This is a genomic window from Streptomyces sp. NPDC030183, from assembly GCF_055573455.1.
This window is the reverse complement of sequence record NZ_JBVIBK010000039.1, coordinates 7964-62827: the sequence shown is the minus strand read 5'-3', so window position 1 is coordinate 62827 and position 54864 is coordinate 7964. Positions and strand designations below refer to the sequence as shown.

43 protein-coding genes and 2 pseudogenes are annotated in these 54864 nt (G+C 70.8%); 27 read left to right on the top strand and 18 right to left on the bottom strand.

Annotated features, from left to right (window positions below; genetic code table 11):
* The first annotated feature begins 311 nt into the window (after positions 1-311).
* Positions 312-725, top strand: a complete 414-nt coding sequence (locus ACZ4Z2_RS34230) for a hypothetical protein (protein WP_468081394.1) — start codon at positions 312-314, stop codon at positions 723-725.
* Positions 650-1858, top strand: coding sequence for a protein kinase domain-containing protein (locus ACZ4Z2_RS34225; RefSeq protein ID WP_468081393.1), 1209 nt, complete (start codon positions 650-652; stop codon positions 1856-1858). The genes ACZ4Z2_RS34230 and ACZ4Z2_RS34225 overlap by 76 nt, the downstream gene beginning before the upstream one ends.
* Before the next feature lie 918 nt (positions 1859-2776).
* Here ACZ4Z2_RS34225 and ACZ4Z2_RS34220 read toward each other — a convergent pair.
* Both ACZ4Z2_RS34220 and ACZ4Z2_RS34215 read right to left on the bottom strand, forming a co-directional pair.
* Positions 2777-3235 carry a PIN domain-containing protein gene (locus ACZ4Z2_RS34220; RefSeq protein WP_468081391.1) on the bottom strand — a complete coding sequence of 153 codons (459 nt, stop codon included), beginning with the start codon at positions 3233-3235 and terminating at the stop codon, positions 2777-2779.
* Positions 3225-3494, bottom strand: a complete 270-nt coding sequence (locus ACZ4Z2_RS34215; RefSeq protein ID WP_468081389.1) for a type II toxin-antitoxin system Phd/YefM family antitoxin — start codon at positions 3492-3494, stop codon at positions 3225-3227. The genes ACZ4Z2_RS34220 and ACZ4Z2_RS34215 overlap by 11 nt, the downstream gene beginning before the upstream one ends.
* 373 nt (positions 3495-3867) lie before the next feature.
* Between ACZ4Z2_RS34215 and ACZ4Z2_RS34210 the strand changes: the two genes are divergently transcribed.
* Positions 3868-4332 carry a hypothetical protein gene (locus ACZ4Z2_RS34210; protein WP_468081387.1) on the top strand — a complete coding sequence of 155 codons (465 nt, stop codon included), beginning with the start codon at positions 3868-3870 and terminating at the stop codon, positions 4330-4332.
* Positions 4333-4400: 68 nt separating this feature from the next.
* Here ACZ4Z2_RS34210 and ACZ4Z2_RS34205 read toward each other — a convergent pair whose 3' ends face one another.
* From ACZ4Z2_RS34205 to ACZ4Z2_RS34190, 4 genes and pseudogenes are all read right to left on the bottom strand, one after another.
* Positions 4401-5105, bottom strand: coding sequence for a hypothetical protein (locus tag ACZ4Z2_RS34205; protein WP_468081385.1), 705 nt, complete (start codon positions 5103-5105; stop codon positions 4401-4403).
* 121 nt (positions 5106-5226) lie between these two features.
* Positions 5227-5886, bottom strand: a pseudogene (locus ACZ4Z2_RS34200) (class F sortase); the annotation flags it as partial.
* 873 nt (positions 5887-6759) lie between these two features.
* Positions 6760-7173 carry a PIN domain-containing protein gene (locus ACZ4Z2_RS34195; RefSeq protein ID WP_468081384.1) on the bottom strand — a complete coding sequence of 138 codons (414 nt, stop codon included), beginning with the start codon at positions 7171-7173 and terminating at the stop codon, positions 6760-6762.
* Positions 7170-7430: a type II toxin-antitoxin system VapB family antitoxin gene (locus ACZ4Z2_RS34190; protein ID WP_468081383.1), complete on the bottom strand. Its 261-nt coding sequence runs from the start codon at positions 7428-7430 to the stop codon at positions 7170-7172. Before ACZ4Z2_RS34190 ends, ACZ4Z2_RS34195 begins: the two co-directional genes overlap by 4 nt.
* Positions 7431-7683: 253 nt before the next feature.
* Here ACZ4Z2_RS34190 and ACZ4Z2_RS34185 point away from each other — a divergent pair, with 253 nt between their 5' ends.
* Entirely contained in the window at positions 7684-7923 is a 240-nt protein-coding gene (locus ACZ4Z2_RS34185) for an SWIM zinc finger family protein (protein WP_468081397.1), read from the top strand.
* A 510-nt stretch (positions 7924-8433) separates the two neighbouring features.
* Here the strand turns inward: ACZ4Z2_RS34185 and ACZ4Z2_RS34180 are convergent.
* Complete coding sequence (locus tag ACZ4Z2_RS34180; protein WP_468081382.1) at positions 8434-9234, bottom strand: IclR family transcriptional regulator; 801 nt, start codon at positions 9232-9234, stop codon at positions 8434-8436.
* 384 nt (positions 9235-9618) lie between these two features.
* Between ACZ4Z2_RS34180 and shiA the strand changes: the two genes are divergently transcribed.
* From shiA to ACZ4Z2_RS34165, 3 genes are all read left to right on the top strand, one after another.
* Positions 9619-10986, top strand: a complete 1368-nt coding sequence (gene shiA, locus ACZ4Z2_RS34175) for a shikimate transporter (RefSeq protein WP_468081380.1) — start codon at positions 9619-9621, stop codon at positions 10984-10986.
* A 180-nt stretch (positions 10987-11166) separates the two neighbouring features.
* Positions 11167-12135 (top strand): zinc-dependent alcohol dehydrogenase, encoded by a 969-nt coding sequence (locus ACZ4Z2_RS34170; protein ID WP_468081378.1) that lies wholly within the window; start codon positions 11167-11169, stop codon positions 12133-12135.
* The gene (locus tag ACZ4Z2_RS34165; RefSeq protein ID WP_468081377.1) at positions 12128-13894 is read left to right on the top strand and encodes a TIM barrel protein; all 1767 of its coding nucleotides are present in this window, start codon (positions 12128-12130) and stop codon (positions 13892-13894) included. The genes ACZ4Z2_RS34170 and ACZ4Z2_RS34165 overlap by 8 nt, the downstream gene beginning before the upstream one ends.
* A 56-nt stretch (positions 13895-13950) precedes the next feature.
* On the opposite strand, the gene ACZ4Z2_RS34160 is transcribed toward ACZ4Z2_RS34165, so the two are convergent.
* The 4 genes from ACZ4Z2_RS34160 to ACZ4Z2_RS34145 form a co-directional block, all read right to left on the bottom strand.
* Complete coding sequence (locus tag ACZ4Z2_RS34160; RefSeq protein WP_468081375.1) at positions 13951-14223, bottom strand: hypothetical protein; 273 nt, start codon at positions 14221-14223, stop codon at positions 13951-13953.
* Positions 14216-14479, bottom strand: a complete 264-nt coding sequence (locus ACZ4Z2_RS34155) for an ATP-binding cassette domain-containing protein (RefSeq protein ID WP_468081373.1) — start codon at positions 14477-14479, stop codon at positions 14216-14218. The genes ACZ4Z2_RS34160 and ACZ4Z2_RS34155 overlap by 8 nt, the downstream gene beginning before the upstream one ends.
* Positions 14476-16047, bottom strand: a complete 1572-nt coding sequence (locus ACZ4Z2_RS34150) for an ABC transporter permease subunit (RefSeq protein WP_468081372.1) — start codon at positions 16045-16047, stop codon at positions 14476-14478. The genes ACZ4Z2_RS34155 and ACZ4Z2_RS34150 overlap by 4 nt, the downstream gene beginning before the upstream one ends.
* A 270-nt stretch (positions 16048-16317) precedes the next feature.
* Complete coding sequence (locus ACZ4Z2_RS34145; RefSeq protein ID WP_468081370.1) at positions 16318-19323, bottom strand: hybrid sensor histidine kinase/response regulator; 3006 nt, start codon at positions 19321-19323, stop codon at positions 16318-16320.
* A gap of 220 nt (positions 19324-19543) precedes the next feature.
* Here ACZ4Z2_RS34145 and ACZ4Z2_RS34140 point away from each other — a divergent pair, with 220 nt between their 5' ends.
* The 7 genes from ACZ4Z2_RS34140 to ACZ4Z2_RS34110 all read left to right on the top strand — a co-directional run bounded on the left by ACZ4Z2_RS34140 (position 19544) and on the right by ACZ4Z2_RS34110 (position 26204).
* On the top strand, positions 19544-20233 hold the full coding sequence (locus ACZ4Z2_RS34140) for a response regulator (RefSeq protein WP_468081368.1): 690 nt from the start codon (positions 19544-19546) through the stop codon (positions 20231-20233).
* On the top strand, positions 20221-21078 hold the full coding sequence (locus ACZ4Z2_RS34135; protein WP_468081367.1) for a glutamate ABC transporter substrate-binding protein: 858 nt from the start codon (positions 20221-20223) through the stop codon (positions 21076-21078). Before ACZ4Z2_RS34140 ends, ACZ4Z2_RS34135 begins: the two co-directional genes overlap by 13 nt.
* A 286-nt stretch (positions 21079-21364) precedes the next feature.
* Positions 21365-22141, top strand: coding sequence for an amino acid ABC transporter ATP-binding protein (locus ACZ4Z2_RS34130; protein ID WP_468081365.1), 777 nt, complete (start codon positions 21365-21367; stop codon positions 22139-22141).
* 62 nt (positions 22142-22203) lie between these two features.
* Positions 22204-23046, top strand: a complete 843-nt coding sequence (locus ACZ4Z2_RS34125) for a glutamate ABC transporter substrate-binding protein (protein WP_468081364.1) — start codon at positions 22204-22206, stop codon at positions 23044-23046.
* An 81-nt stretch (positions 23047-23127) separates the two neighbouring features.
* The gene (locus ACZ4Z2_RS34120) at positions 23128-23796 is read left to right on the top strand and encodes an amino acid ABC transporter permease (RefSeq protein ID WP_468081363.1); all 669 of its coding nucleotides are present in this window, start codon (positions 23128-23130) and stop codon (positions 23794-23796) included.
* A complete protein-coding gene (locus tag ACZ4Z2_RS34115; protein WP_468081361.1) occupies positions 23793-24668 on the top strand; it encodes an amino acid ABC transporter permease in 876 nt (291 codons plus the stop codon). The genes ACZ4Z2_RS34120 and ACZ4Z2_RS34115 overlap by 4 nt, the downstream gene beginning before the upstream one ends.
* A 108-nt stretch (positions 24669-24776) precedes the next feature.
* On the top strand, positions 24777-26204 hold the full coding sequence (locus tag ACZ4Z2_RS34110) for an aspartate ammonia-lyase (protein ID WP_468081359.1): 1428 nt from the start codon (positions 24777-24779) through the stop codon (positions 26202-26204).
* A gap of 95 nt (positions 26205-26299) precedes the next feature.
* Here ACZ4Z2_RS34110 and ACZ4Z2_RS34105 read toward each other — a convergent pair whose 3' ends face one another.
* The 6 genes from ACZ4Z2_RS34105 to ACZ4Z2_RS34080 all read right to left on the bottom strand — a co-directional run bounded on the left by ACZ4Z2_RS34105 (position 26300) and on the right by ACZ4Z2_RS34080 (position 34765).
* Positions 26300-27067 carry an enoyl-CoA hydratase-related protein gene (locus ACZ4Z2_RS34105; protein ID WP_468081358.1) on the bottom strand — a complete coding sequence of 256 codons (768 nt, stop codon included), beginning with the start codon at positions 27065-27067 and terminating at the stop codon, positions 26300-26302.
* Positions 27068-27102: 35 nt separating this feature from the next.
* Complete coding sequence (locus tag ACZ4Z2_RS34100) at positions 27103-28416, bottom strand: ferredoxin reductase domain-containing protein (protein WP_468081357.1); 1314 nt, start codon at positions 28414-28416, stop codon at positions 27103-27105.
* The gene (locus tag ACZ4Z2_RS34095; RefSeq protein ID WP_468081355.1) at positions 28413-30035 is read right to left on the bottom strand and encodes an amino acid adenylation domain-containing protein; all 1623 of its coding nucleotides are present in this window, start codon (positions 30033-30035) and stop codon (positions 28413-28415) included. Before ACZ4Z2_RS34095 ends, ACZ4Z2_RS34100 begins: the two co-directional genes overlap by 4 nt.
* Before the next feature lie 253 nt (positions 30036-30288).
* Positions 30289-31734 carry a family 43 glycosylhydrolase gene (locus tag ACZ4Z2_RS34090; protein ID WP_468081396.1) on the bottom strand — a complete coding sequence of 482 codons (1446 nt, stop codon included), beginning with the start codon at positions 31732-31734 and terminating at the stop codon, positions 30289-30291.
* Positions 31735-31883: 149 nt separating this feature from the next.
* Positions 31884-33314 carry a glycoside hydrolase family 43 protein gene (locus ACZ4Z2_RS34085; RefSeq protein ID WP_468081353.1) on the bottom strand — a complete coding sequence of 477 codons (1431 nt, stop codon included), beginning with the start codon at positions 33312-33314 and terminating at the stop codon, positions 31884-31886.
* Positions 33315-33334: 20 nt separating this feature from the next.
* Positions 33335-34765, bottom strand: coding sequence for a glycoside hydrolase family 43 protein (locus ACZ4Z2_RS34080; RefSeq protein ID WP_468081351.1), 1431 nt, complete (start codon positions 34763-34765; stop codon positions 33335-33337).
* A gap of 441 nt (positions 34766-35206) precedes the next feature.
* Between ACZ4Z2_RS34080 and ACZ4Z2_RS34075 the strand changes: the two genes are divergently transcribed.
* On the top strand, positions 35207-36910 hold the full coding sequence (locus ACZ4Z2_RS34075; protein ID WP_468081349.1) for a sigma-70 family RNA polymerase sigma factor: 1704 nt from the start codon (positions 35207-35209) through the stop codon (positions 36908-36910).
* Positions 36911-37139: 229 nt separating this feature from the next.
* Positions 37140-39422: pseudogene (locus tag ACZ4Z2_RS34070) on the top strand (family 43 glycosylhydrolase); the annotation flags it as partial.
* A gap of 153 nt (positions 39423-39575) precedes the next feature.
* On the opposite strand, the gene ACZ4Z2_RS34065 reads toward ACZ4Z2_RS34070, so the two are convergent.
* The gene (locus ACZ4Z2_RS34065; protein ID WP_468081348.1) at positions 39576-39812 is read right to left on the bottom strand and encodes a hypothetical protein; all 237 of its coding nucleotides are present in this window, start codon (positions 39810-39812) and stop codon (positions 39576-39578) included.
* Positions 39813-40251: 439 nt separating this feature from the next.
* Here ACZ4Z2_RS34065 and ACZ4Z2_RS34060 point away from each other — a divergent pair, with 439 nt between their 5' ends.
* From ACZ4Z2_RS34060 to ACZ4Z2_RS34010, 11 genes are all read left to right on the top strand, one after another.
* On the top strand, positions 40252-42207 hold the full coding sequence (locus ACZ4Z2_RS34060; RefSeq protein WP_468081347.1) for an HAD-IIIC family phosphatase: 1956 nt from the start codon (positions 40252-40254) through the stop codon (positions 42205-42207).
* 11 nt (positions 42208-42218) lie between these two features.
* Entirely contained in the window at positions 42219-42536 is a 318-nt protein-coding gene (locus ACZ4Z2_RS34055; RefSeq protein ID WP_468081345.1) for a DUF6059 family protein, read from the top strand.
* Between the two features lie 140 nt (positions 42537-42676).
* Positions 42677-44500, top strand: coding sequence for a fatty acyl-AMP ligase (locus tag ACZ4Z2_RS34050; protein ID WP_468081343.1), 1824 nt, complete (start codon positions 42677-42679; stop codon positions 44498-44500).
* Positions 44501-44503: 3 nt separating this feature from the next.
* Positions 44504-46444, top strand: coding sequence for an acyl-CoA dehydrogenase family protein (locus ACZ4Z2_RS34045; RefSeq protein WP_468081341.1), 1941 nt, complete (start codon positions 44504-44506; stop codon positions 46442-46444).
* A complete protein-coding gene (locus ACZ4Z2_RS34040; RefSeq protein ID WP_468081340.1) occupies positions 46438-48234 on the top strand; it encodes an acyl-CoA dehydrogenase family protein in 1797 nt (598 codons plus the stop codon). The genes ACZ4Z2_RS34045 and ACZ4Z2_RS34040 overlap by 7 nt, the downstream gene beginning before the upstream one ends.
* Before the next feature lie 45 nt (positions 48235-48279).
* Positions 48280-48588: an acyl carrier protein gene (locus ACZ4Z2_RS34035; RefSeq protein ID WP_390953482.1), complete on the top strand. Its 309-nt coding sequence runs from the start codon at positions 48280-48282 to the stop codon at positions 48586-48588.
* A complete protein-coding gene (locus tag ACZ4Z2_RS34030) occupies positions 48585-51647 on the top strand; it encodes a type I polyketide synthase (RefSeq protein ID WP_468081339.1) in 3063 nt (1020 codons plus the stop codon). Before ACZ4Z2_RS34035 ends, ACZ4Z2_RS34030 begins: the two co-directional genes overlap by 4 nt.
* 62 nt (positions 51648-51709) lie before the next feature.
* Positions 51710-52768: a 3-oxoacyl-ACP synthase III family protein gene (locus ACZ4Z2_RS34025; protein ID WP_468081337.1), complete on the top strand. Its 1059-nt coding sequence runs from the start codon at positions 51710-51712 to the stop codon at positions 52766-52768.
* 37 nt (positions 52769-52805) lie between these two features.
* The gene (locus tag ACZ4Z2_RS34020) at positions 52806-53033 is read left to right on the top strand and encodes an acyl carrier protein (RefSeq protein WP_468081336.1); all 228 of its coding nucleotides are present in this window, start codon (positions 52806-52808) and stop codon (positions 53031-53033) included.
* Positions 53030-53893, top strand: a complete 864-nt coding sequence (locus ACZ4Z2_RS34015) for a 2-oxo acid dehydrogenase subunit E2 (RefSeq protein WP_468081335.1) — start codon at positions 53030-53032, stop codon at positions 53891-53893. The genes ACZ4Z2_RS34020 and ACZ4Z2_RS34015 overlap by 4 nt, the downstream gene beginning before the upstream one ends.
* On the top strand, positions 53874-54719 hold the full coding sequence (locus tag ACZ4Z2_RS34010) for a 4'-phosphopantetheinyl transferase family protein (protein WP_468081334.1): 846 nt from the start codon (positions 53874-53876) through the stop codon (positions 54717-54719). The genes ACZ4Z2_RS34015 and ACZ4Z2_RS34010 overlap by 20 nt, the downstream gene beginning before the upstream one ends.
* Positions 54720-54864: the final 145 nt, after the last annotated feature.

Here is a 54864-nt window from a genome sequence, read left to right as displayed (position 1 = left end):
CCCTGACCCGAGTACGTCCAGTACACGGGTCAGGGCCCGGCACGCCGAGAGCACGCACCTGACGCCGCGGGGCCGCCCTCCGGGCGACGGCGGGATTTTGACGACAGGGCCTAGCGGGGACAGGGCGACGCGGGCGAGGGCACCGAGCAGTTCGGCCTCACGGACCTTGGCAGGACGGCCCGTGGGGGAGGCGACGGGCGGATCAGATGGGCGGGGAACAGCGGCGCAGGCCAAGAAGTGGTCGGCCGCTTCCTCGGCAGGCGCTACATTGACCCTTCCGTGGAGCGACTAGTGGAAAACAGGGGGAGGACATGCCGGATTTGGTGCCGGGGGATCCCCGGACACTCGGCCCGTTCCAGCTGACCGCCAGACTCGGAGAGGGCGGCATGGGGCAGGTCTTCCTCGGCCGGTCGCCGGGAGGACGACGTGTCGCCGTGAAGACCGTACGGGCCGAGATCGCGGGGGATCCCCAATTCCGGCAACGCTTCCGGCGCGAGGTCGAGGCCGCGAAGCGGGTCGGCGGCTTCTGGACGGCGTCGGTCGTGGACGCGGACCCGGACGCGGACGTGCCGTGGGTGGCCAGCGACTACGTCGACGCGCCCGACTTGGCTAACTGGTCAGCCGCGACGGCCCGCTCGCGGAACCGGACGTGCTGCAGCTCGCCGTCGGACTGGCCGAGGCGCTCCAGTCGATCCACCGGGTCGGGCTCGTCCACCGCGATCTGAAACCCTCCAACGTCCTCGTCACGGACGACGGCCCTCGCGTCATCGACTTCGGTATAGCCAAGGCCCTGGAAGGCGGACCGCCCCTCACCTCCACGGGCCTCGTGATCGGTACGCCCGGCTTCATGTCCCCTGAGCAGGCAGGCGGTGACCGGGTCGACGAGTTGAGCGACATCTTCTCCCTTGGCTCGATCCTCGTGTACGCGGCGACCGGAGTGGCTCCCTTCGGGGAGGGATCGGTGCCGGCGCTCCTCTACCGGGTCGTGCACGACGAGCCCCGGCTGGACGCGGTGCCCGCTGGGCTGCTGCGGGACGTGGTGGGGGAGCGCCTGGCCAAGAGCCCGGAGGGCCGGCCCACCGCAGGGGAGTTGCTGGACTGGCTGAGCGAGGGGGAGTACCCCCCTGCCCCGACGAGAAGGTTGACGGCCGTACGGAACACGACCGCGGCGACGACGGCACGGGGCCCGATGCCCGGGACGGCGACGCGAGTGGTGCCCGAGCCGGGGAACCCGATCGCCGCGCCGGTACGAGTGAAGTACTCCACGTACTTCCGCAAGCGCGGCTTTGGCCGTGCCACCATCGGCGTGCTTACCGTCGTCGCCTTCTTGTTCGTGCCGCGGCTGGCGGGCGGCTGGAGCTACGCGCTGCTGGTGCCCTTGCTGCTCTTCGGGCTGGTGTCCCTGTGGTGGGGTCTCAACATGCTGCGGCGCCCGACCCAGGGGTCGGTCGAGGTGGGAGCGGACGGTCTGACGTTTCGGAACGGGGGTCTGCGGGGCGTCGACGTCTGGCGCGGCCGCTGGGACACCGTCGCCTGCGTCACCCTGACGCCCGTCTCCTTCCGGGGAGCGGGGAAGTACTTCGCCGTTCGTGTCGTGGCCACGCCGCCACCGGGTGCGCAGTGGCAGGTGCCCCCGGTCTTCACGGTCCGGCTGCCGGATGCCGAGCTGAACGCCCTGCGGACGGCGCACAGCGCACTGAACGGCACCGGAAGGGCCGTCGCCGCGACCTTGACCATGACCTATTCGGAGCTCGAAACCGCCCGCCGTGAGATCGGCCGGCTCCACGAGGCCCTGCTCGCCCATGCCCCGGCCCGTTATCGCCCCGATGCCGATCTGGTGACGGTGCTGGGTCGCTGAGTGCCGGGGCCCGGACGGCTCACCAGGCGTGGACCTCTACTCGGGGCCTCCAAAGACCGAGCCAGCAGCACGAGGTGTGAAGAACGGCCCTCGTGCGGTCTCATGAATGAACCAGGATCAGCAGGACCGGCGGCGGACGGGGTCACGGATCAAGCTGAGGGCACAGGCCCAGCTCGCGCAGGATGACCTCCAGTGTTCCGGCGTACGCAGCCACGGCATCAGCCGCCTCCCCCGCTCCGCGGAACCGGGTGAAAGAGCACGGGATCGACGCAAGGACCGCCAGGGGACGACAACGGAGCAGTCCGCCCGGTCAAGGCGTTGAAGAACGTGTACGCCGGTTGATCACCGGAACCAGCGTCCCGGCCCGGGCGAGCTCCCTCAGCGACACCAGGACCGGACCTCCGTGCTCGATGCGGGGTCGGCCAGCGGACGCAGCCGCTGACGGACGAACGGGGCCCGCTGTGGACCAGTTCGGGGTTGCTGCTGAGTGGCCGTGGGTTCGAGTCCCACCCGCCCCACCAGTGCAGGTCTTCGACCTGCAGAAACGTCCCCTCCGGGACGCCGAAACCCCAACTTGGGCTCAACGGATTGCATGCGCCGCCCATGAGTTCAGAGTTCCTGCGTCGGCGATAGTTCGACACTGCGCTGACCTGCGTGAATGCGTCGGACCATGGTGTGGTTGAGTCGCGCGACGGCCTCCGTGGGGGAGCCGGAGGCGAAATTGAGGACGCTGTGAGGACGCAGGTATGACGAAGGGTGGCTGCGCGGCCGCCTCGGCCGACTCCACCAGGCTGTGGCCGGTCGGAGTGAGGAGCCCTCTGGTGGACCTTGGGCATGCCCGCGGCGCTCACCCAGACCTGCGAAAGCGATGGTTGCTGGTCGTGATGTTCCGAGCGAACACACGGCTCCCGTCTGCCTCTACCGGTCGTGGAGCACCTTCGGTCGGGTTACGGGGACGACGGTGAGGAGATCGTCCAGGCCCTTGAAGTCGTCAGGGTTGGTGGTGAACAGAGGGAGATCTTCGGCGATGGCGATCGAGGCGATCATCAGGTCGGCGATGCGTCGGCGAGGTTGGCGGCCGGTGCTGACGACGGCGGCGCAGACGCGACCGTAGATGCGGGCGGCTTCGGAGTCGAAGGGGATGGGGTCGAACTCGTTCTCGGCGCGCTGGAGGATGTCGGTGCGTCGAGCGCGTTCGGCGTGTTCGTCGTAGTCGTCCTGTTCGGCGTTGCTGCGCACCTGGTGGGGTCCGGCGGAGAGCTCGGCGAGGGTGATGGCGCTGATGGCCATCTCGGCGGGCAGCTCCTCTGGGTTGATCCACTTGCGCAGGATCATGATGTTGGTGTCGAGAAGACCCTGCTGGTGCTCACCGGGCATAGGGATCGTCCATGCCCTGCTCAGCGGTGGCGTCCTGGTCGGCGCGGAAAGCGGCCAGGGGGATGTCGGGGGCGCTGCGGGACATGGCGGCGAACTCGCCGCGGGGGACGAAGCGTCGTCGGCGGCGCAGGGGGATGAGCTCGCCGATGCGGTGGCCGTCGCGGGTGACGGTGAAGGACTGGCCGCTCTGGACCGCGTCCATGATCTCTTTGGACTTGGTGCGCAGGTCGCGCTGGGTGATCTCGGGTTGGGCGGTCATACGTCCAGGGTAGCCATCGCGTGCTATCAGGTGCTACTCCGTAGCACACCGGGTGTCCCATCGAGGTCGGCGGATCTCGCGCCCGCATTCCGGGTGGGGGTAGAAGCGGCCGACGGCCTCGGCGTGCAGGGCTATTCGGTATCTGACCACCGAGCGAGCTGTCCGATCGGCGGACATCTGGGCGCGGGGCCGCAGGTGACGGCAGAAGGGGAGAGGGGGACTGACCGGAGCCCCACCGCGCGGGCAACGCCTACGGCCTGCGGATGACGGCGGCCGTCAAGGGCACCGTCGTCGGCGAGGACATATGGAGCAACATGGCCCTCAGCTACGCCCAGATGATCGCCTACGCATCGCGGGGCACCGCGGTCAACGCGTGCTGTTCGCCGGGGACCTGCTCTTCCACCGCGTCACCCCGCTGGTGTTCATGGGCTCCCTGGACGGCGCCCTGCGCTCCCTGGACTGGATCGCCTCCTTCGCACCCGAACACGTGGTACCGGGCCACGGCCCCGTCATCGACACACACACCCTGCCGGCGGTGCTCGACCAGCACCGCGCGTACTACCGACTCGTACACACCACCGCCCAGGCCGGCCTGCGCGACGGCCTCACACCCCTGCAAGCGGCGCGCACCTGCTGCCTCGGCCCATTCGCCGACCTGCCCGGCGCGGAACGCATCGTCCTCAACCTGCACCGCGCCTACGCCGACACCACGGGCCACCCCTTCGACCTGCCCCAGGCATTCACCGACGCGATCACCTACAACTCGGGCCCCTGCACACCCAGGTCTGAACGGCATCGGCCTACCTCACGAAGCGCGCGTTGCCCCATCACCGCCTGAAAAGGCTGCACGTGAACAAAGTCCGCGACACCGCCGCCGAAGCGGTCGCCGACATCCCCGACGGTGCCTCACAGGCCGTGAGGCCGGGTCTGCCCCTGCCCTTCGACAGGGACGCTGAGGCTCCGCCTCGATCGTCGAGGCGGAGCCTCAGCGCATGGGAAGGGCAATCCGCTGCGGACGGGATCGAAACCCACCTCCGAGCTGGAGCGCTCCTCGTCAACGTCCTCATCGGCGTCGTCATCAGTTCCCTCGACGAAGCCCGTGAAATGGAACGCGAACAAGACGAGCACACCGGGACACAGCACGCCCCCGAACAGGAGCTGCGCGAGCGCATCGCCGCGGCCCGGCGCGCTCTGGACGAACTGGAGGAAGGCCTGGTCGGTCTCCCCACATCCCGCCGCCCGCCAGTCGTCGGTGATGGCATGGAACATCTCCGACAAAGCGGCGACGTGGTGCCGGTCGAGGCCGAGCGTCCGCTGCGGGGGCGAAGGCGGTGGCGGATGTGGCCTTCGTACCTGCGACGGGTGCCCTTGCTGACCTTCTTGCCAACAGCCACCGGGATTCACCTTTGCCGACCCCGACGGCTGCCAAGTCACTCTCCAGGACCACGCCTGACAAGCCGCCACCTCTTCTACGACCTGCGCAGCCGACCTCACTGGCCCGGCCTGGACGAACAGATCTTGCAGGCGGTCGTCGACGACTGCACCCGCCCGGTCGGCCGCCGCATGATGACCGCTGACCTGCGCATCCTGCACCCGTGCGATACCGAGCACGCCCAAGCGGTGCGGCGGCAGACCCGCGCGATGCGCGAGCTCAACGCGAAGGCGTTCCCGGAGTCGGAGGCAGGCGAGGACGCACCTCGGCCTGCCCAGCGGCACTGCCATCGTTCTCCGCCGCGGTCAGCGTCGCAAAGACCACGACATTTCCCTGGTAGCCGGTTTCTTCGACGTATGGACCCCCACAGGTGATGACGCGCAGTTCGGGCCGGTGGGAACTGCCGTAGACCTCCTCATCCGGAAACGCCTTCTTGTCGTAGAGCTCCACAGCGTCGACCGTGAAGACGGCTGTCCGCCGGTCAGACCTGATGATCTCGATGGTGTCGCCCTTGGCTAGTTCTCCGAGGCGGTGGAAGACTCCGGGGCCTTGCGGCGTGTCCACGTGTCCCGTAGTGACGGCTGTGCCGACTGAGCCAGGAGGTGTACCGGCGCCATACCACCCGGCAAAGCCGGGCATATTGGCCGATGGTGGGCGCAGTGCTCCTGTGTCGTCGAGGCTCAGTTCCGTCATTGGGGCATTCACGCCGATGGCGGGAATGCGCAGCCGGACTGGAGTCGATGGGGGCAGGGGCGGCACAGAGGGATACCGGGTCGAGGCAGTGACCGAGGCGGTGAGGACGCGGATGGCTTCGACCGGTCGCAGCGCGATACGGACGGCGAAGTAGGCGACGGCGGCGATCAGTACGAGGCTGACGAGCGGCCCGCAGCAGCAGGCGGTCAGTGGCCTCGGTGATGGTCCCGGCGATGTCCTCGGCTGCGTGCGGGAGCACCACCACATAGACCCGCAGCTGGGCGTCGGCGGCGACACCCAGAGCGGCGACCCTGCCGCTGCTCAGATCATCGGCCCTGACATCGTCGTACATGACCTGGTAGGTTCCGCCGTCCTTGCCGAACCGGTCCCCGGGCACGGAGCCGGGGCACGCCGGCAGGCGCACGGGACGGGTCGTATAGCCCCAGTTCGCCCTTCGTCCGGTGGGGCGGGCAACTCGGCCTTCGGTGGGGCGGGCAGCACGTGGCGGGTGCCGGGATCGAACTCCTCCATGCCTCCGCCGTAGGCGACGGCGGCGCGTCGGCCGGTCGCGACGATCTCGTACGGCACGGTGCTTCGGCGAGCGGGAACCGCACCCTTCTCCAGCTGATCGACGAGAGCCAGGAACTGTTTCTGCGTCTGTCCTTGGGCGGTTCCTGTGCTCGCGCGGTAGACGTCGTGGTGTACCCACCAGCCGATGCCGGCCAGGATGACGGCGGCGGCCGAGGTGGCGGCCATGGCCGTGCGGGCTCGTACGGATGGCCCGCCGGAAAGTCTGCTTCCGGCGGGCCATCCGTATATGAGCGTGTTTCGGAGAAGGTGCGGATTCAGGGTGTTGGGCCCGGGGTTGAATCCGCTGCTCTTGAGTTCAACTCCGGGTCCGAGCGTTGCGTTGGGATCGCTCTGACCTGAGCAGACGTATCAGCCACTGGCTGAGGGATGGCGTCGTGGGTGGGCTGCTGTGCAAGCGTCTGAACGTCGAATTCTGGACGCTGGCTGGACGCGAGGATTCGAAGGTGGTGCCCGGTGACCCTGGGTGTCGGGAGACGGCCCAGGCCGCCGCGGACTGACCTCAGGCGGCCGGGTCGGTCGGAAGCTCGGTGTTCGTCGGTGCGGTGCGCTCTACTGCCTGAGGTCGATCATGCGGACCGGCTGCCCTGTCGTGCGGGCGATGGTTTCGAAGTCGCGGTCGTAGTGGAGGAGGGTGAGTTCCGCTTCTTCCGCGGCTGAGGCCACCAGGAGGTCGACGGGGCCCGCGCTGCGGTGTTCTCCCTTGGCGGTCAGTTGTTCCTGGACTATGCGGGCGCGGCGGTAGACGCCGTCTGGCATGGGGCACCAGGCGTAGGCGGCGTCGAGTGCAGCCTTCAAACGGGTGCGGTCCGTGGCGGAACGTGCCGAGTAGAGGACTTCCAGTTCGGTGAGGTCGCAGATCGCGACGAGGCCGGCGGCGATCCTGTCGTCCCATTCGACGGTGTTCTGGCGGAGCAGGACGCGGGCGAGAGCGGAGGTGTCGATGAGGTAGTCGGCGACGGTCACGCGTCCGCTCCGCCGCGGTCATCGCGGGCCGCGTCCGTGCTCGTGGGGCGGTATGCGCGCTTGTCCAGCAGCAGGTCGATGTCCAGAGCGCCCTCGGCCACCAGTTCGCGGGCCTCGTCGAGTGCCCGGAGGCGCCGGTAGCGGGCCGTGACTTCCCGCAGCGCGGTGTTGATGGTGTCGCGTTTGGTAGAGGTGCCGAGCTCCCTGGCGGCTGCTTCCAGTGCATCGTCGTCGAGATCGATGACCGTTCGACTCATGGTGACCTCCTCCGCTGGGTGTATCAGGAGGAGCATATCAAGATACAAGATCTTTTGTATCTTCACGTTGGTTGCGGTCGCGGAGCTGTGTGGTCCAGGGCCTGGCCGATCGGCGGGGAGTGGATACCGGACAGGCCCTGGCGGCTTGAGGGGGTGCTCCAGGTGGAGGCCGCTACTTTCTTGAGCCGGACCGCGCGGTCGGGTTCCAGTAATCCGTCTGGCGAGGACGTCTGGCGGGGTGTCGAGCCAGGTCATGGTGCCGTCGCCGATGGGATGGTGCGATTGCCCGTACTGGCAGGAGGGTAACTTGTGCAAGCACTGTGTGGCGGTCGTGTTGGCTGTGTTGCGGCGGCGAAGACGATCAGAGTTCATCGGCGATGCGGTGTCCGCACTTGGGCGCTTCGTTGGCCTTCGGCTATGCATCGTGCGGTTGCTTTCGAGGGCTGGAGTCGACGGTCTGTTCGGTGGGCGAGGGCGGATGCTGGGACGCTGATGGGGCGCAGGGAATCGGAAGTCGCCGAGCCGCAGGATGTCGGCCAGGACGCACCGGCACGCCGGCCGGTCCCGGTAGACCAAGGGGCCACCAGCAGTGGTCGGGCGCCGGGGTCGATGTGGCGCATCCCCGCTCAGTCCTCCGAAGCTTCCCCGAGAACCACAGGCCGCCGTTCCCGGCGCGACAACTCGAGGGCCTCAGCGACCGCAGCGATTCCAACGCCTCACGCCCGTCGCAGGTGTGGCCCGCTCGCCTCGCACGACCGCCACGAAAGCAGCGATCTCCGCCTCGTGCGTGGGTCTGAAACGATCAAGGAACCCGCTCCACAACTTGTGCCGCGGGCAGCGGAGAGACGGTTTGGCCGCCGCGATCGGCGTACGGTCGTCCACGCCGACCACGATCGTGTCGAGGACGGCTTTCGCGGATCCGGCGCTGTCAGTGCGGACCAGGACGTTGGTGCCGTGCCGGTGCGCGTCGGGAATCTTCCCCGAGCTGACCCCACCGCCCCCGTTACGTTCTTCGCGGTCCTGCAAGAGGGCCGCTGAAGCCCTGGTCGGAGATGAGGCGGGCCGCGTCCGTCAGTTCGGCGGCGAAGCGTTCGATGGCCTCATAGGGGAAGCGGTGGTTGGGTCCGCTGACGGACAGTGAGGCGATGACGGCGCCGGAGGCGCCGGTGATCGGGACGGCGACGGCGGTGAGACCCTCGTCCCACTCGCTGTTGCTGACCGCGTAGCCCCGCCGCGCGGCTTCCTGCGCCGAGGCGCGCAGCCGGTCCGCGTACGTCTCGTCGTGGGAGGAGGCGAGCGCGAGTCGGCGCAGCAGGGTGTCGGGGGCGTCGCGCAGCAGGATCTTCGAGGATGCGCCCGCCCACAGCGGCTGCTCGTCGCCCACGTCGACGACATGGCGCAGCGGGTGGGGGCTCTCCTCGTGGGCCACGCAGACGCGGTACAGGTCGCGGGGGGCAAAGATGTTGACCGTCTCGCCCAGCCGGTCCGCCAGGTCGCGCATGACCTTGCGGGTGGCGCGGGGGATCTCCCACTGGCCCCGGGCCAGGTAGGCCCAGTGCCACAGGCCGGGGCCGGCGATGTAACCGCCGCCGTCCGACCACAGCAGGCCGCACTCCTCCAGTGTCTGCACGAGGCGCAGCACCGTGGTCTTCGGCAGACCGGTGGTTTCGGTGATCTCACGCAGTGTGATGAGCGGCCGTTCCTCGCTGAGCAGACCGAGAATGTCCAGAGCGCGCCGCACGCTACGGACCCCGGTGCCGTTCGGCTCCTTCTCCGGGTCGGCCCCTGCGTCGCTGCTCGTCACTCTTCAGCCTCCCCTGTCGGTCGCCCACGGGAGCGTACCTGGTCCCGCCGGTGCCGTGCCTTCATCTCTGACGGTAGTCCGTTCTGTGGAACGGAGGAACCGGAAGCGTGCTCGAAATCCTGCGGTAACTCTTGCCTGCGGGGGGCCAGGGCCGTATCTTCCCGCCAATCGGTCCGTTCGATCCATTAAGCGGACCGGATGGTCCGGGACCTCGCCGTCACGTCAGGCAGGCCCGGTGTCGGCCGACCTGGCGGGCTCCCCACCCCGGAGTACCCGCCGTTCGACCCGACACCCGTACGCACGGCAGCCGCCTGTCCTTGTGTCCTCCCGTCTCTCGTCCTGTCGCGCCCCTCGGCCGGCGGGTGAACCACAGCATCCAATGGAGTGTGTGAGTTGAGCAGCATCCCCAGCCCGGCAGCAGGCGCCGGGACCGCGAATCCCGGTGCGGCGAAGCGAGCGGCCGTGGCCAGTTTCATGGGAGCGGTCGTCGACTGGTACGACTTCTTCCTCTACGGCATAGTCGCCGGCCTCCTCTTCAACGAACTGTTCTTTCCCGACGTCAGCCCGGCCGTGGGCACCCTGGCCGCCTGGGCCACGTTCGGGGTGGGCTTCCTGTTCCGTCCGCTGGGCGGCATCGTCTTCGGGCACTTCGGGGACCGGCTCGGCCGCAAGAAGATGCTGGTCCTGACCATGCTGATCATGGGCCTGGCGTCCACTCTGATCGGCGTGCTGCCCACCCACGCCCAGGCCGGTCTGTGGGCGCCCTTCCTCCTGGTCGTCCTGCGGGCGGCCCAGGGCTTCGCCGTCGGCGGCGAGTGGGGCGGGGCTGCCCTGATGGCCGTGGAGAACGCGCCCGCCAAGTGGCGTTCGCTGTACAGCAGCGGCGTACAGGTCGGTGCGTCGGTCGGTCTGCTGCTCGCCACGTTGATCACCAAGGTCACCTCCGGCGGGATGTCGGACGCCGCCTTCAGGACCTGGGGCTGGCGCGTTCCCTTCCTGGTGAGCGCGGTCATCGTGATCATCGGTCTGATCATCCGGGCCAAGGTCGAGGAGTCCGAGGTCTTCACCAAGGAGGTCGCCACGCTCGACGAGGGCAAGAAGCCGAGCATGCCCCTGGTCGCCGCGCTCAAGTCCAACCCCAAGGGCTTCTTCGCCATCGTCGGTCTGCGCATGGTCGAGCTGTTCACCTTCTACGGCGTGACCAACTTCGCCCTCAGCTACGGCACGGCCGAGTTCGGCCTGGACCGCAACAGCCTGCTCAACGTCAACCTCGCGGTGGGCGCGCTGGCGATCCTCACGATCCCGGCCTTCGCCTACCTCGCCGACCGCTTCAGCCGCCGTTCGGTCTACGTGTGGGGTGCCGCCCTCGGCATCGCCGGTTCCGTCCCCTTCTTCTGGGCCCTGGAGTCCGGCTCCATGGTGCTGATCATCGTGTGCGCGGTGCTGCTGGTGAACGGCGCCCACGACATGGCCGTTGCCGTGCAGCAGTCCCTGTTCACGGAGATGTTCGGCGCCGAGTACCGCTACAGCGGCGCCGGTGTCGGCTACCAGCTCGCCAGTGTCGTCGGCGGCGGCTTCACGCCCTTCGTCCTCAGCTCCCTGGTCCTCTGGGCGGACGGCAGCTGGTACCTGGTCGCCGGCTACTTCACCCTCGGCTGCCTCATCTCCCTCCTGGTCGCCCTGCGCATGGGCGGCGGACGGGACCGGGCTCCCGTCGCGGCCCCGAAGGAGTCCCTGGCGGAGACCGTCTGACGGACGGGTCGGCCGACGATCGCAGCCGCCGTACGTCCCTTGCCGGGGGCGTACGGCGGCGCTGTTTCCGCTGCGTGACGTGGACACCCCTCTGGTAAAACCGCTGTTCGGATCGTATGGTCCATTGAGCGGACCATGGGGGAGAGGATCAGGGAGAAGATGATGAGAGCAGCGGTTCTCATGGGCACCAGTCGTATAGAGACGGTCGACGACTGGCCGGAGCCCTCCTGCGGACCGTACGACGTCGTGGTGGAGGTGGGCGGAGTCGGACTGTGCGGCACCGACCTCGCCGTCTTCCACGGCAAGCGCCGGCCCCCCGCGATGCCCTGGGTGATGGGGCACGAGGGCTTCGGCCGCATCGTCGCCGCAGGGGCCGAGGTGCGGGACCGCACGGTCGGACAGACGGTGGTCGTCGAGCCCAACTACGCCTGCCTGAAGTGCGTCGACTGTCTCCGCGGCCTGACCTCCGCCTGCCCCCACCGCACCATCGTCGGCCTCAACGCCCCCGGCGTCCTCGCCGAACGGATCGCGCTCCCCGGGCACTTCGCCCACCCCGTCCCCGACGCCCTGTCCGGCGCCGACCTCGCCAGCGCCGAGCCGTACACCGTCGCCCGGTCCGCCGTACGGCGCAGCGGGGTCACGGCGGGGGACCGCTGCCTGGTCGTCGGAGCCGGGGCGCAGGGCCTGCTGGTCTGCCTCATCCTCGCCCGCCTCGGCACACGGCCGGTGGTCGTGGAGCCGCATCCGCAGCGCGCCGCCCGTGCTCAGCGTCTCGGCGCACTCGCCGACGACGGACGGACCGGATTCACCTTCGTCTTCGAGACGTCCGGCCACGCACCCGCGCTGCGCCCCGCCCTGGACCGGGCGGCGCCCGGCGCCACCGTGGTGCTGGTCGGCCTCAACGCCGATCCGCTCCCCCTCACCACCGACGACCTGGTCCGCCGCCAGTTGGTGATCAGGGGCTCCATGATCTACGACCACCCCCACGACTTCGCCGACGCCATGGCCGAACTCGCCACTGCCCGGCCCGGACGTGCCGTCGAATGCCGGTACCCGCTGGAGCAGGCCCAGGAAGCCTTCGCCGGAGCGGGCCGGCGGGCCGGCAAGACCTGGATCAGCGTCGGAGGGTTCGGAGGGGCGGATGCGTAAGTCCATCGCCACCGTCTGCCTGAGCGGCTCACTGAGCGAGAAGCTCACCGCCGCGGCCCGCGCGGGTTTCCACGGCGTGGAGATCTTCGAGAACGATCTGCTCGCCAGCCGGCTGAGCCCCGAACAGGTCCGCGAACGTGCCGCCGACCTGGGACTGGCCATCGAGCTCTACCAGCCGATGCGCGACATCGAGGCCGTCTGTGACGAGGAGTTCACCCGCAATCTGCGCCGCGCCGAGCGCAAGTTCGAGGTCATGCGCCGGCTCGGCGCCGAACTGCTGCTGGTGTGCTCCAACGTCTCCCGGCACGCCGTGGACGACGACGCCCTCGCCGCCGAGCACCTGCGCCTCCTGGCCGAACACGCCCACGGACACGGCATCCGCGTCGCCTACGAGGCGCTCGCCTGGGGACGGCATGTCAGCACCTATGACCATGCCTGGCGCATCGTCCAGCAGGCGGACCACCCGGCCCTCGGCGTCTGCCTGGACAGTTTCCACATCCTTTCCCGTGGCTCGGACCCCACCGGCATCGAGCGGATTCCCGGGGAGAAGATCTTCTTCCTCCAGCTGGCCGATGCTCCTGTCCTGGCCATGGACGTGCTGCAGTGGAGCCGCCACCACCGCTGCTTCCCCGGCCAGGGCGGGCTCGATGTGGCCGGCCTGGTCCGTCACGTGGTCGACGCCGGCTACCGGGGCCCGCTGTCCCTCGAGGTCTTCAACGACGTCTTCCGTCAGTCCGAAGCGGGCCCCACCGCCACCGACGCCCTGCGCTCCCTGATCGCGTTGGAGGAGAGCGCGGGCATCCGCGCGCCGTCGGCCTCGGTCACGCAGCCCTCCGGGATCGCCTTCGCCGAAATCGCCAGTCCGGACCCACAGCCCGTGACCGCGACTCTGTTCGCCCTCGGATTCAGACGCACCAGGAAGCAGGCGGCGGGAAACCGGGCGGAGCTGTGGGAGTCGAACGATGCCCGAGTCCTGGTCGACAGCGGCTCCGCCACCCGGCGCGACGGTACTTCGCTGGCCGGCATCGGGCTGCGCAGCGCCGACCCCGGCGCGCTCGTCGACCGCGCGGCGTCGCTGCTGGTGCCCGTGCCGGCCCGGCGGCGCGGGGAGCGGGACGTCTCCTCCCACGCCATCAGCGCCCCGGACGGCAGGAAGCTGTTCCTGTGCGCCACCGACGACCGTGCGACCGGGGTTTGCGAGGTGGGGACCGGCGAGACCGGCGCACTGCTCGGCATCGACCACGTGTCGCTCACCCACACCGGCGCCCAGTTCGACCAGGCGGTCCTCTTCCACCGCAGCGTGCTCGGGCTGCGACCGCAGGAGAGCGTGGAGGTGGCCGACCCCTACGGGCTGGTGCGCAGCCGGGCGCTCTCCACCGACGACGGCCGCCTGCGTCTCGTACTCAACCTGGCGCCCGCCTCCGACGGCGACGACCAGCCGGCCCAGCACATCGCGTTCGTCACCGACGACATCCTGGCCGTCGCCCGCCGGTTCCGGGCGGCGGGTGCCGAGTCGCTGGCGATCCCCGCCAACTATCACGACGATCTCGACGCCCGCCACGACCTGGACCCGGCAGAGCTGGCCGCCTACCGGGAGTTCGGCATCCTCTACGAGCGCGACGAACACGGCGGGGAGTTCCGCCACTTCTACACCACGACCGTCGGACGGGTCTTCTTCGAAGTCGTCCAGCGCAGTGGAGGCTACGACGGCTACGGCGCCGCCAACGCCTACATCCGTCTTTCCGCGCAACGCGGTTGAGGGCGGCGGGGTTCGCGTCCCATCCCCCGGTGCGGCTTGCCGAGGCCCGCGACCCGTCAGCGGGCGAGGACGCGGTTCAGCCAGGTCAGCAGGTCGTTGATGATCTCCTGTTTGTTGGTCTCGTGGAACAGCTCGTGGCGGGCTTCCGGATAACTGAGACAGGTGACGTCGACGAGGCCGGCCTCGCCGTAGCGTTCGACAAGCAGGTCGCTCAGTGAGAGACCGGCGTTCAGCGGGTCGTGATCGCCGACCAGGACGCAGACGGGCAGATCCGCGGGGATGCCCTTGGGCTCGGCGAGTGACGCCGAGGCGGCGGTGATGTCAGCCATGCCTGGGCGTCGAGGCTGAAGCCGCACATGGGGTCGGCGAGGTAGGCGTCGACGGCCAGTGGTCCTTGCCGTCCAGTTCCACCCTTCCCCGGGCGGCGACGAGACCGGTGACCGCGTCCACGAAGGTGGTCTTGCCGGCCCCGTTGGGGCCGATGAGCCCGACGAGCTGGCCCTCGCCGACCTCCAGGGAGACATCGCTGAGCGCGTGGACGCCGCCGTAGCTGACGCCCAGCTGCTGGACAGAGAGCACGTTCACGGTGCGACCTCCTTGGCGTCGGCAGTGGTGATGCCGAGGTGGATCTGCGGGGTACCGACGGCGGACGCGTGGTCGGCCGGTGGTCCCGTCGTGGCCGCCGCGCGTCTCGCCCTCCTCGCCGTCCTCCGGCGGTGGGCGGCGCCGGCGATGCCGTCGGGGTTGGCGATCAGTGTGACGATCAGGGAGACGCCGCCGAAGAGCAGGGCCCACGTCCCCTTGATCCCGAACCACTTGTCCAGCGCGTGGGGCAGCAGCGCCTCGGTGGACATCAGTCCCGCGATCACGGCACCGGACACCATGGTGATGCCGCCGATGTAGGCGAAACCGATCAGGCCGAGGGCGGCCAGCGCGGTGAACCGGGCGGCGCTGACCGAGCCGAAGTTGTAGCCGTAGAGGGTGCCGGCGGCGCTGGCGATGAAGGAACTGATGGTGAACGCGGCGATCTTCACGGCCCGTACGTCGACTCCGGCTGCCGCGGCGGCGCGCTCGTTGGAGCGGACGGCGAGCATCCGCCGGCCGAGTCCGGTGCGCCTGAGGTGGGCGACGTACAGTCCGAGGGCGACGGTGACGGCCAGGACGAGGAAGCCGAACATGGGGCTGGGTTCGCTGCCGTCCAGGCCGCGGAAGTCCGCTTTCGGTCCGAGGTCGATCCCGAACAGGCGCGGCGGGGGTACGGACACTCCGGCCGTTCCGCCGAACGAGGTGTTGTTGAACAGCGCCTGTTCCATGGCCAGGGCCGCGGCCAGGGTGACGACGGCCAGGCTCACGCCGCGCACCCGCAGGGCGGAGACGCCCGCGGCCACTCCGAGCAGGGTGGCCAGCACCATCGCGCCGAGGGCGGAGAACGGGAACGGGATCCCCCACCGGACCGAGAGGTGGGAGAGGAGGAAGCCCGCCGTGCCGGAGAGCGCGAGCTGCATCACGGAGATCTGTCCGACGCAGCCGGTGATGACGACGTAGGACAGGACGATGACCATGCCGATCAACGAGTTCGTGAGGGCCTGACGGAAGTCGAACGGAAGCACGACCAGTGCGGCCGCGGCGACCGCGGTGGCCATCAGGGCGGGACGGAGCAGCCGTTCGGGCAGGGGCATCGCGGGCAGTCGCTGTTCGACGAGTTCACCGCGGCGCGGCAGACCGGCACCCCGCACGTACAGGGCGACGACCATCAGGGCGAAGACGAGGAGCTGCTGGAGGCCGGGCATGGCGTTGCCGTTGTCGGTCGGGAACCAGCTCTGCGTGGAGAGGTAGTACACGATCGACTGGAGCACTCCGATGAGGATGCCCGCGGTGCAGGCGATCCACAGCGAGGTGAACCCGGCGAAGAGGGCGGCGGCCAGGGCCGGGACCACCTGCAGGGGGAGCGTCATGGAGTCGACCTGCACGATGGGCGCGGCCAGGACACCGAGCAGCCCGGCGACCAGGGCGGCAAGGAGCGTGTTGGCCATCGAGACGCTGTTGGGCGACAGGCCCGCCAGCAGAGCGGCCTGTTCGTTCTCCGAGGCCGCGCGGGTGGCCAGGCCGAAGCGGCTCCACCGGTACAGCGCCCCGAGGGCCAGGGCGATCACGACGACCAGTCCGGCCAGGGCGAAGCGGTCGGAGGGTGTGGTGATGCCAAGGACCGCTGGTCCCTCGCCACCCGGGCCGCGGTGATGGTGTTCGACCAGTTCACCGAACCGGCGTAGGGGGCCTGCACGTCCATGCGGCGGTTCCGGCCGAGCTGCATGGTTGCGCGCGGGTGGGCAGTCGGTGAGACGCGAACGGCTCTGCCAACACCGGCCTCATGACCGCCTCGACGGATCTCGGTCCGCGGGTGGCGGAACAGGCCGAACGCGGACTCAGCCGGCCCGGCCCCTCCCGGCCAGGCCCCGGAGTTCGTCGACGGCCAGGTGCAGCTCGTGGTCGAGGCGTACCAGGGCCTCGTCGTCGGTCGACATCGGGGAGCGAGTGTGCGCGGCCAGTTCCAGGCGTCGGCACAGGTCCGCGGCGCGGGCGGCTCCCACGGTGGCGCAGCTGCCCTTGAGGCGGTGCGCCGCCATGCCCGCCGTGTGGAAGTCCCCCGAGCCCACGGCGTCCCGGAGCCGCCGCAACGTCTCCGGGGCCGTCGTCGCGAAGGCGTCGGCGATCTCGGCGACCGCCTCCGGGGGCAGGTCCGACAGCTGTGCGGTGATCTCCGATTCCTCCGGCCCGGTGGGCCCGCCGGTGCGCGTCCCCGTCCAGAGGGGGACCCGGGCGAGCACCTGCTGCCAGTCCACGGGTTTGGTGAGATGGTCGTCCATGCCCGCCGCCAGACACCGGGCACGGTCGTCCGGCATGGCCGCCGCCGTCATGGCGACGATCGCGGCGCGTTCGTCGTCCGGCTGGTGCCGCCGGATCTCGGTGGTGGCCGCGAGGCCGTCCATCCCGGGGAGCTGGCAGTCCATGAGGACGAGGTCGTACCCGCCGTGGAGCGCGGACCGCACCGCCTGCTCACCGTCACCGACCACGTCGACATGGTGGCCGGCCCGTCGCAGCACCAGCTGGGCCACCTCGGAGCTGACCTCGTCGTCCTCGGCGACCAGGATGCGAACGGTCGTCTCCGCGGCGGGGGACGACTGGTGCCCCGGTGCCGGCGCGCCGTGCTGGGGGAGGGCCGGGTGGCCCCTCCGGCCGCTCTCCGCACCAAGGGTGTTCTCGACCGCCGCCAGCAGTCGGCGGCGGCTCACCGGGCGGGTGACCGACTGGACGGCCCGCTCCTGAGGACGGGAGGCAGCCGGCCATGCGGCCCCGGTGCGTCCCGGGCTGAGCAGCACGATGACACCGGTGGCATCGAACAGGACGTCGTTAAGGACGGCTTCGGCGAGCGAGCCGTCCCCGTCGAGCGTCAACCGCAGGTCGATCACGGCCAGGTCGTAGGGTGCCCCGTCGGCAGCCGCGGTGCGCAGTGCCGCCAGGGCAGCCGCCGCGTCCGCCGCCTGGTCCACCACCAGACCCGCGCCGGTCAGCATGCGGTCGGCCAGGGCGCGGCTCTCGTCGTCCGCGTCCGCGACGATCGCACGGCGGCCGTCGAGCCGGCCGGTGGCCGGGGCGGTCCAGGTGAGGACGGGCACCGGCAGGGTCACCCAGAAGCGGCTTCCGACCCCCTTCACGCTGTCCAGCCCGATCCTGCCGCCCATCAGCTCGACCAGCTGCCGGCTGATGGCGAGCCCCAGACCGCTGCCGCCGGTGCGGCGGGTGATGGGAGAGTCCACCTGGCGGAAGGTCTCGAAGACGCGCTCACGGTCCTCGTCACCGACCCCGATGCCCGTGTCGGTGACGGTGAACCGCAGGACGGCCGAGCCGGCGGCAGGCGGGGCGTCCGGCTCCGAGGACGACCCCTCCAGCGCGACCTCCAGGTCGATACCGCCCTGGAAGGTGAACTTCAGGGCGTTGCCGAGGATGTTCGTCAGCACCTGCCGGAGCCGTACCGGATCACCCAGGACGTGCTGGGGCAGGTCCTCGGCGAGGCGCAGTGTCAGCCACAGCCCCTGCCGGTGGGCGAGCGGGGCGAACGGCGCCACCACCTCGTCGCACAGCCGCGGCAGGTCGAAGGGCACCGCCTCGATGCGCAGCCGGCCGGCCTCGATCTTCGACAGGTCGAGGAAGTCGTCGAGCAGATGGAGGAGGTTCTGCGCGGACTCCTGGGCGGTTCCCGCGTAGTGCCGCTGCTCGTCGTCCAGCCGGGTGTCGAGCAGCAGGGCGTTCATCCCCAGGACGCCGTTGATCGGTGTGCGGAGCTCATGGCTGACCTTGGCCAGGAACTCCGACTTCGCCGCTGACGCGGTCACCGCCTCGTCCCGGGCCCGGGCCAGTGCCCGGGCATACCGCGCCAGGGTCCGTTGCGCCCGCCGCCGGCCGCGGCTGGTGTGGATCTGGAACGCGAGCCCGACCAGGATCACCGCGGCGAGCAGGGCCGCGACGGTCAGCACCCGGTCGCGCAGCCGTGCGGCGGAGGCCAGCGCCTGGTCGGCGGGCACCTCCGCGGTGACCGTCCAGCCGATGCCGGGAATGGGCCGGGAGGCCGACAGCACCAGCCCGTCGAAACCGCGCCGGGTGGTGAAGAGCGTACGGCCGGCCAGAGCCGCGTCCACCCGGGGATCCTCGCGCAGGGAGGTGAGCGCGTACAGCTTGCCCCTCGGGTCGGCCACCAGGACACCGGTCTGGTCCGTGATGAGCAGTCGGATGCCCTGGGCCGCGGCCGCCTCCGAGGCGAAGGTCTGGACGGCGTCCAGGCTGTAGACGGCGGCCAGGACGCCGACCTGCCGACCGCGGGTGTCCCGGATCGGGGCCGCGACGGCAACGGCCCGCGACACGCCCGGCATGGCCGGCGTGTACGCCTGGGACACATACACCTGCTTCCGACTGCTGACCGCGCGGTACCAGTCGGTGCCGCGCACGTCCGACATCAGCTCGCTGGACGGTTGCGCGCCGACCACTCGCCCGTCGGCACGGGTGACGATCACGCCGCTGATGCCGGCCCGCGTCCGCGCCAGCTCCCGAAGGGTGTCGGCCAGGGCCGCCCTGGGGCTTCCGAAGCCAGGCGCGACGGCGGAGCGGACGCCCGGTCGTTCGGCGTACGCGCTGACGAGCTGCTTCAGTGAGCCGATCTGCTGCTCCACCACGACCTGGCTCACCGAGGCCGTCGTCTGGACCCGGTCGCGCACCTCACTGCGTACCGCCCGATCGGACAGCCTGATGCTGGACGAGGTCAGGAGGCCGAGCGGGAGCAGGCCGAGCAGGACCCACAGCAGGGCCACCGCCGACAGCCAGCGCAGGTCGCCGTCACCGTTTCGACCGGACCGAGCGGGCGCGCGCCGTCCGGGCACGGCAGATCGCCATCCCAGTGCGCTCACCTCCGGCGGAAGGGGTGGACCTAACGGTTGCGCCGCGGTCGTGCGGCGAGTGTTGCCAGATGCTAATGGGGACCGTCAACAATTGGCGCGACGCCGTGAGCACAAGGCACAAAAGGCCCCGGACGCGCCCCCGGTCCGGAATCCTGTTGCCCCGCAGCGTCGGCATGGTCGCCACATCGGGAGGAGCATGGCGATGGCGGTGAGGGACATCACCCTTCTCATCGTGGACGACGACCCGGTCGTCACCGCCACCCTGCGTGCGCAGGTCAACCGCATTCCCGGTTTCCGGGTGGTGGCGATCGCCCACACCGGCCGCGAGGGGTTGGCGGCGGCCCGCCGCTTCGCTCCGCACCTGATCCTTCTGGATCTCCATCTGCCCGACATGCAGGGGCTCGACATGGCGCACCAGCTGCACCGGCCGGGGCGCCCGTCGCCGGACATCATCGTGATCTCGGGCCGGAGGGACTCGACCGCCGTGCGCGCGGCCATGCAGCGCGGCGCCCTGCACTACCTGGTCAAGCCGACCCGGACCGGGACGGTGGAGCAGACGCTCAACCGGTACGCGGCGGCCCTGGCGCACCTGTCCTGGGGCGAGCGAGCGGTGGAACAGCAGGAGATCGACCGGATCTTCCGCTCGTTGCACCTCGACCCGGTCAACCGCCCCAAGAAGGTCTCGGCCCCCACCGAGCAGTCGATCCTCGACGCGCTGGCCGCCGCCGAGTCGGACCTCTCGGCGCAGGAGACCGCCGAGGCGGTGGGGATCAGCAGGGCGACCGCCCGGCGATACCTGGAGTACCTCACCGAGCAGGGGCAGGTCGAGGAGAGCCTGCGCTACGGAGCGACGGGCCGGCCCCAGCACCGCTACCGGCTGTGGGCGCCGTGATCGTCCGCAGAGCCGTGCTGTCCGCCCTGGGCGGCCTGGTGCTCGGTGCCTGCGTCCCGGCGGACCGGGACGGCTCCGCGGCACGGTTCCCCAAGGACTCCACCATGGCCCGCATCAGGGAGCGGGGCGTGCTCACCGCCGGCATCAAGTTCGACCTGCCGCTGTTCGGGTACAAGGACCCCTCGACGGGGTGGATCACCGGTTTCGACGCGGACGTCGCGCGCATGGTGGCCCGGGACCTCACCGGCAGTGAGCACAACATCCGGTTCATCGAGACGATGCCCCGCAACCGGGAGGACTTCCTCGACCGGGGTGTGGTGGACATCGTCGTGGCCACGTACTCGATCAGTGACGAGCGCCGCAAGCGGGTGGACTTCACCGACCCCTACTACCGGTCGTGGCAGGACGTACTGGTCCGCAGCACGGACACGGACGTGCACACCGTCTCCGACCTCGTCGGCAGAACGGTGTGCACGGCAGCCCGTTCCACTCCCCTGGAGCGGTTGCGGGCCCGGCTTCCGCAGGCCCGGCTGGTGGTGGTGGACAACTACAGCGAGTGTGTGTCCCCCCTTCTCGAGGGGCGGATCGACGCGATCAGCACCGACGACTCGATACTGCTGGGGCTGATGAGCGAACACCCGGACTCCGTACGGCTGCTGGGCAGCCCCTTCGGCGGGGAGTCGTACGGCATCGGTATACGCCGCGGCGACAGCGACTTCCGTGACCATCTCAACGGCCTGATCCGCCGTTTCCTGACCGACGGGCGCTGGGACGAGGTCTTCCGGAGCACCATCGGCGTGATGGGCGTGTCCCCCAGGACCGCCAAGCCGTCACCCTCGCTCTGAGCACAGGGCCAGGCAACTCCCTCGCGGCGACAGGCCGCTCCCACGGGGAACGGCCGCGGGCCCGGCCTCCGCCTGCCCGGCCCCGCCGGGAACGACGAGCGGACACCCCGACTCCGTACGGCCGCCGGGCCAGGGCGGGAGTGCCCCGTCCACACCTCCGGCGCCCTCGCGCTGAGCACAAGGCGCACAACTCCCTTGCGGCGAAAAGCCGCTCCTACGGTATCGCCATCGCCACCGGGAACGGCATCGCGGCGGCGGACCACCAGTAAGGGAGAGGCGCGTGCCCATGACCAAGAACCTGCCGGCAGGACGGCAGCAGGAGGCGAACACCCCTCTGGTGGTGCTCGACAAGGTCAACAAGCACTATGGCCCACTGCACGTTCTGCAGGACATCGACCTGGCGGTGAGCCGGGGTGAGGTCGTCGTGCTGATCGGACCCTCCGGGTCCGGCAAGTCCACTCTGTGCCGCACCATCAACCGGCTGGAGACCATCGACTCGGGCATCATCATGGTCGACGGCACGCCCATGCCCTCCGAGGGCAGGCAACTGGCGCGGCTGCGCGCCGAGGTCGGCATGGTGTTCCAGGGGTTCAACCTCTTCGCCCACAAGACGGTCCTGGAGAACGTCACCCTCGCTCCGGTGAAGGTCCTCAAGCAGGACCGGAAGGCCGCCGAGCGGCGCGCCCGCGAACTGCTCGACCGTGTGGGCATCGCCAGCCAGGCCGACAAGTACCCCGCCCAGCTGTCGGGAGGTCAGCAGCAGCGGGTGGCCATCGCCCGGGCCCTGGCCATGGACCCCAAGGTGATCCTCTTCGACGAGCCGACCTCCGCGCTCGACCCGGAGATGGTCAACGAGGTGCTCGACGTGATGACCTCCCTGGCCCGCGACGGGATGACGATGCTCGTGGTCACGCACGAGATGGGCTTCGCCCGCCGGGCCGCCGACCGCGTGGTGTTCATGGCCGACGGCCAGATCGTCGAGCAGAACAGCCCCGACGCCTTCTTCTCCCACCCGCGCAGCGAACGCGCCAAGTCGTTCCTCGACAAGATCCTCACCCACTGAGCCGGCCCTCGGGCCCATGCGGCCACGCCTGTCCACTCACCACGCACACCAGGAGATTCACCATGTCCAAGAGACTGATCGCCGCCGCTCTCACCACCGTGATGGTCGCGCTGGGCACCAGCGCCTGCGGGGGCGGTGGCGAAAGCAACAGCAACGCGTCCGTCGTCGACAAGGCCAAGAACGACAAGAAGCTCGTCATCGGTGTGAAGGCCGACCAGCCCGGTCTGGGACTGCGCACCCCCGACGGCAGCTTCAAGGGCCTCGACATCGACGTGGCCACCTATGTCGCCAAGGAGCTCGGCGTGGACCAGAAGGACATCACCTTCAAGGAGACGGTGTCCGCCAACCGCGAGGCGTTCCTGGAGCAGGGGCAGGTCGACATGGTGGTGGCCACCTACTCCATCACCGACGAGCGCAAGCAGAAGGTCTCCTTCGCCGGTCCGTACTTCGTGGCGGGCCAGGACCTGCTGGTGCGGGCCGACGACAAGTCCATCACCGGCCCCGGCTCGCTCAACGGCAAGAAGCTGTGTTCGGTCGCCGGCTCGACCTCGGCCCAGAAGATCAAGGACAGCTACGCCAAGCAGGCACAACTCCAGGAGGAGCGCAGCTACTCGGCCTGCGTGGACCGGGTGCTGGGCGGTCAGCTCGACGCGATCACCACCGACAACGCCATCCTGGCCGGCTACGCGTCGCAGCACCCCGGCAAGCTCAGGCTGGTCGGCAGGACCTTCAGCACCGAGAACTACGGCATCGGCCTGAAGAAGGGCGACAAGAAGGGCCGGGACGCGATCAACGACGCCCTGATGAAGATGTTCGCCGGCGGCGGCTGGAAGGCCGCGGTCGACTCCAACCTGGGCAAGTCCGGTCTCAAGGTCGCCCAGACCCCGAGCCTCGACCGGTACTGACTGGCAACCGCTGGACGGCGGGCGACCGGTGGCGGCAGGCAACTGCCCGGCCCTTGCCCGCCCCGACGAAGTAAGGCCCTGATGGACGCACTGATAGTCGAGCGAGAAACGATCCTCGCCGCGTTCTGGATGACCCTGCGACTCACCGCTTTCAGCGCGCTCGGCTCCCTCACCCTCGGTACCGTTCTCGCGGGCATGCGCGTCTCCCCGCTTCCGGTACTGCGCGCCGCGGTCCGGGCGTACGTGACCGTGGCACGCAACACACCGCTCACTCTGATCCTGCTCTTCACCAGCCTGGGTGTGGGCGCCAACCTCGGTGTGGAGTTCTCCGAACGCGTCGACACCAACAACTTCTGGCTCGCCGTCGTCGGCCTGACCGCGTACACGTCGGCGTTCGTGTGCGAGGCCCTGCGGGCGGGCATCAACACCGTCCCCCTGGGGCAGACGGAGGCGGCGCGGGCGGCCGGGCTGAGCTTCGTCCAGACCTTGCGGCTCATCGTTCTGCCCCAGGCGTTCCGTGCGGTGATCACGCCGCTGGGAAGCATCCTGATCGCCCTGACCAAGAACACGACCATCGCCCTGGTGGCGGGTGTCGCTGAGGCGTCCGTCCGGATGCGGGAGATGATCGAGGTGTACGGCGACCAAGTGATCCAGATCTTCCTCGGGTTCGCCGCCGGCTTCGTCGTGCTGTGTCTCCCGACCGGTCTGTTCTTCGGCTGGCTCTCCCGTCGCCTGGAGGTGGCCCGATGAGCCACGCGAACCTGTACGAGGTCCCGGGCGCGCGGGGTGTGCGCCGCAACCGAATGCTGGCCGCGGTCATCGCCGTCGCGCTGACCGCCCTGACGTACGTGATCTACACGCGGTTCGACGCCAAGCAGCAGTGGGAGGCGGAGAAGTGGCGGCCCCTGCTGCGGGGCGAGGTCTGGACGACCTTCATCGTGCCCGGCCTGCTCGGCACGCTCCAGGCCGCGGCGCTGGGCATCGTGTTCTCGGCCGCCTTCGGGCTGGTGTTCGCCACCGCCCGGCTGTCCGAGCACCGCTGGATCCGCGTCCCCGCCGCGGCGATCGTGGAGTTCTTCCGCGCGGTGCCGCTGCTGCTGCTCATCTTCTTCGCCTTCTTCGGCTCCTACGCGATCATCGGGGTCAACGTCTCCCCGTTCACCGCCGTGGTCTTCGGCCTCACCCTGTACAACGGCTCGGTCATCGCGGAGACCCTCAGAGCGGGCGTGAAAAGCCTGCCGTCGGGTCAGATGGAGGCCGCGCAGGCGCTCGGCATGCGCAAGGGCAAGGTCATGCGCCTCATCCTGCTGCCGCAGGCGATCACCGCGATGATGCCGGCCATCGTCAGCCAGTTCGTCGTGCTGCTCAAGGACTCCGCCCTCGGGTTCATCGTCGGCTACGACGAGCTGGTCGACCGCGGCCTGAACGGAATCGCAGCGAACTTCTCCAACGTCATCCCGGCGGCCATGGTGGTGGCTTCGATCTTCATCCTCCTCAACATGGCGCTCGACGCCGTCGCCCAGTGGCTGCGGCGCAGGATCAGCAGCGGCCGGAGGACCGGGACCACCAAGGGCGGCGACACCGCCGTCGCTCCGGCGGCCGAGCCGGTCGGTTCCGTCTGACCCGAACCACAGGCCGATCGGTCGCAGTGTCGGCCGCACGTCCCAGCGGCACCACGCCGGCCCTCACCCCAAGCCCGGCCCGCGCGGCCGGATTCAGGAGTACGCATCATGGCGGAGGAACCGTTCCGCATCGAGCACGACCTTCTCGGCGACGAACCCGTACCGCAGTACGCCTACTTCGGCATACACACCCTCCGGGCGGTGCACAACTTCCCCATCACCGGCATCCGCGTCTCCGCCTACCGCGACCTGGTCAACGGACTGGCAGCGGTCAAGCAGGCCGCGGCGGCGGCCAACCGTGACCTGGACCTGCTGGACCCCGCGAAGGCCGAGGCGATCATCAGCGCCTGTGCGGAGATCCGCTCCGGAAGGCTCCACGACCAGTTCGTCGTGGACGTGTTCCAGGGCGGCGCGGGCACGTCCACCAACATGAACGCCAACGAGGTCATCGCCAACCGGGCACTGGAGCTCCTCGGGCACAGCCGCGGCGAGTACCGGCACCTGCACCCCCTGGACGACGTCAACGCCGGGCAGAGCACCAACGATGCCTACCCCACCGCCCTCAAGGTGGCCCTGCACGAGACCACTCGACGCCTGGAGCGTGCCATGGCCACACTGCGGCATGCCTTCGAGGCGAAGGCCGAGGAGTTCGCCGACGTCGTCAAGACCGGCCGTACCCAGCTGCAGGACGCGGTGCCCATGACCCTCGGCCAGGAGTTCGGGGCCTACGCGCGGACGCTGGGCGAGGACGAGCAGCGCCTCGCCGAGGCCCGTGCCCTGCTGGGGGAGATCAACCTGGGCGGCACCGCGATCGGCACCGGTCTCAACTCCCACCCCGACTACGCCGCGCTGGCCTGCGCGCATCTGCGTGACATCACCGGCCTGGAACTGTCCGTCGCCCCCGACCTGGTCGAGGCCACCCAGGACGCCGGTGCCTTCGTCCAGTTGTCCGGTGTGCTCAAACGCATCGCCGTCAAGCTCTCCAAGACCTGCAACGACCTGCGGCTGCTCTCGTCGGGCCCGCGCGCCGGCCTCGGCGAGATCAACCTGCCGCCGCGACAGGCGGGCTCCAGCATCATGCCGGGCAAGGTGAACCCGGTCATCCCCGAAGTCGTGAACCAGATCGCCTTCAAGGTCATCGGCAACGACATGGCCATCACCATGGCCGCCGAAGCCGGTCAGCTCCAGCTCAACGCCTTCGAACCGCTCATCGCCCACTGCCTGTTCGAGAGTCTCGCCAACCTGGAGGCCGGTTGCCTGACCCTGGCCGAACGCTGCGTCGTCGGCATCACCGCCAACCGGGAACACCTCCATGCCGTCGTCCACAACACCATCGGGATCATCACCGCCCTCACGCCGTACATCGGCTACGCCCAGGCCGGCGCCGCCGCCCAGGAAGCCCTCACCACACACCGCTCGGTGGCCGAGGTCGTGCTGGGACGGGGCCTGCTGTCCTCCGACGAACTGAGCCTTCTCCTCCGGCCCGAGGCCCTGGCCCGCCCCGGCGCCCATGACCTGCGGGCATCAACCACGTGACGCTGCTCCGCCGGGGCGCCTCACGGCACCGCCGTGGCCGGGGCGGCGGCCGGGGTTCCGGTCGCGCCCCGGCTCGCGGGGGTGGGCTCAAGCGGTCAGCGTCCCTTGAACACGGGCGCCCTCTTCTCCATGAACGCGCTCATCCCCTCCTTCTGGTCCTCGGTCGCGAACAGCGCGTGGAACACGCGGCGTTCGAAGAGGAGCCCGTCGCGCAGACCGGTCTCCAGGGCCCGGTCGACCGACTCGCGGGCCGCCCGGACGGCCGGGTGGCCGTAGGAGGCGATGGCCGCGGCGGCTTCCGTGGCCTCGGTGAGGACGCGGTCGTCCGGGACCACCCGCGACACCAGGCCCGAGACCTCCGCCTCGCGGGCGCTCATCGTGCGGCCCGTGAGGATGAGGTCCATGGCCTTGGCCCGGCCGACCAGACGGGTGAGCCGCTGGGTGCCGCCGATGCCGGGGATCACCCCGAGCTTGATCTCCGGCTGGCCGAAGACCGCCGACTCGCCCGCGATGACGAGGTCGCACATCATGGCGAGTTCGCAACCGCCGCCCAGCGCGTAGCCGTTGACCGCCGCGATCTTCGGCGTGCGGAAGCCGGCGAACTCCTCCCAGCCCGCGAAGTAGTCCTCGGCGGCCATGTCCACGGCCGACTTCCCGGCCATCTCCTTGATGTCCGCACCGGCCGCGAAGACCTTCTCCGAACCGGTGACGACGAAGCAGCCGACCTCCGGGTCGCGGTCCAACGGGCGCAGCGTTTCCAGGAGTTCGGCCAGCAGCTCACCGCTGAGGGCGTTCAGGACGTGCGGCCGGTGTAGTCGTACGGTGACGACGCGGTCGTGACGCTCGATCTTGAGGGTGTTCATCTGTTCTCCTCCCGTACACCTCTTCTGGCGGTTCGTCATGAGTCCCAGATCGCGCCGTACGCGGGGATGCCGCGCCGCTCCAGACCGTGGACGACCTGCCAGGTCAGCTTCTTGTTGGAGATGCAGATGACGGCTTCGGCACCGAAGTCGCGGTACGCGGTGTACGCGAGCCGCACCATGTCCGGTTTGCCGTGCCGCGAGGTGTCCCAGACCAGGGCGTCCGGCTGGACGGCGAGGATCTCGTCGACCAGGTCGTCGCCGTAGGTCCTGCGGGGATCACGCGTCGCCCATACGAGCCGGGACGGCACCTCGGCGGCCAGCAGATGCGGCAGACAGGGGCCGATACCGCTGCCGGTGGCCACGTAGATCACCTTGCTGAACAGGGTCTCGATGTTGGCGACCCCGGCCGTGGTGATGCCCTTGACCCAGACCTTCGGGGGCGCGTCGTCGATGAAGGATCCCGTCCAGTCGCCCGCACGGGAGATGGTCAGCCGGAAGCCGGGTTCGCCGGGTGAGGGCACGTTGGCGAAGGAGTGCCACTCGGTGAGCGGGTTGCGGCTGATGGCGGTGGAGGAACCCGCGAACGGGGTCACGCCGTAGTCGAACCGGGCCAGCGCCACATGCGGGGAGGGCTTCTCGATCCGTACGTCCACCTTGCGCAGTCGCAGCCAGGGCAGCGCGACGCTGAAGGTCACCACGGCCAGCACCCCGAGGGCGACCGGCCCCTGCCCGCCCAGCAGGGTGTGCGTCCAGAACAGGACGAGGGCACTCCAGCCGCCGAAGCGGTGGATCTTCTCGAAGCGGTCGTGGAAGCGGGAGCGGAAGGCGGGCAGGGCGGTGGCGACGATGACGGCGAGCAGGGCGACAAGTGTCCAACTGACGGCCATCAGGGGCCTGTTGGTGCCCTCGACGGTCGCCGTGACCGTCCCGGCGAGGAACCACGCCACTCCGGCCAGCGCCCCGCCCACGTGCAGTCCCCCGAAGTGGTACACCTTGCCGAGCGTCCACCGAGCCTTCAACGGCCAGCTCGTCGGAGCCCAGGTCGCCAGGCGGAAGAAGAGGTTGATGACGTATTGCTGCCGTACGACCACCGCGAGGGCGAGGTTCCCGAGCGCCGCGTGGCCGACGGCTTCCGCGTTCGGTGGCCACACCACCGCCAGGAGGACCGCGTTGGCCAGTATCACCAGGGCCGCCAGACGGTTGTAGTGCATCAGGAGGGGGTGTTTGAGGAGGCGACGGGGCGCGGACGTGAGCGGAGGGAGCTCGGCGAGAGCCGCCGCAGGGGCGGGAGGAGCGGGAGGGGCGGGACGGTCCGTGTGCGAGGACGAGGTCTCCACCGGCGATGTCATCGGATCGCCCCCTCTCGCGGCGCCGGCACCCGTAGCAGGGATGTCTCCTCGCCGTGCGCCGGCACCACTCGCGCGGCGTGCCGTGCGGCCTCCTCCCGCTCCGCCGCCAGCCGCAGCAGAGCCGCCCGGTCGACCTTGCCCCGGTCCGTCTCCGGCAGCGCGGCCACCGGGAGGACCGTGGCCGGCACGCAGTAGTACGGCAGGACGTCGGCCACCGCGCGCCGGGCCGTGTCCGGGTCGACGTCGGCCGGGCAGACGAAGGAGATCAGGCTGCGGGCGTCCCGCCGGAGTGTGACGGCGCGGGAGCAGCCCGCCACCGACTCCAGCACGGAGGAGACGGAGTCGAGTTCCACGCGGAAGCCACGGACCTTGACCTGGTCGTCGGTACGGCCCAGATGTTCGAGTTGGCCGTCCGGTGTCCAGCGGCCGAGGTCGCGGGTGCGGAACATACGGCGCCCGCCGCCGAGGAAGGGGTCGGGGGCGTACCGCTCGGTGTTCAGCGCCTCGTTGTTCAGATAGCCCGCCGATACGCAGTCGCCCCCGGCCCACATCTCGCCGACCTCCCCGATGGGCAGCGCACGCCGGTGCTCGTCGAGGACGTACACCGTGTTGTTGGGGGTGGGGCGACCGATCGTGAGCAGTGCGTCGTCCACGTGGTGGTGGCGCATCGTGTTGACGATCGTCGTCTCCGTGGGCCCGCAGCAGTTGTGGAAGGCGGACCGCCGGGCCCAGGCGTCCGCGAGCGGGCGCGGGCACGGCTCGCCCGCGACCGCCACCGTCCGTACGTGGCGGCAGTCCGCCGGGTCGATCCCGGACAGCACCGTCGGTGTCGCGATCAGCACGTCCGCCGTGCGGGCCGCGGCCGCGACGTCCTTGCCGCGGACGACGAGCGTGCCGCCGTGGGCGAGACAGCCGAGGATCTCCCAGGCGGCCATGTCGAAGGCGATGTTGAGGAGCTGGGCGACCCGGTCACCGGGGCGGATGCCCAGGTCACCGGGTGCGGTGAGCAGGATGTTCGCGACGTTGCGGTGGGTGACCTTCACCCCGTTGGGCTTGCCGGTCGTGCCGGAGGTGAACAGCACGTAGCACCCGTCGTCGGGGCGCAGGGGCCGCTCCAGACGGACCGGGCCCTGTGGGGAGGGTCCGGCGGGACCGTCGTCGTCGAGCGTGATCAGCCGGTGTCCCGTCCCGGCCGGAGGCACCCGCAGCGTGTGCTCCGACTGAGTGAGGACGATCCGGGTTCCGGCGGTGCGGATGACGTGCCGCAGCTGGGCGGCGGGGGTGAGGCCGATGTCCTGCGGGACGTACGCGGCACCGGCCTTCAGCGTGCCGAGCAGTCCGACGAGCATCGGGATGGAGCGGCGTACGAACAGGCCGACGTGGTCGCCCGGCCGTACGCCCTCCCGTACGAGTCTGGCCGCGAGCCGGTCGGCACGACGGTTCAGCTCGCCGTACGTGATCGTCGTGCCCTGGTGCTCGGCGGCGACGGTGTGCGGCGCGGCGGCGGCCCGCCGTTCGACGGCGTGGTGGACGAGGGGATCGGGGACGGGGACTTCGGGACCGTGGCCGAACTGCCGGAACAGGACCCTGTCTCGGGGTGACAGATGGCTCAGGGGCATGCTTCACAGACCTCCTGGCTGTGTGGGGAGAAGATGCCTCGGGCTACTGAACGCTGACGTGCCTCGATCTGTGGATCAGTCGAGCATCGTGCGGAGGTGCAGAGCGGCAGCACCGACATGCGGTGGCGGCTCCAGCATCTTCAACGTTCAACCTGGTCTGCGTCACCGACAAAACCAGTCACATGGCTGGACTCACGGCACACGGGCAGCTTCCGCACGCCACGTGACAGGAGTCCCACGTCCCCGTCGGCGGTCAGGTGGTGGGCACGATCCGCCACTGCTGGCAGTTGTTGTTCAGCCAGGTCCACTGGCGGACGTCGGTCCCGTTGGCGGTGCCGCAGTTCGCGACGTCGGCGACCTTGCCGCTGTTCTCGTTCACGATCCGTACGTGGTCACCGGTGGCCGTGTACACCAGGCGGAACTTCTGGCAGTTGTTGTTCAGCCAGGACCACTGGCGGATGTCCGTGCCGTCGGCCGTGCCGCAACTCGCGGTGTCCATCACCTTGTTGGTCGCGACGTTCACCAGCCGGTTGGTGTCGTTGCCCAGGTCCTCGATCCGCCACTTCTGGTTGGCGCCGCCGTTGCAGGTCCACTGCATGATGTTGGTGCCGTCGGCGGTGTTGCCGCTCGCCACGTCCAGGCACTTGCCGCTGTTGCGGTTCACGAGCGTGTACGCGGTCGGGGTGGCCGCCGTCTCTCCGGACGGGCCCGGCAGGGTGGTGCCGAGAGCCACGGGAGTGCCGAAGTTCGGTGTGCCGTCGGCGTTCCAGGTGAACTTCTGTGCCCTGGTGGTGCGTTCGTTGCCGCAGCGGTCGGTGGTGGAGTCGTTGGCGTGGTAGACGATCCAGTTCTCGGTGCCGTCGGGAGAGGTGAAGAAGCCGTTGTGCCCGGGGCCGTAGACGCTCGCCGCGTCGTCGCGGCGGAAGACCGGTGTCGGCTTCTTCGTCCACGCGGCGGGGTCCAACGGGTCGCTGCCGGTCAGTTCCAGCTGGCCGAGCTGGTAGTCGGGGGTGTCGCAGGCGCTCGCGGCGTAGATGAGGAAGGTGCGGCCGTCGTGCTGCAGGGCTTCCGGACCTTCGTTGATGGCCGCCTTGTGGATCTCCCAGCTGAGGGTCGGCGTGGAGATGACCGTCCAGTTCCCGCTCACGGTGTACGGGTTGGTCATCGGGGCGATGACCAGACCGGGCGGCGTGCTGCTGTTCGTTCTTCCGCTGCCGACCAGGTAGTTCTGGCCGTTCACCCGCAGAACGCTCGCGTCGATCAGCCAGTCGGTCGGGTACAGGTTGGGACCCTTGATCATCGACTTGTACGTGTACGGGCCCATGGGGTCCGTACCGGCGCTCTCCAGGACATGCGTCCGCTGGGTGCCGGTGGCCCCGCAGCACGGGGTGCCGCTCTGCCCGGCGCTGTAGTACAGGTACCAGTGGCCGTCCGAGAAGTGGATCTCCGGGGCCCAGATGTTGGAGTTGCGGCTGGGTGTGGTGTCCGACCAGATCTGGACGCTGGGGGCGGTGGCGAGACCGGCGAGGGTCGGCGATTTGCGCATGCCCAGGACACCGGTGAACGTCGTCGTGACGAGGTAGTAGTTGCCGTCGTAGTACTCCAGCCAGGGATCGGCACCCTTCACCGATTTGAGCGGGTTCGTGTAGGGGCGGCCGTCCACCGCGGACGCGGGGCCTTGTGCGCAGGCCAGCGCCATGAGCAGGGCCACAGCGCCGGTCAGCCACAACCTGAGATGGCGGAGGATCACGGTACTTCCTTTCCGGGTTTCACCGTGTCGGACGTCGACAAGGGGATGCCGGCGCCTCGAGGAGAGAGCGCCGGCATCCCTTTCGGAGGTCGGGTCAGTCAGTTCGTCACGCGGAAGGTGGCGTCGGCGCGCCCTGTCGCGGTGGTGATCGGGTCGAGCTTCAGGTAGTAGGCGTAGTGGCGGATGTAGCGGTCGGGGTGGTTGTAGGACTGGAAGGAGGACCAGGTGGAGTCGGCGAGGCCGGCGACCTGGCGGAAGGTGGCGTCCGCGGCGAACTGGGCGGTGCCGTCGTTGCGGACCAGCTGGAAGTCGTTGTTGACGTGCCGCAGGAAGTAGCCGCGGTAGTTCACCGACTCGAAGGAGACGGTGCCGGTGCCCGTGAGGCCGGGCCGGATGCGGAACTGGGCGTCGGGGCCGGTGATGTTCTGGTCGATGCGCACGTCGAAGTTGGCGTGCCGTACGTACCGGTCCTGGAAGTTGAACGACTGGAGCCGCTTGGCCGGGGTGTCGGTCCAGCGGGCGAGGACACGGGTGTCCTCGGCGGCCGTGAGGTTCAGGATCGAGCCGTGGCGCTTCTTGTTGACGCCCATGTTGTAGCTGCCCGCCGCCGGCAGCTGGTAGGTGCCGGGGACGGAGGGGTTGACCGAGGTGACCGGCATGTAACCGCGTCCGGAGGAGTACTGGTCGAGGTAGAGCGCCCACTCGTTGCGGTCGCGGAACTTCATCCACATCGGGCCCTCGACCTGGGCGCCGGTCAGGCCGATGCCGGAGAGGTTGCCGAGGTTGGTCCACGTGCCGAGGATCGAGTTGCTGCCTTCGATGGTGATCTGGCCGTCACCGGAGGCGCGCACGTAGCGGTAGTTGCCCACACCGGCCGGCATCTCGACGATCTGGGTGTCGATGAGTTCCTGGGTACCGGGGCGGTCGATGTAGACCTGCGGGGTGGTGATGGTGCGGAAGTCGCTGGTGCGGGCGTAGTAGATGCGGTGCTTCGCCTTGCCGTTGAGAGGCACGTTCGTCGCCCAGTACAGGACGTAGTCGTTCGTCTCGGGGTCCCAGATCGCCTCGGGCGCCCAGGCGTTGCGCGCGTCGGGGATCGAGCCGGCGACGTTGAGCAGCCACGGCTCCGACCAGTTGATCAGGTCCGTCGACTCCCACACGACCAGGTTGTGGCTGCCGTTGAACACGGCGGCCTCCCAGTTCTGCCCGCAGCTGATGCACAGGTCGGTGGCGATGATCCAGTACTTGCTGCCGTCGGGGGACCGCACGAGTGCGGGGTCGCGCACGCCCTTGGTGCCGACCGTGGAGCGCAGGGCTACTCCGCCGCCGTTGAGATCGGTCCAGTTCAGACCGTCCGTGCTGTACGAGAAGTAGATCTGCTGGCCGTTCGAGCCCTCCCCGATGAAGTGCGTCATCAGGTAGCCGGGCTCGGCGGCGGCCGCCCGGTCCGGTGTGATCAGGGCTTGGGAGGTGAAGAGCAGGCTGACGGCGACCAGTACCGCCGCCAGCCGGGATATGAGCGTACGCATCTGCGTTTCCTGTCTCGAGGTCAGTTGGTCACGCGGAAGGTGGCGTCGGCGCGTGCCGTCGTGGTGCTGATGGGGTCGAGGCGGAGCTGGTAGGCGTAGTGGCGGATGTAGCGGTCGGGGTGGTTGTAGGACTGGAAGGAGGACCAGGTGGCGTCGGCGAGGCCGGCGACCTGGCGGAAGGTGGCGTCGGCCGCGAACTGGGCGGAGCCGTCGTTGCGGACCAGCTGGAAGTCGTAGTTGGCGTGGCGCAGGAAGTAGCCGGGGTTGTTCACCGACTCGAAGGAGACGGTGCCGGTGCCGGCGAGACCGGGCCGGATCCGGAACTTGGCGTCGTCGCTGGTGATGTTCTGGTCGATGCGCACGTCGAAGTTGGCGTGCCGTACGTACCGGTCCTGGAAGTTGAAGGACTGGAGCCGCTTGGCGGGGGTGTTGACGTACCGGGCGAGGACCCGGGCTTCCTCGGCGGCGGTGAGGGTCATGATCGAGCCGTGGCGCTTCTTGTTGACGCCCAGGCTGAAGCTGCCCGATGCCGGGAGCTGGTAGGTGCCGACCGCGGAGGGGTTGACCGTGGTGACCGGCATGTACCCGCCGCGGGAGGCGTACTGGTCGAGATACAGGGTCCACTCGTTGCGGTCGCGGAACTTCATCCACATCGGGCCCTCGACCTGGGCGCCGGTCAGGCCGATGCCGGAGAGGTTGCCGAGGTTGGTCCAGGTGCCGAGGATCGAGTTGCTGCCTTCGATGGTGATCTGGCCGTCACCGGAGGCGCGCACGTAGCGGTAGTCGCCGACGCCGGCCGGGACTTCGACGATCTGGGTGTCGATGAGTTCCTGGGTACCGGGGCGGTCGATGTAGATCTGCGGGGTGGTGATGGTGCGGAAGTCGCTGGTGCGGGCGTAGAAGATGCGGTGCTTCGTCTTGCCGTCGAGGGGCACGTTCGTCGCCCAGTACAGGACGTAGTCGTTGGTCTCGGGGTCCCAGATCGCCTCGGGGGCCCAGGCGTTGCGCCCGTCGGGGATGGCGCCGGCGACGTTGAGCAGCCACGGCTCCGACCAGCTGACCAGGTCCGTCGACTCCCAGACCACGATGCTGCGGCTGCCGTTGTTGATGGATCCGTCCACGGTCGAGCCGCAGCCCCAGCACAGGTCGGTGGCGATGATCCAGTACTTGCTGCCGTCAGGGGACCGCACCAGTGCGGGGTCGCGCACGCCCTTGGTGCCGACCGTGGAGCGCAGGATCGGCGCTCCGCCGTTGAGGTCGTTCCAGTGGAGGCCGTCCGCGCTGTGCGCGAGGTACATCTGCTGACCGGCAGACCCCTCCCCGGTGAAGTGCAGCATCAGGTAGCCCGGGTCGGCGGCGGCCGCCCGCTGCGGTGCGGCCAAGGACTGGGAGGTGAAGAAGAGGCCGACGGCGAGGAATATCGCCGCGAGCCGGGTGAGGAGTCTTGCCATGTGCGTTTCCTGTCTTCGTCGCCGGTGCGGGGACGGATCGGGAGGCGGTGTCGGACGAAGGCCCACGGGGAGCCCGTGGCGGAGGCGTGTGCGTTGTCCGAGCGGGGCCGGGCACGCGGTCGAGGCGACGGCGACGCACTTGCCGTTGTTGACGGGGTCTGCCGAACCAGTTGTTCGGAATGTCGGACATCGTTCGTGAAGTCGGCCAAAAGTTAGAGTGAGGTAAAAGTGGGTGTCAAGAGGCGTGAAGTTTGTGAAAAGTCCTCGGGGCGGGTCCGTACTGAAGGAGACGCACCGGCGCGCCGTGGATAACGGAAAAGCCGCGACGGGCGAGGAAGCGCGGCGGCACCGGAGAGGCGGCCCACGCGAAGCCCGCGGACGCGCTCCTGGCAAACTGTCGCCCTCCACACATCGGCAAAGGCGACGGGACGGTGGGGCGGGGTGCGCTCCCAGAACAGGCAGGAACGGCTGGACGTCGCCGTCGTCATGGCGGCGCGGGCCGGGGACCGGCAGGCGTCGGAACAGCTGGTACGGGATTTCCTGCCGTTGGTATACAACATCGTCGGGCGGGCGCTGGACGGGCACAGCGACGTCGACGACGTGGTCCAGGAGACGATGGTGCGGGTCCTGGACGGGTTGCCCGGGCTGGAGCGGCCGGATCGTTTCCGGTCCTGGCTCGTCGCCATCACCGTGCGACAGATCCGTGACCGGTGGCGCAGGGGGCGCACCGGGCTCGCCGCGGAACCCCTGGAGGAGAGCGCCCACGAAGCGGACCCGCAGGCCGACTTCGCCGACCTGACGCTTCTCCGGCTCGCGCTGTCGGGCCAGCGGCGTGAAGCGGTGGAGGCGACCCGCTGGCTGGACGACGAGGAACGTGAACTGCTCTCGCTGTGGTGGTTGGAGAGCGCCGGTGAACTGACCCGCGGCGAACTCTCGGAGGCATGCGGCCTCACCCCGCAGCACGCCGCGGTCCGGGTCCAGCGGGTCAAGGAACGGCTGGAGACCGCGCGCACCGTCGTACGGGCCGTGACGGCCTCGCCGCGCTGCCCGGACCTGGCCGCCGTGCTCGCCTCGTGGGACGGGCGGCCGTCCGGGCTGTGGCGCAAGCGGCTGGCACGCCATGTCCGCGACTGTCCGCAGTGCCTGTCGAACTCGTCCGACCTGATACCGGCGGAAGGGCTGCTGGCCGGTCTCGCGCTGGTGCCGGTGCCGGCCGGCCTGACCGGCCTGGTACTGGCCAGGACGCTGGAGGCGGGCTCGGCCGGGGGGACCGTCGGCGCGAGTGCGGGTTCGAGCGCGGGCACGGGCGGGGGCGCGGCTTCGGGCGCGGGCACGGGCGGGGGCGCGGGTTCGGGCGCGGGCACGAGCGCGGGTTCGGGCGCGGGCGCGGCCGCACACACGGCGGGCGGTGCGAGCCACATGGCGCGGGCGCTCGGCGGGCTGGCCGCCAAGCCCGCGGTCGCGGCAGCCGCGGGTGCCGTCGCCCTCGCGGTGGCCGGGGTGGCCGGGGTGGCCTGGTATGCCGCCGGGGGATCGCACGAGCCGGCCCCGCGGCCCGCCGTGGCGGCGCCGTCACCGCCCGCCGCCTCGTCCGTGCCGTCGTCCTCCTCGAAGACGTCCGCCTCACGGACACCGGCACCGACCACCACACCGACCAAGGCGCCGACCGCGACGCCGACGGCGACCCGGGCCACGGCCGCCGAGGCGCGGATCTCGGGGCCGCACGCCCTGCGGTCGGTCGACAGCCCCGGCGACTACGTGAGCCAGTCCGGCCGACTCGGCGTCATGGGCCCGGTCGGCGCGGACAGCTCCGCGGCCACCCGGCAGGCGGCCACCTTCACCTTCGTCACCGGCCTGGCCGACCCCCGCTGCTACTCCCTCAGGGATGCCACGGGCAGGTATCTGCGGCACTACGCCTTCCGCGTGCGGCTGGACACGGACGACGAATCCGCCATCTTCCGGAAGGACGCCACCTTCTGCCCCCGCAGCGGTTCCATGGCCGGTTCGGTCTCCCTGGAGTCGTACAACTACCCCGGCCGCTACCTCCGCCACCGGGACAACGGCCAGCTCTGGATCGACCCCTCCCAGGACACGGCCTCCTACCGGGCCAGCCGTTCCTTCGTCCTCGTGGCGCCCTGGACCTGACGCCGAACGGCCCTGACCCCGAAGAAAGTTGTTCGACGTATCGGACATTGTTCGTAAAGTGTTGACGCTCCCTCGCGGTTCACTTCACACTCACGCAACGCGATGTCATACGGGCGGCACGTCACCACCTCGGTCGAGGTGCACGGGCCCCCTCCTCAAGCATGTCTTCATCACGGGATGTGAACCCATGCACAGCGTGAGACCTCAGGGCCGCGGGAGATTCCGGGCCGGTGCTCTGGCCGCCGTGGCCGCCGCCTCGCTCCTGGTGGGCGTCGCCGGCCCGGCGGCCCCCGCCCAGGCGGCGGAGATCACCGACGGCCTGGCTCTCTGGTACAAACTCGACGCCACCTCGGGTGCCGTGGCGGCGGACTCCTCGGGCAACGGCAGGGACGGCACCGTCAACGGCACCGCGAGCTGGTCGGGTTCCGGGGAAGGGCTCACGTTCAACGGCTCCGACACCTACATCAAGGTGCCGGACAACATCATGAGCGGCATGAACTCGATCACCGTCTCGATGGACGTGCAGATCGACGCCAACCAGGCCACGCCGTACTTCCTCTACGGCTTCGGCAACACCAGCAACGGCGCCGGCAACGGGTACCTGTTCACCACCGGCAACACCTTCCGGACCGCCATCGCCTCCGGGGGCTTCTCCACCGAGCAGAACACCCGGACCTCCGCCGCGCTGCCGCGCTCGGTCTGGAAGAACGTGACCTACACGCAGACCGGCACCACGGGCATCCTCTACCAGGACGGCGTGGAGGTGGCCCGCAACTCGTCGGTCACCCTCACCCCCGGCTCCATCGGATCGGGCATCACCACGGCCAACTACATAGGCAAGTCGCTCTACAGCGGTGACAAGCTCTTCAAGGGCAAGATGCGCGACTTCCGGGTCTACAACCGCGCGCTGGCGCCCGGCGAGGTCTTCGACATCAGCGGGAACACCACGGCCATCGCCGAGGCCACCCACCCCTCGCTGAAGATCGACGCCATCATCGACGACGCCAACAGCAAGATCACGCTGCCGATGAAGGAGGGCACGGACCTCACCGCGCTCGCCCCGCAGTTCACCCTCGTCCAGGGCGCGTCCATCAGCCCGGCCTCCGGCACCCCACGTGACTTCACCAGCCCGGTGACGTACGAGGTGACCGGCTCCGACGGCGCCAAGCGCACCTGGACGGTGGAGGCGCTGGTGATGAGGAGCCCGGTCCTGCCGGGGCTCACCGCCGACCCGAACATCGTCCGCTTCGGCGACACGTACTACATCTACCCGACCACCGACGGGTTCGCGAACTGGAGCGCTACGCAGTTCAAGGCGTACTCCTCCAAGGACCTGGTCCACTGGACGGACCATGGCGTCATCCTCGACCTCGGCCCCGACATCGGCTGGACCAACAGCCGTGCCTGGGCGCCGACGATGACCGCGAAGAACGGGAAGTACTACTTCTACTACTCCGCCGACGGGAACATCGGCGTCGCGGTCTCCGACTCGCCCACCGGCCAGTTCAAGGACCCGCTGGGCAAGCCGCTGATCGCCCGCGGCACCTACTCCGGCCAGATGATCGACCCGGCGGTCTTCACCGACGACGACGGCCAGTCCTACCTCTACTTCGCCAACGGCCAGGCGTACGTGGTTCCCCTGAACGACGACATGGTCTCCTTCGACGCCTCCAAGGTCACCAACATCACCCCCAGCGGCTACCGGGAGGGCTCCTTCGTCGTCAAGCGCAAGGGCACCTACTACTTCATGTGGTCGGAGAACGACACACGTGACGAGAACTACCGGGTCGCCTACGCCACCGGCTCCTCGCCCACCGGTCCCTGGACCAAGCGGGGCGTGATCCTGGAGAAGGACCTCTCGCTCGGTATCAAGGGCCCCGGCCACCACTCCGTGGTGCAGGTGCCGGGCACCGACGACTGGTACATCGCCTACCACCGCTTCGCCATCCCCGGCGGAGACGGCACCCACCGCGAAACCACCATCGACAAGCTGGAGTTCGACGCCGACGGCCTGATCAAGAAGGTCGTCCCCACCCTCGGCGGCATCGAGCCGGTCACCGGCGGCACCGCGCTGCCGGTGCACACCACCCGCTCGCTCCAGTCGGTCAACTTCCCCGGCCGCTACGCCGTCGTACGCTCCGACAGCCTCGGCTACCTCGACCCGGTGACGTCGTCCAGCACCACGGCGGTCAAGCAGAGCGCCACCTTCACGATCGTCCCCGGCCTGGCCGACGGGAACTGCTACTCGTTCCGTGACGCGTCCGGCCGCTATCTGCGCCACAAGGACCTCCGTGTCCGCGCCGACGCGAGCAACGGCACGACGCTCTTCAACAAGGACGCCACCTTCTGCGCCCGGCCGGGCTCGGCCACCGGTTCGGTCAGCCTGGAGGCGTACAACTACCCCGGCCGCTACCTCCGCCACTACAACTACGAGCTGCGCGTCGATCCCTTCCAGGACACCACCACGTTCCGCGCCGACAGCTCCTTCAAGGCGGTCAGCCCCTGGGCGTGACGGTTCGCCGCACAGCCGGGCCACGATCCGCGTCGGCCGCAACCACCTGCGAGGTTGCGGCCGACGCGCCGTGCGCCGGGCCCACAGCCGTCTGCCGGGCACATGGAGGCTCCGCCCGCGGAAGGGGTTCCGCGGGTCGCGTCGGCCTGGGGCTCACCCCTGGTCGCCGGAGTTCTTCTCCAGTTCCTGGGCGGCCTCGACCAGCGCCTGTGCGCCCTCCAGGTCGTCGCCGAAATCCACGGTCAGCGCGCAGTCGGCCCCCGGCTCCCAGAGCATGGCGACCTCGTGCTCCCTGCTCCGGACGCCGCTGACGAGGGTCGCCACGTCCTGATCGCTGATGTCGTGCAGCCCCAGTCGGACCGTGCAGTCGATCTCCTTGCTCAGCCGCATGGCGCCTCCAGATCATCGACCCCTGCGGCCAGTCTGCGCCTCACTCGAATGGCGCGCACATGGAACGCCGCCCGAATCGGAGCCGACCCCCGTCGGCCGCGCGCCCGTGCCCACGCCGACCGCGCCGTGCCGCCCACGCCGACCGCGCCGTGCCGCCCGCGCCGTGCCGCCCACGCCGACCGCGCCGTGCCGCCCACGCCGTGCCGCCTACCCCGACCGCGCTGTGCCGCCCACGCCGACCGCGCTCTGACGTCTGTGGCGCGTTCGCGCCCCGCGTCGGGCTCCTCGCGCAAGGGGCGCTTAAGAGGCGCTCGGCAGGCTCGGTGCGGCCACCGGCAGTGGTGGTGGGTCCGGGTCCGGATCGGGGCGCGGGTCCGCAGCGGCGCTCTCGTACCACCGCGAGCGCCGAGCGACGGGCGATTCAGTGAATGGAGACACCATGGCCACGGTTGTGAGCACCGCCGTGGGCGAGCGGACCGGACCGCTGGACCGGCTGCGCGCCCTCCACGCCGAAGGACGCCTCGCCGACGCGTACGACGAGGTGCCCGGTCTGCTGGCCGAGCTGGCCGCGGCCGGGGACCCCGCCGGGCCGCCCGCGCCGGACCTGGCGCGGGCCGGGCAGCTGCTGGCCCGGCTGGACCGGGAGGAGGTGCTGCGCGAGCACCCCGGCACCGAGACGATCACCGTCGCCGTCACCGGCGGCTCCACGCTGACGGGGCTCACCGCACCGCTGACCGCCGAACTCGCCCGGCACGGCCTGCTGGCGAAGCTGACCGAGGGCGACTACGGCGCCTGGCGCCGCGACCTCCACGACATCTCCAGCGACGTGTACGCCGCGGATCTCGCGCTGTGCGTGCTGGACGCCGAGATCGTCTTCGCCGAGCTGCCGCACCCCTGGTCGGTGGAGGACGTCCAGCGCGTCCTGTCCGGGAAGCTCAGCCTGATCGGCTCGCTCGCCGAGCGCTATGTCACGCGCGGCGCCGGCACCCTCGTGCTCAACACCGTGCCCCTGCTCCGCAGCCAGCTGCGCCGCCTGGTCGACGCCCGGTCCAGGGCCCGGCTCGGCGTCGTCTGGCGGGAGTTCAACGCGGGGCTGCTGCGGCTCGCCGCCGTCCACGACCGCGTCCACGTCGTGGACCTCGATCCGCTGGTCGCGGCCGGCGGCCCGGTCAACGAGCCGCGCCTCGCCGCCTACGCCAAGGTGCAGTTCGGCGAGGAACTGCTCGCCGGCTACGCCCGCGAGGTCGGCCACCTGGCCCGCGTGCTGCGCGGCCGCACCAAGAAGGTGCTGGTCGTCGACCTGGACAACACCCTGTGGGACGGCATCCTCGGCGACGACGGCCCGGACGGCATCGCCGCCGCCACCACCTACCGGGGCGAGGCGTTCGGCCGGTTCCAGAAGGCCGTCGGGCAGATCGGCGCCCAGGGCGTGCTGCTCGCGGTGTGCAGCAAGAACGACATCGAGCCCGTCCGCGGAGTGCTGCGCGACCACCCCGACATGGCCCTGCGGGAGACCGACTTCGTCCAGGTCACCGCCAACTGGGAGCCCAAGGACCGCAACCTGCTGGAGATCGCCCAGCGGCTCAACCTCGGCGTGGACAGCTTCGTCTTCGCCGACGACTCCCCGTTCGAGTGCGGGCTGGTGGCCCGCAGCCTGCCCGGCGTCGCCGTGGTCCGGCTCGACGAGGAACCCGCCCTGCACATCGAACGGCTGCTCGCCGACGGCTGGTTCGACGTACGGGAGCTGACCGCCGAGGACCGCGCCCGGACGACGCAGTACCGCACCGAGGTGGCACGGCAGGACCTCCTGGAGAGCGCCGAGTCCATGGAGGAGTACCTCGCGGAACTGGGGGTCGAGGTCACCTTCTCGCCCGTGCGGGAGCACGAGATCGCCCGGGTCTCCCAGGTGACGCTGCGCACCAACCAGTTCAACCTCACCACCGAACGGCTCCAGCAGGCCGACGTACGGGCCCGTCACGAGTCCGCCGACACGCTGGTGCTGGCGATCCGCTCCGCGGACCGGTTCGGGGACAACGGCCTCGTGGGCGCGGTCCTGGTGAGCGGCGTCGACCCGGCCGGCGGCACCGCCGGCGAGTGGCACATCGACAACGTGCTGCTGAGCTGCCGGGTGTTCTCCCGCGGCATCGAGCAGGCGTGCCTGGCCGCGCTGCTGCGCGAGGCCCGGGCCCGCGGGGCGGGCGCCGTGCACGCCCGCTACCGGCCGACGGCCAAGAACCACCGGGTGCGCGAGCTGTACCCGTCGCTGGGCTTCGCCGAGACGGGCGAGGACGCGGACGGCACCGTGTCGTTCCGGCACGACCTGTCCGAGGACCACCTGCCGACGCCGCCGGCGCACGTCCGCCTGAGCGCGGACTTCGCCCGGCGCTCGTCCTGAGGCGGGGTGACGTGGCCGCCCCGCCCGGCATGTGGTGGTCTCCGCGCCGCGTCTGGCGGGGCGTCGTCACGTTCTTCGTGGACGGCTTCGGCGCGCTGGCCATGATCTTCGGCATGGTGCCGCCGGCCTCCGTCGAGCAGGCGAAGCAGTGGTGGCTCGGGGATCCGGGCCCCGGTGTCCGGGGCGGCGCGCTCCCGCTCGACGAGCCGCCGCCCGCCCATCCCGAGCGCCTGGTCGCCGATGTGCCGCTGTCCCCGCGTGAACGGGAGCTGTGGGCGCAGCTGGAGGGCCACGGCCGGGTGGAGGACGGCCCCGGCCGGCGGGAGTGACGTCGGCCGCAAGAGGGGCTTTAGAGACGGACCCGACGATCGGCACGACAGGTCGGGCGGGTGACTGGCGGGTCCGGCCGGTTCGGCCGGTTCAGCGGTTTTCACGCGATACGAGTCGCTTCGAGGCGAGGGGAAAGACGGTGGCGGAATTCGGTTCATTCGCGGAGCTCGTGCTGACGCGGTCGGACGAACGGGGTGACAAGGACGCGTTCCTGTTCCTCGCGGACGGCGTACGGGGCAAGGAGCCCGAGCGACTGCCGTACCGGAGCCTGGACCGGTCGGCCAAGGACATCGCGTCCTGGCTGCAGGAACGGGGTCTGGCGGGACGTCAGGTCCTGCTGCTGTACCCCTCGGGCCTGGACTTCGTGAAGGCGTTCGTGGGCTGCCTCTACGCCGGCGCCGTCGCGGTGCCCGCGCCCCTGCCCTCCGAGCAGGGCCAGCACTTCCGCCGGGTCTCGGGGATCGTCCGCGACGCCCGCGTCGGCGCCGTGCTGACCCTCGCCGAGCACGCCCCGGAGGTGGAGGCGTGGCTGGCCGCCGAGGGCTTCTCCGACGTGGTCTGCCTGCCCACCGACCAGGGCACGGTCGGGGACGCGGACGCCTGGCGCGACCCGGGTCTGGGCCCGGAGCACCTGGCCTTCCTGCAGTACACCTCCGGGTCCACCAGCGCCCCCAAGGGCGTGATGGTCTCGCACGGCAACCTGCTCGCCAACGAGGCGGCCATCGCCCGCTCCACCGGCAACACCCCCGACACGATGATCGGCGGATGGCTGCCCTTCTACCACGACATGGGCCTGATCGGGCACATCCTCCAGCCGCTGTGGCTGGGCACCACGAGCGTGCTCATCCCCCCGGTGTCGTTCCTGCGCAAGCCCGCCCGCTGGCTGGAAATGGTCAGCGAGTACGGGGTGAACGCCAGCGGCGGCCCCAACTTCGCGTACGACCTGTGCGTCCGCCGCGTCACCGACGCGCAGCTGGAGGGCCTGGACCTGTCGACGTGGCGGACCGCCTGCAACGGCGCCGAACCCGTCCGCGCCGAGACCCTCCAGGCGTTCACCGAGCGCTTCGGGCCCCACGGCTTCCGCGCGGAGACCATGTTCCCCTGCTACGGCATGGCCGAGACGACCCTGCTGGTGACCGGCACCCCCAAGACACGGGGCGCGCTGCTGCGCGAGGTCGACGCGGCCGGCCTGGAACAGGGCACCCTCGCCGGACCGTTCCTGGGCGCCCCGCGCCGCACCCTGGTCAGCAGCGGGGTCGCGCTCGCCGAGGACTTCGAGGTGCGGATCGTCGACCCCGAGACGCTCGTCGAGCAGCCCGAGGGCCGGGTCGGGGAGATCTGGGTGCGCGGCGCCAGCGTGGCCTCCGGCTACTGGGAGCGGCCAGAGGTCAACGCGGAGATCTTCGGCGCCCGGATCGCCGGCCAGGAGGAGCTGGGCGCCTGGCTGCGCACCGGCGACATGGGCGTCCTCGGCGGCGGTGAGCTGTTCGTGACGGGCCGTCTCAAGGAGATGGTCCTCATCAACGGCCGCAACATCTACCCGTACGACGTGGAGAGCGCGGTCCGCGGCCTGAACCCGGCGATCGGCGCCGGGGCGGTCTTCGCCGTCGACACCGGCGGCCAGGAGCACCTCGTGGTGATCCACGAGATCCGGGCCGCCGCCGCGGGCGACGACCTCAAGAGCATCGCCACCGACATCCAGCGGCACATCGGCCTGGAGTTCGCCGTACCGGCCGGCAACGTCCTGCTCGTCCGCCCCGGCACCGTCCGCAGGACCACCAGCGGCAAGATCCAGCGGACCCTGATGCGCAAGCTGTTCCTCCAGGGCGCCGTCACCGCGCTGCACTCCGTGCTCGACCCGTCGGTGCGCACCCTCGTCGAAACCGCGGCGGGCGCCGCGGCGTCCGCGTCCGGCGCGGCGGACACCCCGGCCGCCGACGCGGCCATGGCACCGGTGGGCTGAACCATGGACCATCCTCCCTACCGCGTCGCACAGGAGCTGGAGTCGCTCCTCGGCGACCCCGACGACCCCCGCACACCCTTCTCGCACGCCCGCTGCCTGGAACTGGACGAGAACGAGGAGTTCCCGTCCGACATCTGCCGGGTGCTGGAGGGCTGGGGGCTGCAGGAGTTCTACATCCCCGCCGAGTACGGCGGCAGGCTCACCGACTACGAGACCGTCATGCAGGTCATGCGGGTGGTGGCCCGCCGCGATCTGACCGTCGCCGTCGGCCACGGCAAGACGTACCTGGGCGGGGTGTGCGTCTGGATCTCCGGCACCCCCGAGCAGGCCCGCCGGCTCGCCGCGGACATCCGGGCGGGCGTGCCGGTCTCGCTGGCCCTCACCGAGCGCGCCCACGGCAGCGACCTGCTCGCCGGGGACGTGCGGGGCGAGGCCGACGGCGCGGGCGGCTGGCGCGTCAGCGGCGAGAAGTGGCTGATCAACAACGCCACCCGGGGCAGCCTGCTCTCCGTGCTCACCCGAACGTCCGAGGACGGCGGGCCGCGCGGTTTCACGGTGCTGCTCGTCGACAAGCGGCCCCTGACCGAGGGGGAGCACTACCGCCACGTCGACAAGATCCACACCCATGGCATCCGGGGCGCCGACATCAGCGGCATCACCTTCGACGGCGCCCCCGTGCCGGCGGACGCGGCGGTCGGCGGGGAGGGCGGCGGCGTCGAGACCGTCCTCAAGGCCCTCCAGCTCACCCGTACCATGTGCGCCTCGCTGTCGCTGGGTTCGGCCGACCACGCGCTGAACATCGCCCTGGACTTCGCCGAGCGGCGCGAACTGTTCGGACGGCGCCTGGTCGACCTGCCGCAGGCACGGCACGTGCTCGCCTCGGCCGCCGCGGACGTGCTCGCCGGGGAGGCGCTGGCCACGGTCGCCGCCCGGTCCGTGCACACCGTCCCCGACGAGCTGAGCGTGGCCGCCGCCGTCACCAAGTACCTGGTGCCCACCGGCACCGAGGGCGTGATCGCCGAGCTGACCCGGCTGCTCGGGGCGCGGGCCTTCCTCAAGGACGTCCACGCCCTCGGCATGTTCCAGAAGGTCGACCGCGACCACCGCATCGTCGGCCTCTTCGACGGCAACACCCTCGTCAACCTCAACTCCCTGGTCAACCAGTTCCGTTCGCTGTCCCGTGGCTGGCTGCGGGGCAGCGGCGACACGGCAGGCGCCGCCCGCGCCTTCGACCTCGCGGAGCCGCTGCCCCCGCTCGCCCCCGAGCGGCTCTCCCTGGTGGCCCGGCGGGGCAGCGGCATCATGGCCACCCTCCCGGCGTCGGTCGCGGCGTTGCGCGCCGAGGCCGCCGGGCGGCCCGAACTCAAGGGCGCGCTGGGCGCGGCGGAGCGGCTGCTCGCGGTGACCGGCCGGGTCCACGAGGCGATGGACGCCCACCGCGCCGTGGTCTCCGACGTCCCGCCCGCCGCGTTCGACGTGGCCCGGCAGTACAGCCTGTGCCTGGCCGGCGCCGCCTGCCTCGGCCTGTGGACGCACAACCACCGGGCCGCGGAGGCGGGGCGCACCGGGACGCTGTGGCGCGACGGGGTGTGGCTGTGGCCCGTCCTCGACCGGCTGCTGGCGCGGCTGGGCGAACCGGACGCCGGCGACCCCGACGCCTACCCCCCGCTGCTGGAGCGGCTGCGCGCCGCACGTGACGCGGGCGAGCTGTTCTCCCTGCTCCCGTTCACCCTGCACCGGCCCGCCGACGTCCCCACCGGCGTTCCCATCGACGTTCCCACAGGCCGCCCCACCGACCGCCCCACCGGGGCACCCGGCGCTACCGCAGCGCCCTCCCACGCGCCCGGCGGCGAGGGCGCCTCGCCGGCCGCCGCACCGCCCGCACACACCGCCACCCGGGTCGCCGTCGGCGGCGCCCGGACATCCGAGGGGACGTCATGCTGAGTGATCCCGCGGTCCAGGGGCTGCACGGCAAGGCAGCCCCGAACGGCACCGCACCCACCGACCAGGCCGCCCACCGGGCGCGCGAGAGCGAGGTCCAGGCCCGGATCGCCGACCTGGAGAGCCGCTTCGGGGACCCCCAGGACCCCGCCAACCCGCTCGGCGCCGTCGGACTGCTGGCCGCCGACGAGGCCGGGGAACTGCCCGCCGCCGGTGAGCGGCTCCTCGACGACGTGGTGCTCAACGCCGAGTTCGTGCCCACCGACCTCGGCGGGCGACTCGACCGGCTCGACACACTCGTCCGCGTGATGCGCCAGGTGTTCCGCCGGGACGTGGCGCTCGGCCTCGGCTACGGCATCACGTCCTTCATGGCCGCCGTCAACGTGTGGACCGCCGGCAACGAGGAGCAGCGCCGCCGGACGGCGGACCTGCTGCTCGGCGGCTCCAAGGTCTCCGTCGCCTACCACGAGCTGCCGCACGGCAACGACTTCGTGCGCAACGAGTTCCGGGCCGACCCCGTACCCGGCGGCTTCCGTCTCAACGGCCGCAAGGAGGTCATCAACAACGCCGACCGGGCCGACGCCTACGCCCTGTTCAGCCGTACCGACGACAGCCCCGGCAGCCGCAGCCACTCCGTGCTGCTGGTCGAGCGGGACCAGCTCGACGCGGAACGCTTCGCGGTCCTGCCCCGCTACAACGCGGTCGGTGTGCGCGGCTGCCGCCTGTCCGGGCTGGACTTCACCGACTGCCCGGTGCCCGACAGCACCCTCGTCGGCGCCCGCGGCCAGGGCGTGGAACTGGCGCTGCGATCCTTCCAGATCACCCGCAGCGCCGTGCCCAGCATGGCCGTCGGCGCCCTCGACACCAGCCTGCGCACGGTCGTGCGGTTCGCCCTCGGACGCCAGCTGTACCGGCGTTCGGTGATGGAGATCCCGCACGCCTCCGCCACCCTCACCGGCGCCTTCCTCGACCTGCTGATCTGCGACAGCATGGCCACGGTCGGCACCCGGGCGGTGCATCTGCTGCCCGACGAGACCAGCGTGTACGCGGCCGCCGTGAAGTACCTGGTGCCCAAGATGCTCACCGACACCATGTACGACCTGTCGATCGTGCTCGGCGCGCGGTTCTACGTCCGGGAGGGCGAGTTCGGCCTCTTCCAGAAGCACGTCCGTGACCTGCCGGTGCTCAGCCTCGGCCACGCCGGCTCCGCCGCCTGCCAGGCCACCATCATCCCCCAGCTGTCCCGGCTGGCCCGGCGCGCCTGGTTCTCCGGGGACGAGGCCCCGCGGAGCCTGTTCCGCCCCCGCGAGGGGCTGCCCGGCATCCCCTTCGAGGACCTCGCCCTGGCCAGCGGCCGGGACAGCCTCAGCGCCTCCCTCGTCGCCGCCGCCGACGACCTGCCCAGCGGCTCTCCCGAGGAACTCGCCGTGCAGGCGCTCGTCATGCGGATGCTGGACCAGCTGCGCCAGATCCAGGAGGACAGCCTCAACCTGTCCCCGCAGGACCGCACCGCCCTCGCCAGCCCCGCCAGCTTCGCGCTCGCCGACCGCTACGCGGTGTTCCTCGCGGCGGCGTCCGTGCTCGGTGTCTGGCGCGGGGCCCAGGGCGGCGACGACCCCTTCCTGGCCGACCCGGCCTGGGTGGCCGCCGCACTGCACCGGCTGGCGCGACGGCTCGGGCAGCGCCCCGCCGACCTGCCGCCCGGGTGCGAGGGCCGGGTGCACGAAGAAGTGCTCCGGCGCTTCCACGAACGCCGCAGCTACGACCTCTACGACACCCCGCTGGCCGGCTGACCGCCGGCCGACCGGACCTGACGCGCCTTCACGAGGAGTTACACCATGTCTGTTCCCGCGACCGACCGCACCGCGAACAACGAGCACACCGCACACACCGTCGAGTCGCTGAGCAGCTGGCTCGCCGACCGGATCGCCCTCTACCTCAAGCGGACGCCGTCCGAGATCTCCCCGACCGTGCCGCTGGCCGAGTACGGGCTGGACTCGGTGGCCGCGCTGAGCCTGTGCGGTGACATCGAGGAGGACTTCGACCTCGTCCTCGAACCCACCGTGGCCTGGGACTACCCGACCGTCGAGGCGCTGGCCGGGCACCTGGTCGAGGAGCTGGGGGAGATGGGGGGAGACAATCGATGAGGCCCGTCGCCATAGTCGGCATCGACTGCCGGTTCCCGGGGGCGCCCGACGCGGCCGCCTACTGGGACATGCTGATGCGCTCCGGGGACGGGGTGGACAAGGTGCCCCGGCAGCGCTGGGACGCCCGTGACTTCCACTCCCGCTCCGGTGCCGAAGGACACTCCAACACCACCGAGGGCGGGTTCATCTCCGACCCGGACGCCTTCGACAACGAGTTCTTCACCGTCTCCCCGCGCGAGGCGGCCGCCATGGACCCGCAGCAGAGACTGCTGCTCCAGTGCGCCTGGCGCGCCGTGGAGGACGCCGGGATCGCCCCGCACAAGCTGGCCGGCACCGACACCGGCGTCTTCGTCGGCATCATGGGCAACGAGTGGGCGCACCTGCACATGACCGACTACGCCAAGGTCACCGCGCAGCTCGGCTCCGGCAACGGCTACTGCATGACCGCCAACCGGATCTCGTACCACCTCGACCTCAAGGGCCCCAGCCTCGCCGTCGACACCGCCTGCTCCTCCTCCCTCGTCGCCGTCCACCTGGCGTGCAACGCGCTGCTGGCGGGGGAGTGCGACACCGCCATCGCCGCCGGGGTCAACGTGGCGCTCACCCCGGCGCTCGGCATCTTCTACACCCAGGCCGGGCTGTCCGCGCCCGACGGCCGCTGCAAGCCCTTCAGCGCCGACGCCGACGGCATCGGCCGGGGCGAGGGCGTCGGCGCGGTGGTGCTGCGGCGGCTGGAGGACGCGATCGCCGACGGCCAGCCGGTGTACGCGGTGATCCGCGGCACCGCCGTCAACCAGGACGGCCGCAGCAACGGCATCACCGCCCCCAACCGCTGGTCACAGCAGGAGGTGTTGGCCGCCGCCTACCGCCGGGCCGGTGTCGAACCGTCCGACGTCACCTTCATCGAGGCCCACGGCACCGGCACCGTCCTCGGCGACATGATCGAGATCAAGGCGCTCGGCCATCTGCACTCCGGCCGCTCCGGACGCCCGCTGGCCCTCGGCTCCGTCAAGGGCAACATCGGGCACACCGAAGGGGCCGCGGGCATCGCGGGCCTCATCAAGGTCGCCCTGTCACTGCACCACAAGACGGTCCCCGCCAGCCGGTTCGCCGCCAAGGAGAACCCCGCCCTGAAACTCGCCAAGCAGGGCATACGGCTCCTCAAGGCCCCGCTGCGGCTGCGCTCCGGGCCGGCGATCGGCGGCCTCAGCAGCTTCGGCATGGGCGGCACCAACGCCCACGCCGTCCTGGAGTCCGCGCCGCCGTACGCCGCCCGCCCCGAGGAGCGGGACCCGGACTCCGGGCGCACCGGCCGGACCACCGGCGCCTCGGGCCTCGGCGCCGGCGTCTTCACCCTGACCGCCCCCTCCACGGCCGCGCTCCGCCGCAACCTGCTCGTCCAGGCCGACGCCCTGGAACGGCGCCGGGTCCCGGCCGGCCCGCTGTGCTGGAGCAGCAACCGGACCAAGACCGGGCACCGCTACCGCTTCGCGCTGCCCGCCAAGGACACCGGCGAACTCGCCGCGACTCTGCGCGAGGCCGCCGGCGACGACGACCTGCTGGCCCGGCTCGTCGGCAACGCCACCGGCAAGCCCCAGGTGGGACTGCTGTTCACCGGGCAGGGCTCGCAGTACCCGGGAATGACCGGGCGGCTGTATCTTCAGTCGCCGCTGTACCGGCGGTTCCTCAACGAGGCCGACGAGGCGCTCGCCCCGCACGTCGGCGGCTCGGTACGCGACCTGCTGCTCTCCGGCGACGAGGCCGTGCACCGCACCGGCTGGACCCAGCCCGCCCTGTTCGCCGTCGAGTACGCCCTGGCGGCGAGCCTGACCGAACTGGGGGTGCCGCCCGCGCTGCTGCTCGGCCACAGCGTCGGCGAGTACGCCGCGGCCGTCCTCGCCGAGGTCTTCCCGCTGGAGCAGGCCGCACGGCTGATCGCCGCGCGGGGCGCCCTGATGGAGCGGCTGCCCGAGGGCGGCGGCATGCTCAGCGTGCGGGCACCGCTGGCGGATCTGGTCGAACTCGTGGACGCGGAGCCCCTCGTCGGGATCGGTGCCGTCAACGGCCCCCGTGCCACCGTCCTGTCCGGGGACCTGGCGGCACTGGAGCGGATCGACGAGGCGCTCGGACGACAGGGCGTCAGGACCCGTCGCCTGGAGGTCTCCCACGCCTTCCACTCCCCGCTGATGGAACCGATGCTCGACACGTTCGCCGCGATCGCGGACGAGGTCGGCGGCGGGGTGCCCAGGCTCCCGGTGTACTCCACCGTGCGCGGGCGGCTGCTGGAGGCCGAGCCGATGGACGCCAAGTACTGGACCGAGCACATCAGCGCCCCCGTGCTGTTCGGCGACGCGATGAGCCGGCTGCTGGAGGCGGGCCCCACCCATCTGGTGGAGGTCGGCCCCCGCCCGGTGCTCAGCGGCATGGCGCGCGCCCTGCGCTCCGAGGCCGGCGCCGGGGTGCACAGCGTGGCCCCCGTGTCGGGGGAGGAGGCCGACGGCCGTACGTTCGCCGAGGCGCTCGCCGAACTCTTCCGCAGCGGGCTCGACCCCCGGTGGGACGCCGTGTACCCGCAGGAGGAGCGGCTGCCGCAGCGGCTCGCCCCCTACGCCTTCTCCGACGCCCACCGGTTCTGGACCCGTACCGCCGTACGGGCCGCTCCGGCGGCGGACCTCAGCGTCGTCCCCGACAGCCCCCACAGCACGGACACCGCGTCGCCGCGCCCCGGGGACGAGCCGGCCGCGCACGAGCACGGCGCCGTGCTCACCGCCGTCCTGCCCGCCGCCGCGGACGACACGGCGGTGGACCCGGTGGCCCGCGCCGTCATCGAGGCCGTCGCCGAGGTGGGCGGATACGCCACGGACGAGGTCTCACGGCTGTCCCTGCTCTACGAGGACCTCGGCTTCGACTCGGTGATGATCATGGAGTTGAAGGACCGGCTCCAGGAACGGCTCGACGGGCTGGAGACGATCAGCGTGCAGGACCTCCTCCCGCGCCTGTCCTCCGTCGGCGACCTCGCCGACTACCTCCAGGACCGCGCCGGTTCGGCCGTCGCCTGACGGGGCCCGCAGACCGAGGCGCCCGCCGCTCCCGCACCGCACTCCACGGAAGGACCGCTCCCATGCAGTCGGAACACTCACCCCAGCTCCGCCCCGCCCCGCCCGGGCCGGTCTCCTACCTCGCCGCCGTCGGCACCGCGCTGCCGGGCGACCCCGTCGACAACGCGGCGCTGGCGAGGACGCTCGGCGTCAACGAAGAGTGGATCGACGTGTTCATCGGCACCCGGACCCGGCACTTCGCCCGCGACCTGGAGACGGGCGAGGTCCGCTGGTCGCTGGCCGACCTGTGCGCCCGCGCCGCCGAACAGGCGCTCACCGCCTCCGGGCTCGCCCCCCATGAGATCGACTTCGTGGTCATGGGCACCGCGACCCCGGACCACCTCATGCCCGCCACCGTCAACCACGTCGTCGACCAGCTCGGTCTGGACCAGATCCCCACCTACCAGCTCCAGTCCGGCTGCGCCGGCGCCGTCCAGGCCCTGCAACTGGGCCACACCCTCGTCACCGGAGGAGGGCACAAGGCGGGGCTGGTCATCGGCGGGGACGTCTGCAGCAAGCACCTCGACCTCGACCGGGACCTGTCCTCGGCCGCCCCCAGCGACCTCGTCAACTACGTGCTCTTCGGCGACGGAGCGGGCGCCGCCGTCGTCACCTCGGCGCCGCGCGGTGAGCGGCTGGCCCTGCGCGCCGTCCTCAACCGGTTCACCGGACTGGGCCGGGAGCCCGGCCAGGTCATCGACTGGTTCGGGCTCGCCGACCGCTACGACGACCGGCAGGCCGTACGGGAGGACTACAAGGCCATCGAGGAGTCCGTCCCCGTCATGGCCGTGGAGATCCTCTGGGAACTCCTGGAGGACGTCGACTGGACCCCGGAGCAGGTCGACTTCCTGCTGCCGCCGCAGCTGTCCGGCCGGATGACACGGCGGATCACGGAGGAACTCGGCCTGCCCGACGCCGTCGAGGTGTCCTGCGTCGCGGACACCGGGAACAACGGCAACGCCCTGCCCTTCCTCCAACTGGAGGCGCTGCTGGGGAAGATCGGCCAGGGGCAGCGCGCGCTGGCGGTCGCCGTCGAGTCCAGCAAGTGGATCAAGTCCGGTTTCGCGCTCGAGAAGATCTGACGTCCGCACACACCCGCCCCTGGGAGGGCCGTACAGAATGCACACCATCGACGATTTCGTCCGCCTCGTCAGGGACGAGCTCGGCATGCCGCTGGAGGAGTACCAGGTCTCCGCCGACCTGGACCAGCTGCCCGAATGGGACTCGCTGTACCTGCTGAAACTGGTCACCGCGCTGGAACAGGCCACCGGCCGCAGCCTGCCCGTGGGCAGGCTGCTGGAGGCCCGCAGTCTCCACGAGATCTACCAGCTGGCGGCCCGGACATGACCGGGCCCGGGGCCGGCGGGACACCGCCGGCCCCCGTACGGGCGCACCCCGAGCGCCGCCGCCGGCACACCCTGTACTTCCTGGAGCTCGCCGCCCGGCAGCGGCCCGTCCACCTCGACACCGACATCGACATGACCCGGATCCAGGCCCATCGCGCGGCCGCGCGCGCCGCCGGCCGGCGCTACTCCGTCGTCACCTATCTGCTGCACGCCACCGGCCGGGTCCTGCACCGCCACCCGGAGGCCAACGCGGCCCTCGCCCCGGCCCGGCTGTTCGGGCTGCGCGGACCGCGGACCCTCCGGTTCAGCGGGGTCACCGCCAAGCTGGCGCTGGACCGCACCGTGGACGGCGAACGGACCGTGCTCTCCGCGCTGCTGCCCGCCCTGGAGCGCGCGGACCTCGACGAGATCCAGGCACGCGTCGACCGCTACCGGGGTCCCGGCATCGAGCGGCTCGACGAGTTCCGCGGGGTCCGGACGCTCGGCCGGCTGCCGGTGCCGCTCGGCCGGCTGGCCTTCGCCGCCGCGACCCGCGACCCGGCCAGACGGCCGGGTGTCCTCGGCACCGTCGCGGTCAGCTCGCTCGGCCACCGCCCCGTCGACGGCTTCCACTCCAGCGGGGGCACCGCCGTCACCCTGTGCGCGGGGCGCGTCGTCGACCGGCCCGTCGTCAAGGACGGGCTGATCGCCGTCGCCCCGGTGATGCGGCTGGGACTCACCTTCGACCACCGGATCGTCGACGGCGCGGCCGCCGCCGACGTACTGGGTGATCTCAAGCAGGAATTGGAGGGCTTCGATGACGCGGAGGAGGACGGCACCCAGCCCATCGCTCGGGGAGCCGGTGCGGATCTCCGGCCGTGACGGAGCCTGGGACCAGGTGCGCGCCGACCTGGAGGAGCACGAGGTCGCGTTGTTGCACGCCCGGCTCGCCGACTGGCGGCCGGACCGGGCGGGCGCCCCGCGGCTGCGTGCCCTGCTGGGCCGGGACTGGGACCGCTACCTGGAGATGACGCACCCGGACGTGCGGACCCGGTTCGCCGCGTCGCGGGTGCTGCTGAAGTTCGCCGCCGCGGTGGCGCTGAGGGTGCCCCCGCAGGCCGTCGAACTCGGGTACGGCCCCACGGGGCGCCCCTATCTGCGCGGCTACGACGCGGTGGACATCAGCCTCAGCCACACCGAGGACCTGCTGCTCATCGGGCTCACCACCAAAGGACTGATCGGGGTGGACGCGGAGCGGGCGGACCGCCCGCTCTACACGCGCGGGCTGCACCGCCACGTCTGCACGCCCCACGAACTGACCGTCCTGGAACGGCTCCCCGCACAGCGCAGGGGCGCCGCGCTCGTACGGATGTGGACCCTCAAGGAGGCGTACAGCAAGGCGATCGGACAGGGCCTGCGGTTCCGCTTCACCGACTTCGGCTTCAGCGGCGACGGCCGGCCCGCCCGGGTCCTGGCTCCCGACGGGGCGCCGGGCACCGGCGTGGAATGGCAGTTCCGCACGTTCTCCGTCGACGACGGCTACGTCGCCAGCGTCGCGGTCAGCGACGCCGGCTTCGGCGGCACCCGGGACACCGCCGCGCGCACCATGCTCGACCCGCGGGTGGTCGCCGCCGTGTCCGAGGCCCTCGGCGACGACGCGGAGCCCGAGGACGAGACCGGGCAAGGGGACGGCCTCCTGGACTGGTGAGGAGCCGGGTGAGGGCCGGGTGAGGGCCGACGGCGGGGGGGGGGGGGGGGGGGGGGGGGGGGGGGGGGGGAGGGGGAGGGAGGGGGGGGGGGGGGGGGGGGGGGGGGGGGGGGGGGGGGGGGGGGGAGAGGGGAGGGGGGGGGGA

Coding starts and splice junctions, on each gene's coding strand:
- ACZ4Z2_RS34165 (WP_468081377.1), top strand. CDS start 12,128: ATGCGTAAGTCCATCGCCACCGTCTGCCTGAGCGGCTCACTGAGCGAG.
- ACZ4Z2_RS34190 (WP_468081383.1), bottom strand. CDS start 7,430: ATGAGTCGAACGGTCATCGATCTCGACGACGATGCACTGGAAGCAGCC.
- ACZ4Z2_RS34045 (WP_468081341.1), top strand. CDS start 44,504: ATGGACCATCCTCCCTACCGCGTCGCACAGGAGCTGGAGTCGCTCCTC.
- ACZ4Z2_RS34080 (WP_468081351.1), bottom strand. CDS start 34,765: ATGGCAAGACTCCTCACCCGGCTCGCGGCGATATTCCTCGCCGTCGGC.
- ACZ4Z2_RS34215 (WP_468081389.1), bottom strand. CDS start 3,494: ATGACCGCCCAACCCGAGATCACCCAGCGCGACCTGCGCACCAAGTCC.
- ACZ4Z2_RS34100 (WP_468081357.1), bottom strand. CDS start 28,416: ATGACATCGCCGGTGGAGACCTCGTCCTCGCACACGGACCGTCCCGCC.
- ACZ4Z2_RS34025 (WP_468081337.1), top strand. CDS start 51,710: ATGCAGTCGGAACACTCACCCCAGCTCCGCCCCGCCCCGCCCGGGCCG.
- ACZ4Z2_RS34065 (WP_468081348.1), bottom strand. CDS start 39,812: ATGCGGCTGAGCAAGGAGATCGACTGCACGGTCCGACTGGGGCTGCAC.
- ACZ4Z2_RS34130 (WP_468081365.1), top strand. CDS start 21,365: ATGACCAAGAACCTGCCGGCAGGACGGCAGCAGGAGGCGAACACCCCT.
- ACZ4Z2_RS34095 (WP_468081355.1), bottom strand. CDS start 30,035: ATGCCCCTGAGCCATCTGTCACCCCGAGACAGGGTCCTGTTCCGGCAG.
- ACZ4Z2_RS34185 (WP_468081397.1), top strand. CDS start 7,684: ATGGTGCCGTCGCCGATGGGATGGTGCGATTGCCCGTACTGGCAGGAG.
- ACZ4Z2_RS34020 (WP_468081336.1), top strand. CDS start 52,806: ATGCACACCATCGACGATTTCGTCCGCCTCGTCAGGGACGAGCTCGGC.
- ACZ4Z2_RS34085 (WP_468081353.1), bottom strand. CDS start 33,314: ATGCGTACGCTCATATCCCGGCTGGCGGCGGTACTGGTCGCCGTCAGC.
- ACZ4Z2_RS34140 (WP_468081368.1), top strand. CDS start 19,544: ATGGCGGTGAGGGACATCACCCTTCTCATCGTGGACGACGACCCGGTC.
- ACZ4Z2_RS34090 (WP_468081396.1), bottom strand. CDS start 31,734: ATGGCGCTGGCCTGCGCACAAGGCCCCGCGTCCGCGGTGGACGGCCGC.
- ACZ4Z2_RS34220 (WP_468081391.1), bottom strand. CDS start 3,235: ATGCCCGGTGAGCACCAGCAGGGTCTTCTCGACACCAACATCATGATC.
- ACZ4Z2_RS34160 (WP_468081375.1), bottom strand. CDS start 14,223: ATGGCTGACATCACCGCCGCCTCGGCGTCACTCGCCGAGCCCAAGGGC.
- ACZ4Z2_RS34125 (WP_468081364.1), top strand. CDS start 22,204: ATGTCCAAGAGACTGATCGCCGCCGCTCTCACCACCGTGATGGTCGCG.
- ACZ4Z2_RS34035 (WP_390953482.1), top strand. CDS start 48,280: ATGTCTGTTCCCGCGACCGACCGCACCGCGAACAACGAGCACACCGCA.
- ACZ4Z2_RS34120 (WP_468081363.1), top strand. CDS start 23,128: ATGGACGCACTGATAGTCGAGCGAGAAACGATCCTCGCCGCGTTCTGG.
- ACZ4Z2_RS34110 (WP_468081359.1), top strand. CDS start 24,777: ATGGCGGAGGAACCGTTCCGCATCGAGCACGACCTTCTCGGCGACGAA.
- ACZ4Z2_RS34015 (WP_468081335.1), top strand. CDS start 53,030: ATGACCGGGCCCGGGGCCGGCGGGACACCGCCGGCCCCCGTACGGGCG.
- ACZ4Z2_RS34060 (WP_468081347.1), top strand. CDS start 40,252: ATGGCCACGGTTGTGAGCACCGCCGTGGGCGAGCGGACCGGACCGCTG.
- ACZ4Z2_RS34040 (WP_468081340.1), top strand. CDS start 46,438: ATGCTGAGTGATCCCGCGGTCCAGGGGCTGCACGGCAAGGCAGCCCCG.
- ACZ4Z2_RS34170 (WP_468081378.1), top strand. CDS start 11,167: ATGGGCACCAGTCGTATAGAGACGGTCGACGACTGGCCGGAGCCCTCC.
- ACZ4Z2_RS34030 (WP_468081339.1), top strand. CDS start 48,585: ATGAGGCCCGTCGCCATAGTCGGCATCGACTGCCGGTTCCCGGGGGCG.
- ACZ4Z2_RS34230 (WP_468081394.1), top strand. CDS start 312: ATGCCGGATTTGGTGCCGGGGGATCCCCGGACACTCGGCCCGTTCCAG.
- ACZ4Z2_RS34115 (WP_468081361.1), top strand. CDS start 23,793: ATGAGCCACGCGAACCTGTACGAGGTCCCGGGCGCGCGGGGTGTGCGC.
- ACZ4Z2_RS34105 (WP_468081358.1), bottom strand. CDS start 27,067: ATGAACACCCTCAAGATCGAGCGTCACGACCGCGTCGTCACCGTACGA.